The organism is Pseudescherichia vulneris NBRC 102420 (assembly GCF_000759795.1).
Classification (GTDB): domain Bacteria; phylum Pseudomonadota; class Gammaproteobacteria; order Enterobacterales; family Enterobacteriaceae; genus Pseudescherichia; species Pseudescherichia vulneris.
Genome location: NZ_BBMZ01000017.1, coordinates 1 through 57,671 on the forward strand (window position 1 = coordinate 1; position 57,671 = coordinate 57,671).

At 57.8% G+C, this 57,671-nt stretch carries 53 protein-coding genes (1 of these 53 running past the window's edge); 15 read left to right on the forward strand and 38 right to left on the reverse strand.

The genetic code is table 11. From position 1 onward, the window contains the following. The coding region (gene malT, locus EV102420_RS14875) for an HTH-type transcriptional regulator MalT (protein WP_042393156.1) at positions 1-2,534 on the forward strand (2,534 nt) is incomplete at its 5' end. Between the two features lie 40 nt (positions 2,535-2,574). Here the strand turns inward: malT and EV102420_RS14880 are convergent. The 3 genes from EV102420_RS14880 to glpE are packed head-to-tail and all read right to left on the reverse strand — an operon-like array spanning position 2,575 to position 4,562. After that, positions 2,575-3,333: a DeoR/GlpR family transcriptional regulator gene (locus EV102420_RS14880; protein WP_042393157.1), complete on the reverse strand. Its 759-nt coding sequence runs from the start codon at positions 3,331-3,333 to the stop codon at positions 2,575-2,577. An 18-nt stretch (positions 3,334-3,351) separates the two neighbouring features. After that, positions 3,352-4,173, reverse strand: coding sequence for a rhomboid family intramembrane serine protease GlpG (glpG, locus tag EV102420_RS14885; RefSeq protein ID WP_042393283.1), 822 nt, complete (start codon positions 4,171-4,173; stop codon positions 3,352-3,354). A gap of 59 nt (positions 4,174-4,232) precedes the next feature. Beyond that, positions 4,233-4,562 (reverse strand): thiosulfate sulfurtransferase GlpE, encoded by a 330-nt coding sequence (glpE, locus tag EV102420_RS14890; RefSeq protein ID WP_042393285.1) that lies wholly within the window; start codon positions 4,560-4,562, stop codon positions 4,233-4,235. Positions 4,563-4,751: 189 nt separating this feature from the next. Between glpE and glpD the strand changes: the two genes are divergently transcribed. Beyond that, complete coding sequence (glpD, locus tag EV102420_RS14895; protein ID WP_042393160.1) at positions 4,752-6,257, forward strand: glycerol-3-phosphate dehydrogenase; 1,506 nt, start codon at positions 4,752-4,754, stop codon at positions 6,255-6,257. A gap of 99 nt (positions 6,258-6,356) precedes the next feature. Here the strand turns inward: glpD and glgP are convergent, their stop codons facing one another. The 6 genes from glgP to asd all read right to left on the reverse strand — a co-directional run bounded on the left by glgP (position 6,357) and on the right by asd (position 17,140). Further along, the gene (gene glgP / locus EV102420_RS14900; protein WP_042393161.1) at positions 6,357-8,804 is read right to left on the reverse strand and encodes a glycogen phosphorylase; all 2,448 of its coding nucleotides are present in this window, start codon (positions 8,802-8,804) and stop codon (positions 6,357-6,359) included. 19 nt (positions 8,805-8,823) lie between these two features. Beyond that, complete coding sequence (glgA, locus tag EV102420_RS14905; RefSeq protein WP_042393162.1) at positions 8,824-10,257, reverse strand: glycogen synthase GlgA; 1,434 nt, start codon at positions 10,255-10,257, stop codon at positions 8,824-8,826. A 92-nt stretch (positions 10,258-10,349) separates the two neighbouring features. Further along, a complete protein-coding gene (gene glgC / locus EV102420_RS22515; RefSeq protein ID WP_042393164.1) occupies positions 10,350-11,633 on the reverse strand; it encodes a glucose-1-phosphate adenylyltransferase in 1,284 nt (427 codons plus the stop codon). A gap of 15 nt (positions 11,634-11,648) precedes the next feature. Then, positions 11,649-13,625: a glycogen debranching protein GlgX gene (glgX, locus tag EV102420_RS22520; RefSeq protein ID WP_042393166.1), complete on the reverse strand. Its 1,977-nt coding sequence runs from the start codon at positions 13,623-13,625 to the stop codon at positions 11,649-11,651. Next, on the reverse strand, positions 13,622-15,808 hold the full coding sequence (gene glgB / locus EV102420_RS14920) for a 1,4-alpha-glucan branching enzyme (RefSeq protein ID WP_042393167.1): 2,187 nt from the start codon (positions 15,806-15,808) through the stop codon (positions 13,622-13,624). The genes glgX and glgB overlap by 4 nt, the downstream gene beginning before the upstream one ends. A 225-nt stretch (positions 15,809-16,033) precedes the next feature. Beyond that, complete coding sequence (gene asd, locus EV102420_RS14925; RefSeq protein ID WP_042393170.1) at positions 16,034-17,140, reverse strand: aspartate-semialdehyde dehydrogenase; 1,107 nt, start codon at positions 17,138-17,140, stop codon at positions 16,034-16,036. A gap of 176 nt (positions 17,141-17,316) precedes the next feature. Here asd and EV102420_RS14930 point away from each other — a divergent pair, with 176 nt between their 5' ends. After that, on the forward strand, positions 17,317-17,910 hold the full coding sequence (locus EV102420_RS14930; protein ID WP_042393172.1) for a YhgN family NAAT transporter: 594 nt from the start codon (positions 17,317-17,319) through the stop codon (positions 17,908-17,910). A gap of 63 nt (positions 17,911-17,973) precedes the next feature. Here EV102420_RS14930 and gntU read toward each other — a convergent pair whose 3' ends face one another. From gntU to EV102420_RS14955, 5 genes are all read right to left on the reverse strand, one after another. Beyond that, positions 17,974-19,314: a gluconate transporter gene (gene gntU, locus EV102420_RS14935; RefSeq protein WP_042393173.1), complete on the reverse strand. Its 1,341-nt coding sequence runs from the start codon at positions 19,312-19,314 to the stop codon at positions 17,974-17,976. An 18-nt stretch (positions 19,315-19,332) separates the two neighbouring features. After that, positions 19,333-19,854, reverse strand: coding sequence for a gluconokinase (gene gntK / locus EV102420_RS14940; RefSeq protein ID WP_042393176.1), 522 nt, complete (start codon positions 19,852-19,854; stop codon positions 19,333-19,335). Positions 19,855-19,991: 137 nt separating this feature from the next. Next, positions 19,992-20,987 carry a gluconate operon transcriptional repressor GntR gene (gene gntR / locus EV102420_RS14945; protein WP_042393178.1) on the reverse strand — a complete coding sequence of 332 codons (996 nt, stop codon included), beginning with the start codon at positions 20,985-20,987 and terminating at the stop codon, positions 19,992-19,994. Between the two features lie 101 nt (positions 20,988-21,088). Continuing rightward, positions 21,089-21,784 carry a pirin family protein gene (locus EV102420_RS14950; RefSeq protein ID WP_042393180.1) on the reverse strand — a complete coding sequence of 232 codons (696 nt, stop codon included), beginning with the start codon at positions 21,782-21,784 and terminating at the stop codon, positions 21,089-21,091. Positions 21,785-21,906: 122 nt separating this feature from the next. After that, complete coding sequence (locus EV102420_RS14955) at positions 21,907-22,944, reverse strand: oxidoreductase (protein ID WP_042393182.1); 1,038 nt, start codon at positions 22,942-22,944, stop codon at positions 21,907-21,909. A 454-nt stretch (positions 22,945-23,398) separates the two neighbouring features. Between EV102420_RS14955 and yhhY the strand changes: the two genes are divergently transcribed. After that, the gene (gene yhhY, locus EV102420_RS14960; protein WP_042393184.1) at positions 23,399-23,890 is read left to right on the forward strand and encodes an N-acetyltransferase; all 492 of its coding nucleotides are present in this window, start codon (positions 23,399-23,401) and stop codon (positions 23,888-23,890) included. A 38-nt stretch (positions 23,891-23,928) separates the two neighbouring features. Here yhhY and ggt read toward each other — a convergent pair whose 3' ends face one another. Next, on the reverse strand, positions 23,929-25,677 hold the full coding sequence (gene ggt, locus EV102420_RS14965) for a gamma-glutamyltransferase (protein WP_042393187.1): 1,749 nt from the start codon (positions 25,675-25,677) through the stop codon (positions 23,929-23,931). Between the two features lie 121 nt (positions 25,678-25,798). On the opposite strand from ggt, the gene EV102420_RS14970 reads away from it, so the two are divergent. Next, positions 25,799-26,164 (forward strand): DUF2756 family protein, encoded by a 366-nt coding sequence (locus EV102420_RS14970; RefSeq protein WP_042393189.1) that lies wholly within the window; start codon positions 25,799-25,801, stop codon positions 26,162-26,164. Here EV102420_RS14970 and ugpQ read toward each other — a convergent pair. The 9 genes from ugpQ to livH form a co-directional block, all read right to left on the reverse strand. Next, a complete protein-coding gene (ugpQ, locus tag EV102420_RS14975) occupies positions 26,161-26,901 on the reverse strand; it encodes a glycerophosphodiester phosphodiesterase (RefSeq protein ID WP_042393191.1) in 741 nt (246 codons plus the stop codon). The genes EV102420_RS14970 and ugpQ overlap by 4 nt on opposite strands. Beyond that, entirely contained in the window at positions 26,898-27,971 is a 1,074-nt protein-coding gene (locus tag EV102420_RS14980) for a sn-glycerol-3-phosphate import ATP-binding protein UgpC (RefSeq protein WP_042393193.1), read from the reverse strand. The genes ugpQ and EV102420_RS14980 overlap by 4 nt, the downstream gene beginning before the upstream one ends. A 1-nt stretch (position 27,972) precedes the next feature. After that, positions 27,973-28,818 (reverse strand): sn-glycerol-3-phosphate ABC transporter permease UgpE, encoded by an 846-nt coding sequence (ugpE, locus tag EV102420_RS14985; protein ID WP_042393194.1) that lies wholly within the window; start codon positions 28,816-28,818, stop codon positions 27,973-27,975. Then, positions 28,815-29,702 (reverse strand): sn-glycerol-3-phosphate ABC transporter permease UgpA, encoded by an 888-nt coding sequence (gene ugpA / locus EV102420_RS14990; RefSeq protein WP_042393195.1) that lies wholly within the window; start codon positions 29,700-29,702, stop codon positions 28,815-28,817. The genes ugpE and ugpA overlap by 4 nt, the downstream gene beginning before the upstream one ends. A 106-nt stretch (positions 29,703-29,808) precedes the next feature. Then, the gene (ugpB, locus tag EV102420_RS14995; protein WP_042393197.1) at positions 29,809-31,125 is read right to left on the reverse strand and encodes a sn-glycerol-3-phosphate ABC transporter substrate-binding protein UgpB; all 1,317 of its coding nucleotides are present in this window, start codon (positions 31,123-31,125) and stop codon (positions 29,809-29,811) included. Positions 31,126-31,288: 163 nt separating this feature from the next. Then, the gene (livF, locus tag EV102420_RS15000; RefSeq protein WP_042393287.1) at positions 31,289-32,002 is read right to left on the reverse strand and encodes a high-affinity branched-chain amino acid ABC transporter ATP-binding protein LivF; all 714 of its coding nucleotides are present in this window, start codon (positions 32,000-32,002) and stop codon (positions 31,289-31,291) included. A 17-nt stretch (positions 32,003-32,019) separates the two neighbouring features. Next, positions 32,020-32,787, reverse strand: coding sequence for a high-affinity branched-chain amino acid ABC transporter ATP-binding protein LivG (gene livG / locus EV102420_RS15005; RefSeq protein WP_042393199.1), 768 nt, complete (start codon positions 32,785-32,787; stop codon positions 32,020-32,022). Further along, complete coding sequence (locus EV102420_RS15010; protein ID WP_042393201.1) at positions 32,784-34,061, reverse strand: high-affinity branched-chain amino acid ABC transporter permease LivM; 1,278 nt, start codon at positions 34,059-34,061, stop codon at positions 32,784-32,786. The genes livG and EV102420_RS15010 overlap by 4 nt, the downstream gene beginning before the upstream one ends. Continuing rightward, entirely contained in the window at positions 34,058-34,984 is a 927-nt protein-coding gene (livH, locus tag EV102420_RS15015) for a high-affinity branched-chain amino acid ABC transporter permease LivH (protein WP_042393203.1), read from the reverse strand. The genes EV102420_RS15010 and livH overlap by 4 nt, the downstream gene beginning before the upstream one ends. 486 nt (positions 34,985-35,470) lie before the next feature. On the opposite strand from livH, the gene panM reads away from it, so the two are divergent. Further along, on the forward strand, positions 35,471-35,866 hold the full coding sequence (gene panM, locus EV102420_RS15020; RefSeq protein ID WP_042393205.1) for an aspartate 1-decarboxylase autocleavage activator PanM: 396 nt from the start codon (positions 35,471-35,473) through the stop codon (positions 35,864-35,866). A gap of 33 nt (positions 35,867-35,899) precedes the next feature. On the opposite strand, the gene EV102420_RS15025 is transcribed toward panM, so the two are convergent. The 8 genes from EV102420_RS15025 to ftsY form a co-directional block, all read right to left on the reverse strand. Continuing rightward, complete coding sequence (locus tag EV102420_RS15025; protein ID WP_042393209.1) at positions 35,900-36,418, reverse strand: GNAT family N-acetyltransferase; 519 nt, start codon at positions 36,416-36,418, stop codon at positions 35,900-35,902. A gap of 3 nt (positions 36,419-36,421) precedes the next feature. Continuing rightward, entirely contained in the window at positions 36,422-36,691 is a 270-nt protein-coding gene (locus tag EV102420_RS15030) for a type II toxin-antitoxin system TacA family antitoxin (protein WP_042393211.1), read from the reverse strand. Positions 36,692-37,029: 338 nt separating this feature from the next. Then, the gene (gene livJ, locus EV102420_RS15035; protein WP_144817998.1) at positions 37,030-38,130 is read right to left on the reverse strand and encodes a branched chain amino acid ABC transporter substrate-binding protein LivJ; all 1,101 of its coding nucleotides are present in this window, start codon (positions 38,128-38,130) and stop codon (positions 37,030-37,032) included. Positions 38,131-38,327: 197 nt separating this feature from the next. Beyond that, a complete protein-coding gene (locus EV102420_RS15040) occupies positions 38,328-39,593 on the reverse strand; it encodes a 4-aminobutyrate--2-oxoglutarate transaminase (RefSeq protein ID WP_042393214.1) in 1,266 nt (421 codons plus the stop codon). A gap of 137 nt (positions 39,594-39,730) precedes the next feature. After that, positions 39,731-40,585: an RNA polymerase sigma factor RpoH gene (gene rpoH, locus EV102420_RS15045; RefSeq protein WP_042393216.1), complete on the reverse strand. Its 855-nt coding sequence runs from the start codon at positions 40,583-40,585 to the stop codon at positions 39,731-39,733. A gap of 277 nt (positions 40,586-40,862) precedes the next feature. Continuing rightward, positions 40,863-41,918 (reverse strand): permease-like cell division protein FtsX, encoded by a 1,056-nt coding sequence (ftsX, locus tag EV102420_RS15050; protein WP_042393289.1) that lies wholly within the window; start codon positions 41,916-41,918, stop codon positions 40,863-40,865. Then, positions 41,911-42,579 carry a cell division ATP-binding protein FtsE gene (gene ftsE, locus EV102420_RS15055; protein ID WP_042393218.1) on the reverse strand — a complete coding sequence of 223 codons (669 nt, stop codon included), beginning with the start codon at positions 42,577-42,579 and terminating at the stop codon, positions 41,911-41,913. Before ftsE ends, ftsX begins: the two co-directional genes overlap by 8 nt. 2 nt (positions 42,580-42,581) lie before the next feature. After that, positions 42,582-44,096, reverse strand: a complete 1,515-nt coding sequence (gene ftsY, locus EV102420_RS15060; protein ID WP_042393222.1) for a signal recognition particle-docking protein FtsY — start codon at positions 44,094-44,096, stop codon at positions 42,582-42,584. Between the two features lie 203 nt (positions 44,097-44,299). Here ftsY and rsmD point away from each other — a divergent pair, with 203 nt between their 5' ends. From rsmD to zntA, 4 genes are all read left to right on the forward strand, one after another. Next, the gene (rsmD, locus tag EV102420_RS15065; protein ID WP_042393224.1) at positions 44,300-44,911 is read left to right on the forward strand and encodes a 16S rRNA (guanine(966)-N(2))-methyltransferase; all 612 of its coding nucleotides are present in this window, start codon (positions 44,300-44,302) and stop codon (positions 44,909-44,911) included. Continuing rightward, positions 44,905-45,186 carry a DUF1145 family protein gene (locus EV102420_RS15070; RefSeq protein ID WP_042393225.1) on the forward strand — a complete coding sequence of 94 codons (282 nt, stop codon included), beginning with the start codon at positions 44,905-44,907 and terminating at the stop codon, positions 45,184-45,186. Before rsmD ends, EV102420_RS15070 begins: the two co-directional genes overlap by 7 nt. Positions 45,187-45,289: 103 nt before the next feature. Further along, the gene (locus EV102420_RS15075; protein WP_042393226.1) at positions 45,290-45,916 is read left to right on the forward strand and encodes a lysoplasmalogenase; all 627 of its coding nucleotides are present in this window, start codon (positions 45,290-45,292) and stop codon (positions 45,914-45,916) included. 73 nt (positions 45,917-45,989) lie between these two features. Continuing rightward, a complete protein-coding gene (gene zntA / locus EV102420_RS15080; RefSeq protein ID WP_042393227.1) occupies positions 45,990-48,176 on the forward strand; it encodes a Zn(II)/Cd(II)/Pb(II) translocating P-type ATPase ZntA in 2,187 nt (728 codons plus the stop codon). Between the two features lie 123 nt (positions 48,177-48,299). Here the strand turns inward: zntA and EV102420_RS15085 are convergent, their stop codons facing one another. From EV102420_RS15085 to tusA, 4 genes are all read right to left on the reverse strand, one after another. After that, positions 48,300-49,586, reverse strand: a complete 1,287-nt coding sequence (locus EV102420_RS15085) for a TRAP transporter large permease (RefSeq protein ID WP_042393228.1) — start codon at positions 49,584-49,586, stop codon at positions 48,300-48,302. A 10-nt stretch (positions 49,587-49,596) separates the two neighbouring features. Further along, complete coding sequence (locus EV102420_RS15090) at positions 49,597-50,106, reverse strand: TRAP transporter small permease (protein ID WP_042393230.1); 510 nt, start codon at positions 50,104-50,106, stop codon at positions 49,597-49,599. Between the two features lie 25 nt (positions 50,107-50,131). Then, positions 50,132-51,103 carry a TRAP transporter substrate-binding protein gene (locus EV102420_RS15095; protein ID WP_042393232.1) on the reverse strand — a complete coding sequence of 324 codons (972 nt, stop codon included), beginning with the start codon at positions 51,101-51,103 and terminating at the stop codon, positions 50,132-50,134. A gap of 173 nt (positions 51,104-51,276) precedes the next feature. Continuing rightward, complete coding sequence (gene tusA, locus EV102420_RS15100; RefSeq protein ID WP_042393234.1) at positions 51,277-51,522, reverse strand: sulfurtransferase TusA; 246 nt, start codon at positions 51,520-51,522, stop codon at positions 51,277-51,279. Between the two features lie 167 nt (positions 51,523-51,689). On the opposite strand from tusA, the gene EV102420_RS15105 reads away from it, so the two are divergent. Both EV102420_RS15105 and EV102420_RS15110 read left to right on the forward strand, forming a co-directional pair. Further along, positions 51,690-52,355, forward strand: coding sequence for a 7-cyano-7-deazaguanine/7-aminomethyl-7-deazaguanine transporter (locus EV102420_RS15105; RefSeq protein ID WP_042393241.1), 666 nt, complete (start codon positions 51,690-51,692; stop codon positions 52,353-52,355). A gap of 72 nt (positions 52,356-52,427) precedes the next feature. Continuing rightward, positions 52,428-52,985, forward strand: coding sequence for a DcrB family lipoprotein (locus EV102420_RS15110; protein WP_042393243.1), 558 nt, complete (start codon positions 52,428-52,430; stop codon positions 52,983-52,985). 37 nt (positions 52,986-53,022) lie between these two features. On the opposite strand, the gene EV102420_RS15115 is transcribed toward EV102420_RS15110, so the two are convergent. Further along, the gene (locus EV102420_RS15115) at positions 53,023-54,231 is read right to left on the reverse strand and encodes an MFS transporter (protein ID WP_042393245.1); all 1,209 of its coding nucleotides are present in this window, start codon (positions 54,229-54,231) and stop codon (positions 53,023-53,025) included. A gap of 155 nt (positions 54,232-54,386) precedes the next feature. Here EV102420_RS15115 and EV102420_RS15120 point away from each other — a divergent pair, with 155 nt between their 5' ends. Next, a complete protein-coding gene (locus tag EV102420_RS15120; protein ID WP_042393247.1) occupies positions 54,387-55,448 on the forward strand; it encodes an AI-2E family transporter in 1,062 nt (353 codons plus the stop codon). Positions 55,449-55,484: 36 nt separating this feature from the next. Here the strand turns inward: EV102420_RS15120 and EV102420_RS15125 are convergent, their stop codons facing one another. After that, the gene (locus tag EV102420_RS15125) at positions 55,485-55,991 is read right to left on the reverse strand and encodes a phenolic acid decarboxylase (protein WP_042393249.1); all 507 of its coding nucleotides are present in this window, start codon (positions 55,989-55,991) and stop codon (positions 55,485-55,487) included. Between the two features lie 98 nt (positions 55,992-56,089). On the opposite strand from EV102420_RS15125, the gene EV102420_RS15130 reads away from it, so the two are divergent. Continuing rightward, a complete protein-coding gene (locus EV102420_RS15130; protein ID WP_042393251.1) occupies positions 56,090-56,944 on the forward strand; it encodes a LysR family transcriptional regulator in 855 nt (284 codons plus the stop codon). A gap of 44 nt (positions 56,945-56,988) precedes the next feature. Next, on the forward strand, positions 56,989-57,671 hold the 5' portion of the coding sequence (locus EV102420_RS15135) for an SDR family NAD(P)-dependent oxidoreductase (RefSeq protein ID WP_042393253.1). It continues 112 nt past the right edge of the window; the window shows 683 of its 795 coding nt (coding positions 1-683); the start codon lies at positions 56,989-56,991; its stop codon lies beyond the right edge, outside the window.

Consider the following 57,671-nt stretch of genomic DNA (forward strand, 5'->3'; position numbering starts at 1 on the left):
ATCTGGGCTGGTTCTCGCTCGATGAGGGGGATAACCAGCCGGAGCGATTCGCCAGCTATCTTGTCGCCGCCGTGCAGCAGGCGACCGGCGGACACTGCGTCTCCAGCGAGGCGATGGCGCAAAAGCGTCAGTACGCCAGCCTCCCCTCGCTCTTCTCGCAGCTCTTTATTGAGCTGGCGGAGTGGCAGCGCCCGCTCTACATCGTTATCGACGACTATCATCTGGTGACCAACCCGGTGATCCACGACGCGATGCGTTTTTTCCTCCGTCATCAGCCGGAAAATCTGACCCTTGTCGTGCTATCGCGCAACCTGCCGCAGCTGGGCATTGCTAACCTGCGCGTGCGCGATCAGCTGCTGGAAGTTAGCAGCCAGCAGTTGGCCTTTACCCATCAGGAGGCAAAGCAGTTTTTTGATTGCCGCCTGAACGCCCCGATTGAAGCGGCGGAGAGCAGCCGCCTGTGCGACGACGTGGCCGGATGGGCCACCGCCCTGCAGCTGATTGCCCTCTCGGCCCGGCAGAATAACAGCTCAACCCAGCACTCCGCCCGGCGTCTGGCAGGGATCAACGCCAGCCATCTGTCTGACTATCTGGTGGATGAGGTGCTGGACAATATCGATTCCGCCACCCGCCAGTTCCTGCTGAAAAGCTCCCTGCTGCGCTCGATGAACGATGCGCTGATCGTCCGCGTCACCGGCGAAGAAAACGGCCAGATGCGGCTGGAAGAGATCGAGCGTCAGGGGCTGTTTTTACAGCGCATGGATGACTCCGGCGAGTGGTTTAGCTACCACCCGCTGTTCGGCAGCTTTTTGCGCCAGCGCTGCCAGTGGGAGCTAGCCACCGAGCTGCCGGATATTCACCGCGCGGCGGCAGAGAGCTGGATGGCGCAGGGCTTCCCGAGCGAGGCCATCCACCATGCGTTAGCGGCGGGCGACGGCACCATGCTGCGCGATATTCTGCTGCACCACGCGTGGGGACTTTTTAACCACAGCGAGCTGACCCTGCTGGAGGCGTCGTTAAAGGCGCTGCCGTGGGAGAGCCTGCTGGAGAACCCGCGTCTGGTGCTGCTGCAAGCCTGGCTGATGCAGAGCCAGCACCGCTATAGCGAAGTGAATACCCTGCTGGCCCGCGCCGAGCAGGAGATGGATATGACGGCGGATCACGCCCTGCAAGGTGACTTTAACGCGCTGCGCGCCCAGGTGGCGATTAACGATGGCGATCCGGTAGAGGCCGAGCGGCTGGCGATGATCGCGCTTGAAGAGCTGCCGCTGGCTAACTTCTATAGCCGCATCGTGGCGACCTCGGTGCACGGCGAGGTGCTGCACTGCAAGGGACTGCTCAGCCACTCCCTCACCGTGATGCAGCAAACCGAACAGATGGCGCGCCGCCACGACGTCTGGCACTACGCGCTGTGGAGCCTGATCCAGCAGTGCGAGATCCTGTTTGCCCAGGGCTTCCTGCAGGCCGCCTGGGAGTGCCAGGAGAAGGCGTTCACGCTGATCCGCGAGCAGCACCTTGAGCAGCTGCCGCTGCACGAGTTTTTGCTGCGTATCCGCGCCCAGCTGCTGTGGGCATGGGGACGTCTTGATGAATCCGAAGCGGCTGCCCGGGAAGGCATGACCGTACTCTCTGCCTATCAGCCTCAGCAGCAGCTGCAATGTCTGGCCCTGGTGGTGCAAAACTCGCTGGCGCGTGGCGATCTGGATAACGCCCGCAGCCACCTTAACCGGCTGGAGAACCTGCTCGGTAACGGGCAGTACCATAGCGATTGGGTGTCTAATGCTGACAAGGTGCGGGTGATCTACTGGCAGATGACCGGCGATAAGCAGGCTGCCGCCCAGTGGCTGCGCCAGACGCCGAAATCAGAGTTTGCTAATAACCACTTCCATCAGAGCCAGTGGCGCAACGTTGCTCGAGCGCAGATCCTGCTAGGCGACGTAGCGTCGGCGGAGATGGTGCTGGAGGAGCTGAACGAGAACGCGCGTAGCCTGCGGCTGATGAGCGATCTGAACCGTAACCTGCTCCTGCTGAACCAGCTTTACTGGCAGGCCGGACGCAAGAACGATGCCCAGCGGGTGCTGATAGAGGCCCTGACGCTGGCGAACCGCACCGGCTTTATTAGCCATTTCGTCATTGAAGGCGAGGCGATGGCGCAGCAGCTACGGCAGCTTATCCAGCTTAACGCTCTGCCTGAGCTGGAGGGCCACCGCGCCCAGCGCATTCTGCGCGACATCAACCAGCATCATCGCCACAAGTATGCCCACTTTGATGAGCGCTTTGTTGAGCGTCTGCTGACCCACCCGGAGGTGCCGGAGCTGATCCGCACCAGCCCGCTGACCCAGCGGGAGTGGCAGGTGCTAGGGCTGATCTACTCTGGCTACAGCAACGAGCAGATCGCCGGCGAGCTGGCGGTGGCGGCGACCACCATCAAAACCCACATCCGTAACCTCTACCAGAAGCTGGGCGTCGCCCACCGTCAGGATGCGGTGCAGCACGCGCAGCAGCTATTGCAGATGATGGGCTACGGGGTCTAAGCGGTAGGCCGGGCCAACGCAGTGCCGCCCGGCGTGGTTTTTAGCAGAGTTCCAGCTGAATATTGTGGCTTTTAATCACGTCCAGCACGCCAGCAGGCGGCATCACGTCGGTATAGACCGCATCCACCATGCTGATGCTGCCCATGTTAACCATCGCGTTACGGCCATATTTAGAGTGATCCACCACCAGCATCACGTGACGTGAGTTGTCGATGATCGCCCGCTTGGTGCGCACCTCGTGGTAGTCAAACTCCAGCAGCGAGCCGTCGGTGTCGATGCCGCTGATCCCGAGAATGCCGAAGTCGAGGCGGAACTGGGAGATAAAGTCGAGTGTCGCCTCGCCGATAATCCCCCCGTCACGGCTGCGCAGTTCGCCCCCGGCCAGAATAATGCGGAAATCTTCTTTCACCATCAGCGTGTTGGCAACGTTGAGGTTGTTGGTGACGATGCGCAGGTGATTGTGATCCAGCAGCGCATGGGCTACCGCTTCCGGCGTGGTGCCGATATCGATAAACAGCGTTGCCCCGTCAGGGATCTGGCTGGCTACCTTGCGGGCAATCCGCTCCTTCTCCGCCGTCTGGGTGGCTTTACGATCGTGCCACGAGGTATTCACCGAGCTGGAGGGGAGCGCCGCGCCGCCGTGGTGGCGCAGGATCATGTTCTGATCGGCCAGATCGTTCAAATCGCGGCGAATGGTCTGCGGGCTGACGGCAAACTGCTCTACCAGCTCTTCGGTACTGACGTAACCCTGCTTTTTTACCAGCTCGATGATGGCATCGTGGCGCTGTGTCTGTTTCATTGCAATGTTCCTGAGCTTTTATGTTCGTTTTCGCGTATCAACAAAGGCCATCGCCAGCCCCACGGCCAGGCCGGTGACGTGCGCGCCGTTGGCGATAGACATGCCAAACAGATCAAACCAGCCGGCAATTAACCATATTAATGAAAAAGCTATCAGCCCGCGTGGCAAATAGACACCGCTTTGCGGGTCGCGCTCGCCACGCAGCCAGGCGTAGCCCATCAGGGCGTACACCACGCCGGAGAGGCCGCCAAACCACGGGCCGCTAAACTTGTGCTGCACATAGCCGCTGAGCAGCGCGCTGATAAGCGTGATCACAATGAGCTTGCCGCTGCCGAGGCGCTTCTCTATCGCGCCGCCGATGTACCACCACCAGAGCAGGTTGAAAAGAATATGCATCACGGAAAAGTGCATCAGAGCATGGCTGAAGTAGCGCCAGAGATCGAACCGCAGCGAGGGATCGAAAGGCCACGCCAGCCAAACCATCACCATCTGGTCGCCGAGGGTGCTCATCAGGATAAACACCAGCACGCAGAGCAGCGCGACGATCAGCGTTACCGGCCCGGCCCGCTCGCGCAGGGTGGCGAAGAAGGGGTAGCGGCGGTAGTGCAGGCCGCTATTCACCTGCCCTGACTGCCAGCTGGCCGCCAGGTAGCGCGGATCTTCCGGGTTCTGCTGGAAACGCGCCAGCTCGTCGCGCACGCGTCCGGCCTGGCTCTCGTCCGCCAGCCAGACGTCGCTGGTGTCGTGGTGTTGAATAGTCAAAACAACGCCCTGGGTTTGCATATAGTCAACAAACGCCTGGGCGACGCGCGGGTTAGCAAAGGAAGTGATCATCAACATGCTGGCGGTCGCTTTTTCCACACAAAAGAGGGCAGTATAGCGGGTTATGGCTCCGCTGACTAAAGCGTACCGTGTGCCACTTCCGCCGGGAAGTGGCGATGCCAGGCATCAAAGCCGCCGTCGACGCTGTAGACCTGGTCAAAACCCTGCTGCAACAGATACTGGGCTGCGCCTTTGCTGCTGTTGCCGTGGTAGCACATCACCATCACCGGCGTATCAAAGTCGTTCTCCTGCATAAAGGTGCTCAGCGTATCGTTGGTCAGATGAAACGCGCCGGGGGTATGGCCCATGGCATAGCTTTGCGGATCGCGAATATCGACCAGTACCGCCAGCTTCTGATGCATCTTCTGGTGGGCTTCTTCTACATTAATACACTCAAACTGATCCATTGCGCTCTCATCCAGGTTAGGTATGCACATAATACATCCTCTGATTTTACGTCTTTCCGCCAGGGAAACGCCATTATGTTATGCGTATCACTCTAAATTGTTTTTTTGATGTTACCAAAGGCGCGTTCGTTTGCTATTATGAGCGATATCGAACATTTTTGAGCTTTTACGAAAGTGCATGAGGTGAGCATGGAAACCAAAGATCTGATTGTGATAGGTGGGGGCATCAACGGTGCCGGTATCGCGGCAGACGCCGCCGGGCGTGGTCTTTCCGTGCTCATGCTGGAGGCGAACGACCTGGCCTGTGCTACCTCCTCGGCCAGCTCGAAGCTGATCCACGGCGGCCTGCGCTACCTTGAGCACTATGAGTTTCGCCTGGTGAGCGAGGCGCTGGCGGAGCGTGAGGTGCTGTTGCAGATGGCACCGCATATTGCCTTCCCGATGCGTTTTCGCCTGCCCCACCGTCCGCACCTGCGTCCGGCGTGGATGATCCGCATCGGCCTGTTTATGTACGATCATCTGGGCAAACGTACCAGCCTGCCCGGCTCTACCGGCTTGCGTTTTGGCGCAGAGTCGGTGCTGAAGCCGGAGATCGTGCGCGGATTCGAATATTCTGACTGCTGGGTTGACGATGCGCGCCTGGTGCTGGCGAATGCGCAGATGGTGGTACGTAAAGGCGGCGAGGTGTTAACCCGTACCCGAGCGACCTCGGCACGGCGCGAAAACGGTCTGTGGATCGTGGAAGCCGAAGACATTGATACCGGCGAGACGTACCGCTGGCAGGCGCGCGGCCTGGTGAATGCCACCGGCCCGTGGGTGAAACAGTTCTTTGACGAGGGGATGCAGCTGCCGTCGCCGTATGGTATCCGCCTGATCAAAGGTAGCCATATCGTGGTGCCACGCGTGCACTCGCAGAAGCAGGCCTACATACTGCAAAACGAAGATAAGCGTATCGTGTTTGTGATCCCGTGGATGGACGAGTTCTCTATTATCGGCACCACCGACGTTGAGTATAAGGGCGATGCCAAGCACGTTGAGATCGACGAGGGCGAGATTAACTACCTGCTGAAGGTCTATAACGCGCACTTTAAAAAGCCGCTAACCCGGAACGATATTGTCTGGACCTACTCCGGCGTGCGTCCGCTGTGCGATGATGAGTCCGACTCACCGCAGGCCATTACCCGCGACTATACCCTCGATATTCGTGATGACGAGGGCAAAGCGCCTCTGCTCTCCGTCTTTGGCGGCAAGCTGACAACCTACCGCAAGCTGGCCGAACACGCGCTGGAGAAGCTGACGCCGTACTACAGCGGCATCGGCCCGGCGTGGACAAAAGAGTGCGTACTGCCCGGGGGCGATATCGCTGGCGACCGTGACGACTACGCGGCGAAGCTGCGCCGTCGCTATCCGTTTATCAGCGAGCCGCTGGCACGCCACTACGCCCGCACCTACGGCAGCAACAGCGAGCTGATCCTTGCCGGTACGTCGTCTGTTGAAGAACTTGGGGAGAACTTCGGCCATGAGTTCTACGAGGCCGAACTGCGCTATCTGGCTGAACATGAATGGGTGCGCCGCCTCGACGATGCCATCTGGCGTCGGACGAAGGTAGGCATGTGGTTAAATGCGGAAGAGCAGTCGCGGGTCGCGCTGTGGCTGGCTGGCTGGGCTAAGCGTGAATTATCGCTGGCATCTTGAGTGAAACGCCGGGCGGCGGCTACGCCTTGCCCGGCCTACGTCAGATCCATCAGCCTGTAGGCCGGGCAAACGCAGTGCCGCCCGGCGTTTTTTACGGTTTTACAGGCGTATCGGCTTGATATCCCAGATTTTGTCCGCGTACTCCTTGATGGTCCTGTCAGATGAGAAGTAGCCCATATTAGCGATGTTATGCATCGCTTTAATGGTCCACTCTTCCGGCTGGCGGTAGAGCTCATCCACCCGATCCTGACAGTCAACGTAGCTGCGGAAATCCGCCAGCACCTGATAGTGATCGCCGAAGTTAAGCAGGGAATCCACCAGATCGCGGTAGCGGCCCGGCTCATCACGGTTAAACACGCCGGTGGCAATCTGCGTCAGCACGCTGTTCAGCTCTTCGTCTTTATCATAGTAGTCGCGCGGCTTGTAGCCTTGACGACGCAGCGTCTCAACCTCATCCGCCGTATTACCAAAGATAAAGATATTGTCGTCACCCACGTGCTCCATCATCTCGACATTTGCGCCATCCAGCGTGCCGATGGTCAACGCGCCGTTGAGAGCAAACTTCATGTTGCTGGTCCCTGAAGCTTCCGTTCCCGCCAGCGAAATCTGCTCGGAAAGATCCGCTGCCGGAACGATCAGCTGCGCCAGGCTGACGCTGTAGTTCGGGATGAACACCACCTTCAGCTTGTCGCCAATCTGCGGATCGTTGTTGATGACCTTCGCCACGTCGTTGATCAGATGAATAATATGCTTCGCCATGTAGTAGGCCGAGGCCGCCTTACCGGCAAAGATATTGACGCGTGGCACCCAGTCCGCGTCCGGATCGGCTTTGATGCGGTTATAACGGGCGATCACGTGCAGGACATTCATCAGCTGACGCTTGTACTCATGGATACGCTTGATCTGCACATCGAACAGCGCCTTCGGGTTCACTACCACGTTAAGCTGCTGGCCGATGTAGAGCGCAAGACGCTTTTTATTCTCCAGCTTCGCCTGGCGTACGGACTGGTTCAGCATCGGGAAGTCGATGTGCTGCTCCAGCTCGCTCAGCTGGCTAAGATCGGTTCGCCAGGTCCGCCCGATATGCTCGTCGAGCACATCCGACAGCGACGGGTTAGCCAGCGCCAGCCAGCGTCGCGGCGTGACGCCGTTGGTGACGTTGGTAAAGCGCCCAGGAAACACCTTCGCAAAATCCGCAAACAGCGACTGCACCATCAGGTTCGAGTGCAGCTCGGAGACGCCGTTGACCTTATGGCTGGCCACAACCGCCAGCCAGGCCATACGTACCCGACGGCCGTTGGACTCGTCGATGATCGAGACGCGGCTAAGCAGACCGGTGTCGTTCGGATACTGCTCCTGAACCGTCTTCAGGAAGTAGTCATTGATCTCGAAGATAATCTGCAGATGACGCGGCAGGATTTTACCCAGCATGTCTACCGGCCAGGTCTCCAGCGCCTCGCTCATCAGCGTGTGGTTGGTATAGGAGAAGATCTGGCAGGTGGCCTCAAAGGCATCATCCCAGGAGAACTTATGCTCGTCTATCAGCAGACGCATCAGCTCAGGGATCCCGAGTACCGGATGGGTATCATTGAGGTGAATAGCAACCTTATCCGCGAGGTTGGCGTAGGTCTTATGCAGCAGGAAATGGCGGTTAAGAATGTCCTGCACCGTCGCCGACACAAGGAAATACTCCTGGCGCAGACGCAGCTCACGGCCGGAGTAGGTCGAGTCATCCGGGTAGAGCACGCGGGAGACGTTTTCCGAGTGGTTTTTATCTTCCACCGCGGCAAAATAGTCGCCCTGGTTGAATTTACCGAGGTTAATCGCGCTACTGGCCTGGGCATTCCACAGCCGCAGCGTATTGGTGGCGTCGGTATCAAAGCCAGGGATGATCTGATCGTAGGCGACCGCCAGGATCTCTTCGGTCTCTACCCAGCGGGTCTTTTTCCCCTCCTGCTGGATCCGGCCGCCGAACCGCACCTTGTAACGGGTGTTGTGGCGTTTAAACTCCCACGGGTTGCCGTACTCTAGCCAGTAGTCCGGAGACTCTTTCTGGCGACCATCAACGATGTTCTGCTTGAACATGCCGTAGTCGTAGCGGATGCCATACCCGCGCCCTGGCAGGCCAAGCGTAGCCAGCGAGTCGAGGAAGCAGGCAGCCAGACGCCCCAGGCCGCCGTTGCCGAGGCCGGGGTCGTTCTCTTCGTCAATCAGCTCTTCAAGATCCAACCCCATCTCTTCCAGCGCGTTTTTGACGTCGCCATAGATGCCCAGCGCCAGCAGGGCATTAGAGAGGGTGCGGCCAATGAGAAACTCCATCGACAGGTAATAGACCTGGCGCGTCTCCTGAGAGAGCTGCGCGCGGTTTGAGCGCAGCCAGCGCTCAACCAGGCGGTCACGTACGGCGAACAGGGTGGCGTTCAGCCACTCGTGTTTATTGGCGATGGCCGGATCTTTACCAATGGTAAACATCAGCTTATAGGCAATGGAGTGCTTTAACGCCTCAACGCTGAGCGTCGGTGATGTATAGGTAAAGGGTACATTCATAAACGTGATTCCTGGTGCTCTACTTCAACCGATAATAGAGATCCCGATAGGACTGAGCGGCAACCTGCCAGCTAAAATCCATATTCATCGCCTGACGCTGAACAAAGCGCCACAGCGAAGGCCGGGACCACAGCACAAAAGCACGCCTTATTGCCCTAAGCAGCGACCAGGCATTGCTGTCTTCAAACACAAATCCGCTGGCGATACCGTCCGCCAGGTTCTCAAGCGAGCTGTCTGATACGGTGTCAGCTAGCCCACCGGTACGCCGCACCAGCGGCAGCGTGCCGTACTTCAGTCCATAGAGCTGCGTCAGGCCGCACGGCTCAAAGCGGCTCGGCACCAGAATCACATCCGCGCCGCCCATAATGCGGTGCGAGAAGGCTTCGTGATAGCCAATCTGAACCCCTACCTGCCCCGGATGCTCGGCGGCGGCGGCCAGGAAACCTTCCTGTAACACCGGATCGCCTGCGCCCAACAGGGCCAGCTGTCCACCCTGCTCCAGCAGGCCCGGCAGCGCCTCCAGCACCAGATCCAGCCCTTTTTGGCTGGTCAGGCGGCTGACCACAGCGAAGAGCGGGATCTTCTCATCGACTTTCAGACCCATCGCAATTTGCAGCTGACGCTTGTTTTCCGCCTTATCTTCCAGCGAGTCGCGGGTAAAGCGCGACGCCAGCAGCAGGTCGGTTGCCGGATCCCAGATCTGCTCATCAACGCCGTTGAGGATCCCCGAGAGGCGGCCCTCAGCGTGGCGCTGGCGCAGCAGCCCTTCCATGCCGTACGCAAACTGCGGCTCGGTGATCTCCCGCGCGTAGGTCGGGCTGACCGCCGTGATGTGGTCGGCAAAAAAGAGCCCTGCCTTCAGGAACGAGATCTGACCATTGAACTCTACGCCATTAACACTAAAGAATGACGATGGCAGATCTATTTCACTCATGTGATGAGCATAAAACATACCCTGGTAGGCTAAGTTATGCACGGTAAATACGGACTTCGCCGGATGGCCGCGGGCGGCAAGGTAGGCAGGCGTCAGTCCGGCATGCCAGTCGTGGGCATGGACAATGTCTGGACGCCAGAACGGATCGAGACCGCAGGCCATCTCGCTGCCCACCCAGCCGAGCAGGGCGAAACGCAGCACGTTGTCGGTATAGGCAAACAGATTCGTATCGTGATACGGGCTGCCGGGGCGATCATAGAGGTGTGGGGCATCAATCAGATAGATGCCCACGCCGTTATAGTGGCCGTAGAGCAGCGTGATGTGTCCGGCAAACGTCTCTCGTCGGGACACCACTTTCGCATCGGTAATACCGCGCCGAATATCAGGGAAAGCCGGCAGCAGTACGCGAGTATCAACACCACCGGCTATTTGCGCCGCAGGGAGTGCACCAAGTACATCTGCCAGACCACCGGTCTTGAGCAACGGGAACATCTCAGAACATACATGTAAAACCTGCATTCTCGCTCCTGTTAAAAACCGCTACCGTATGCGAGCGGTAGCGGTAAACCAGCGCGCGGACCCCTTCCGCGCAAGGTTATGATTTGATGCCGTCACTCTTTTAATTTGCTTAACATCTCACGCGTGACCAGCACAATGCCTTCTTCTGAACGGTAGAACCGACGGGCATCCTCTTCTGCATTTTCACCAATGACCATGCCCTCAGGTATTTTACAGGCGCGGTCAATAACGCAGCGGCGCAGGCGGCAAGAACGTCCTACCCAGACGTCCGGCAGCAGTACCGACGAGTCGATATTACAGAATGAGTTAACGCGCACGCGCGGGAACAGCACCGACTGCACCACCACCGAACCGGAGATAATGCAGCCCCCCGACACCAGCGAATTCAGCGTCATCCCATGGCTACCGGATCTATCCTGTACAAATTTAGCAGGCGGTAGCGATTCCATGTGGGTTCGGATAGGCCAATTTTGATCGTACATATCCAGTTCGGGCGTCACGGAGGCAAGATCGAGGTTAGCCTTCCAGTACGCCTCCAGGGTTCCCACGTCGCGCCAGTAAGGCTCGGCGTCCGGATCCGACTGCACGCAAGAGTGCGGGAACGCATGGGCAAAGGCCTCGCCGGATTTCGTCACTTTCGGGATAATATCCTTCCCGAAATCGTGATTAGAGGTTTCATCCTTGTCATCCTCCTCAAGTAGCTCATAGAGATACTCTGCGTCGAAGATATAGATCCCCATGCTGGCCAACGACTTGGTGTCATCCCCTGGCATGGTAGGCGGATTGGCTGGCTTCTCAACGAAATCGATTACTTTTTCGTTTTCATCGACCGCCATCACACCGAACGCCGTGGCTTCTGCTTTTGGTACCGGCAGGCAGGCGACGGTACAGCGTGCGCCCTTCTCAACGTGGTCGATCAGCATGCGCGAGTAGTCCTGCTTATAGATGTGATCGCCCGCGAGGATGACAACATATTCCGCGTTGTAGCGGCGAATGATGTCGAGGTTCTGGGTGACCGCATCCGCCGTGCCGCGATACCAGTTTTCACCGTGCAAGCGCTGCTGAGCGGGGAGGAGATCGACAAATTCGTTCATCTCTTCGCTAAAGAAGGACCAGCCGCGCTGGATATGCTGCACCAGGGTGTGCGACTGATACTGGGTGATCACGCCGATACGACGGATACCGGAGTTAAGACAGTTGGAGAGCGCAAAATCGATAATACGGAACTTGCCGCCAAAGTGAACCGCAGGCTTGGCGCGTGTGGTGGTCAAGTCTTTGAGACGCGTGCCACGCCCACCCGCCAGGATCAGGGCTACAGATTTTAATGGCAGCTGGCGCGCTAACATTAGCGGATCGTTGTTATCTAATCTAACCATGATGAACTCCTTTTTTTATGACCTTCGAAAAACGCATACTCCATGCGCGGGCCCATGCCAGACAGCCACTACCACCGGATTATCCTCACCGGCAAATGGAGGAACGGCGCGCCATTCCCCGTCGGGTAACACAATCTCTGTAACCTTATCCGTATTGTTCAGCGTGATCAGGAAACGGTCTGAAAGCAGGATTTGCAAACGGCCTACCCCATGCTCCCACTCCCGCACGCTTAAAGGCCGGGCATCCTTGTTCAGCCAGCTGACGTTGCCGTCACCCTCTTCCCACCAGGCATTTTGGATTAATGCCGGTACCTGCTGGCGAAGATGGATTAAGGTGGCCACGAACGTGGTTAATCCATCATTTGCCTGTTCCCAATCAAGCCAGGTCAGCGCGTTGTCCTGGCAATAGGCATTATTGTTACCATGCTGGCTGTGTCCCTGTTCATCACCTGCCAGCAGCATCGGCGTACCTTGTGACAGCAGCAGCGTGACCAGTAGGGCATGGACACTGTCTCGCCGCCGCTCAATCACATACAACGATCCGCCTAATCCCTCTGTACCATGATTATTGCTGTGATTATTGTTAGTGCCGTCGCGATTCTCTTCGCCGTTGGCCTCGTTGTGCTTATGGTTAAAACAGACGCAGTCGCGTAGCGTAAAGCCGTCGTGCGCCGTCACCAGGTTAATCGACGCGGCGGGAAGACGCCCGCTGCGTCTGAACACATCCCCCGAACCGGCAAAGCGCGTGGCGAACCGGCCCAGAGAGATATCCTTCGCCAGCCAAAAACGGCGGGAAGCATCGCGAAACTGATCGTTCCACTCGGCAAACAGCGGCGGGAAGTTACCCACCTGGTAGCCGCCTTCGCCCACGTCCCACGGCTCAGCAATCAGCTTCACTGTCGAAAGAACCGGATCGTTTTTTATCGCCTCGAACAGCGGCGCACAGGGATCAAAGTGCGGCGTGCGCCCCATCACCGTCGCTAAATCGAAGCGGAAACCGTCAATGTGGTAGGTATCTACCCAATGCCGCAGGCACTGGTGCGCATACTCCACCACGCCGGGATGGCTCAGGTTCAGGGTATTGCCGCAGCCGGTCCAGTTGGCGTAATCGCCATTATCTCTGATCCAATAATAGCTACGGTTATCGATTCCGCGCAGGGAGAAGGTCGGCCCTTCAAGATCGACCTCAGCGCTATGGTTCAAAACGATATCGAGGATCACCTCAATACCGGCCTGGTGCAGCGCTTTTACCGCCTCGCAAAACTCCTGCAGGGCGCGGTCGGGATCGCTGGCGTAGCGCGGATCGAGGGCAAACATCGCCAGCGGGTTGTAGCCCCAGTAGTTGCTTAAGCCCAGCCGCTGCAGGCGCGGCTCGCTGGCGAAATGCGCCACCGGCAGCAGCTCCAGGGCGGTGATCCCCAGCCGTTTAAAGTACGCGATCATCACCGGATGACCGAGGGCCCGGTAGGTGCCGCGTATCGCCTCTGGAATGTCCGGATGCAGATACGTCAGCCCTTTAACATGGGCCTCATAGATCACCGTTTTGCCCCATGGATTACGCGGCGGGGCGTCATCTTCCCAGTCAAACGCCTCGTTAACCACCACGCTCTTTGGCGCGATGGCCGCGTTGTTATGGGGATCGGCACTATCAAAACCGCCGTGAAAGAGGTCATGATCGATGGCGTCACCGTCGACGCGGCGGGCACAGGGATCGATCAGCAGCTTGTTCGGGTTAAAACGGTGTCCCGCTGCGGGATCCCATGGGCCGTGCACCCGATAGCCATAGCGCAAGCCGGGACGCGCTTTTTCCAGAAAACCGTGCCAGACGTCGCCGCTGCGGGCAGGCAGGTCATAGCGCTGTTCATTCCCCTCATCGTCAAAGATGCAGAGCTCAACCCGCTCTGCGTTTGCCGAGAAGAGCGTGAAGTTCACGCCATTGCCCTCGTAATGCGCGCCAAGTGGCGCAGGCTTACCTGCCGCCAGCTTCGTCATTCACCCTCCCTGACCAACCAGATGGTAGAGAGCGGCGGCAGCGTCAGGCTGAGCGAGTTATCGCGACCGTGGCTTGGGATGGCATCACTGTGCACGGTGCCGTAATTCCCGGCGTTACTGCCGTGATAGTGCATTGAATCCGTGTTCAGTACCTCACGCCAGCGGCCCGGCTGATTGATGCCAAAACGGTATTCATGGCGCGGTTCCGGCGTAAAGTTGCTGGCCACGATAATTTCATTTCCGTCTTTGTCCCGGCGCACAAACACAAACACCGAACGCTGATTATCGTCGACCACCAGCCATTCGAAACCGTAGCGATCAAAATCAAGCTCGTGCAGCGCTTTATGGTGACGGTAGGTCGTGTTGAGATCGCGCACCAGCCGCTGAACGCCGTGGTGCCAGTTATCGCCGCCCTCCAGCAGATGCCAGTCAAGGCTGCTGTCGTGGTTCCACTCACGCCCCTGGGCAAACTCGTTGCCCATAAAGAGCAGTTTTTTGCCCGGGAAGGCCCACATCCAGCCGTAGTAGGCGCGCAGGTTGGCAAACTTCTGCCATGCATCACCTGGCATGCGGTCGAGAATGGATTTTTTGCCATGCACCACTTCATCGTGCGACAGCGGCAGAACGAAGTTTTCGGTGTAGTTGTAGAGCATCCCAAACGTCAGCTTATCGTGATGATACTGACGGTAGATAGGATCGAGCTTGAAGTAGTCGAGGGTGTCATGCATCCAGCCCAGGTTCCACTTGTACCAGAAGCCCAGCCCACCGTTATCCGATGGCCGCGATACGCCTGGGAAATCGGTGGACTCTTCAGCCATGCTCACCGCCCCTGGTACCTGCTCTCCCAGCTTGCGGTTGGTGCTACGCAGGAATTCGATGGCTTCAAGGTTCTCGCGACCGCCAAACTCGTTGGGGATCCACTCCCCCTCTTTGCGGCTGTAGTCACGGTAGATCATGGAAGCCACCGCATCGACGCGCAGAGCGTCAATACCAAAGCGCTCAACCCAGTAGAGCGCGTTACCCACCAGATAGTTACTGACCTCACGGCGACCATAGTTGTAGATCAGCGTGTTCCAGTCCTGATGATAGCCTTCGCGCGGATCGCTATGCTCATAGAGATCGGTTCCGTCGAACTCGGCGAGACCGAATTCGTCGGACGGGAAGTGGCCCGGCACCCAGTCAAGGATCACGTTCAGGCCCGCCGCGTGGGCAGCCTTGATAAAGTAGCGGAAGTCATCCCGCGTGCCGAAGCGGCGGGTTGGCGCATAGAGGCCCGTAGGCTGGTAGCCCCAGCTGCCGTCAAACGGATGCTCGTTGATCGGCATCAGCTCTAAGTGGGTAAAGCCCATCCACTTGGCGTAGGGAACCAGCTGCTCTGCCAGTTCGCGGTAGCTCAGCCAGAAGTTATTGTCGGTATGGCGACGCCAGGAGCCGAGGTGAACCTCATAGATAGAGATCGGCTGGTCAAACTCGTTGGCTCGCTTGCGCTCTTCGGTCTGCTCGACCTTTTCCGGCAGGCCGCAGATCATGGAGGCGGTTTCCGGGCGCATCTGCGCTTCGAAGGCATAAGGGTCGGCCTTAATGCGCAGGTTACCGTTGGCGTCGATCATCTCGAATTTGTAGATCTGCCCATGCTGCACGCCGGGGATAAACAGCTCCCAGATGCCGGACTCTTTGCGCAGGCGCATGGGATGGCGACGACCATCCCAGTAGTTAAATTCGCCTACGACCGAGACGCGTTGGGCATTCGGTGCCCAGACGGAGAATTTGGTACCGGTCACGCCGTCCATAGTATCGGCGTGCGCACCCAGGGTTTCATACGGCCGCAGGTGCGTGCCCTCTGACAGAAGCCAGGCGTCAAGGTCCTGAATGAGAGGGCCGAAGCGGTAAGGATCGTCCAACAGATTAGCGTGATCGTGCCAGTGAACGGCAAGCTGGTAGCGGAAAGGATTTTTACGGCGTTGAATGATACCGGCAAAGAAGCCGCGTGAATCAAGACACTCTAGCCTGGCCAGTTTGCGTCCGGTTTTCGTTTCGATAACCCACACTTCGGTGGCGTCAGGTAGCAACGCGCGGACTTCCAGCCCGGCATTGGTGCGGTGCATACCGAGTACGGAAAAGGGATCCGCAAAATGGCCTGCTATTAGCGCGTTAATCACGTCTCTATCGACAAGACTGGACATGGTTTTTTATCCTGTTTTATATGTGCCACATTTTTTTCGCCAGCCACATCCAGCTGGCCTGAAGCTGTTCCAACCTAAAGCATAGACAAGGCTTCCCTTGTCTCCTGATAAATTTGGCTGAATTGCGACTACATTATGTATTTACCAAATTTATCGCTGTGTTTGTTCACAAAAAATGTGCAAAAAAAAGGAGGTGACGCTGCACCTCCTCATAAACAGTGATCGTTACGCCAGCTGGCGCAGCATTCGTCGTAGCGGCTCGGCGGCTCCCCACAGGAGCTGATCGCCAACGGTGAAGGCGGAGAGATACTCCGGCCCCATGTTAAGCTTGCGCAGACGACCAACCGGGGTAGTCAGCGTGCCGGTTACCGCCGCCGGGGTTAGCTCACGCATGGTGATCTCGCGGTCGTTCGGCACCACTTTCGCCCATTGATTGTGGGCCGCCAGCAGAGACTCCACGGTCGGGATAGAGACATCTTTCTTCAGCTTGATGGTAAAGGCCTGGCTGTGGCAGCGCAGTGCACCCACGCGCACGCAGAGGCCATCCACCGGAATAACCAGATCGGTATTGAGGATCTTGTTGGTTTCCGCCTGGCCCTTCCACTCTTCACGGCTCTGGCCGTTATCAAGCTGTTTATCAATCCACGGGATCAGGCTGCCCGCCAGCGGTACGCCGAAGTTATCTACCGGCAGCTCGCCGCTGCGGGAGAGCGTAGTGACCTTCCGCTCGATATCGAGGATAGCCGAGGCCGGATCCGCCAGCTCGCCCGCAACGTGGCTGTGCAGCTGGCCCATCTGCGCCAGTAGCTCACGCATATGGCGCGCGCCGCCGCCGGAGGCCGCCTGGTAGGTAGCAACCGACACCCAATCCACCAGGTTCTCGGCAAACAGGCCACCCAGCGACATCAGCATCAGGCTGACGGTACAGTTGCCGCCGACAAAGGTTTTCACGCCGCTGTTCAGGCCCTGGGTAATGACGTCCTGGTTCACCGGGTCGAGAATGATGATGGCGTCATCTTTCATGCGCAGCGAGGAGGCCGCGTCGATCCAGTAGCCCTGCCAACCGCTTTCACGAAGCTTTGGATAGATTTCATTGGTATAATCGCCGCCCTGGCAGGTGACAATAATGTCGAGTGCCTTCAGCGCCTCCAGATCAAATGCGTCCTGCAGCGTGCCCGCCGCGCCTGTACCAAACGTCGGTGCTGGCTGGCCAAGCTGGGACGTAGAGAAGAAGACGGGGCGAATGGCATCGAAATCGCGCTCTTCTACCATGCGTTGCATGAGTACAGAGCCGACCATTCCGCGCCAGCCGATAAAACCAACATTTTTCATAGCGTATTTCCTGCAGAGGTGTGTGCTGTTTGAGCGATCCAGATCTTTTTACTGGTATACCTCACACATTACAAAATGCAGCTAAAGTCGCAAGTGAAATTAATCAATGATAGTGTCGCCGTCAGAAATAGCGCTTATCAGCGGCCATTTAGGGCGTGCCTCAGGGAAACGAAGCAATGAATGATATTCTCTCCATCGCGGTGCTGTTGATCCTGATTATGGATCCGCTTGGCAACCTGCCTATCTTTATGTCGGTGCTAAAGCACACCGAGCCAAAGCGCCGCCGGGCAATTATGATCCGCGAGCTGCTGATTGCCCTGCTGCTGATGCTGATTTTCCTTTTTGCCGGCGAGAAGATCCTTTCATTCCTTAACCTGCGCGCCGAGACCGTCTCTATTTCCGGCGGCATCATCCTGTTTTTAATCGCCATTAAGATGATCTTCCCCAGCCCAGAGGGTGGCAGCTATGGCATGCCCGCGGGTGAAGAGCCGTTTATTGTACCGCTGGCGATCCCGCTGGTGGCGGGCCCCACCCTGCTCGCCACGCTCATGCTGCTGTCGCACCAGTACCCTAACCAGATGGGCCATCTGGTGATCGCCCTGATGCTGGCGTGGGGCGGCACGGTGGCGATCCTTCTACAGTCGACGCTGTTTTTACGCCTGCTCGGCGAGAAAGGGGTTAACGCGCTGGAGCGCCTGATGGGGCTGGTGCTGGTAATGCTGGCAACCCAGATGTTCCTGGACGGCATTCGGGTGTGGATGAAGGGGTAATCATTTAAGCGTGCATTGAAACTGTAGGCCCGGTAAGCGAAGCGCCACCGGGCATATCGGCCATTAACTCAGCAGCGAGAAGGCAATCATCCCAACAATCGCGCCCGTGGTGCCGAGGATGGTTTCCATCATCGTCCACGTCTTCAGCGTCTGCCCTTCGGTTGCGCCGGTAAACTTACCGAACAGCCAGAAGCCAGCATCGTTGACGTGGCTGACGACGATAGAGCCGCCTGCGATGCAGATCGACAGCGCAGCCATCTGCGCGCCGGAGAAGTGCAGCTGCTCAATCACCGGCATCACCAGACCCACTGCGGTTAAGCAGGCTACCGTCGCCGATCCCTGAATAATACGCACCGCTGCGGCCAGCACGAAGCAGGTAATCGCGATGGGCAGGCCCATGCCGGTCAACGCTTCGCCCAAGGCCGGACCCACGCCGGAATCCACCAGCACCTGCTTAAAGACGCCGCCTGCACCGATCACCAGCAGAATAATGCCCGCAGGCTGTAACGCCGTGCCGCAGATCGCCATCACTTTGTCTTTCGCCATGCCCTGACGATACGCCAGACCGTAGATGGCCACCAGGCATGCCACCAGGATGGCGGTGAACGGATGGCCGATAAACTCCAGCCACTCGTAGAGCGTAGAGCCCTGCTCAACGAAGCGAGCGGCGATGGTTTTCAGGCCAACCAGCACCAGCGGCAGCAGGATCAGCGCAAGGCTGAAGCCGAACGACGGCATCTTGCCTTCGCCGAGATGCGGCTCGCTGATGTCATCTGGAATATGCAGCTCAACGTAGCGGCTGATAAAGTTGCCCCACAACGGCCCGGCAATGAGCATGCCTGGGATCGCCGCGCAGAGGCCGATCAGGATCATCCAGCCAAAGTCGGCGTGCATCTGAGACGCCAGCAGCATAGGCGCTGGCCCCGGCAGCAGGAAGGCCGCCGCCGCCGCCACCCCGGCAAAAAGCGGAATGACCAGCTTCACCAGGTTAGTGCCCGTATGGCGCGCCATCGAGAAGGCGACGCTGATCAGCAGCACAATCGCGACCTCAAAGAAGAGCGGCAGCGCACAGATCAGCCCAGCAAGGCCGATGGCATAGTGCGCCCGGCTGTGGCCGAAGGATTTCAGCATCTTGACCGCGATCTGATCCACCGCGCCGGTCTCATGCAGAATTTTGCCGAACATGGCCCCCAGCGCGACCACTATCGCGAGGAAGCCCAGCGTGCCGCCCATGCCTTTTTCCATGGTTTTGGCAATGGCGTCGAGCGGCATGCCAGAAAACAACCCCGCGCCAATAGAAACCACCATCAAAGCAATGAAGGCGTGAAGGCGTGCCTTCATCACTAAAAACAGCAGCAGCAAAACCGAGCCGACCGCTGTCAAAACAAGCGTTAAAGTACCCACTGTACAGCCTTAGTTTTTTTATTTATTAATCACATCAATAGTGCTGGCTACCACGCCGTTGAGCGGCTGGTCGATATCCACAATTAATACGTCGTTCTCGTCCGCACCCGGCTCTTCCAGCGCTTCAAACTGGGTTACCAGCATCTGCGTCTTGAAGAAGTGGCCTTTACGTGCCTTGAGACGGGCTTCGATCACGTCGAAATCACCCTTCAGATAGATAAAGGAGAGGTTCGGGTTGCCGTCGCGCAGTAGATCGCGATAGCTTTTTTTCAGCGCGGAGCAGACGATCAGCGACACTTTGTTGGTGCGCTGCATCGCGAAGGCGGCATCGTTCAGCGCCTGCAGCCAGGGCTTGCGGTCGTCATCGTTCAACGGCTCGCCAGCGGCCATTTTGGTGATGTTGCTGCGCGGATGCAGGAAGTCGCCATCCAGGAAAGCGGCATGCAGCTGATAAGCCACTTCGCTGGCAACGGCGGATTTTCCACTGCCGGATACGCCCATCAGGACATAAACGTGGTGATCGTGATTAGTCGTGCTCAAAGGTCGCTCCCACAGAGACAAAAGGTAGATTGTTACGGGTAACAGTTATCGGTAACATTTTCCTGCTGGGGCTAGCGAGAAGCAATAAGCCGCACTCTCCGAAGTGAATAAGTGTGAGCTACTTCAAATTTGTCAGACTAAATAGATCCACCTGGTGACAATGTGAAACCTAAATCTAACATTTTTGGCGTCACCACCTCACCGCGAATGCGTGCCAGCAGGCGTTCGGCACCAATGCGGCCCATGCGCTCACGCGGCGTCAGCACGCTCGCCAGCTGAGGCTCCATCACCTGACCAATATCATGGCCGTGGAAACCGGCAATCGCCATGTCATCCGGTATTTTCAATCCTAAACGCTGGCACTCGAACGCTGCTCCCACCGCAAGGTCATCGTTAGTACAAAAAATACCGTTGAGCTGCGGATATTCGCGGCGCGCCTGGCGCATCAGTTCAATGCCGGATGAGTACGACGAGGATTGCTCCATCATCACGCTGTACGGCGTCAGGCCCGCATCGCGCATCGCCTGCTCATACCCCTGCTGTTTGATGATAGTACGTTCGTCGAGACGTGCACCGAGATAGGCGACATGGTGATGGCCGCGCGCCACAATGGCCGCGGTCATCTGGCGGGCAGCATCGAAGTTATCAAAGCCGACGGCAATGTCGAGACACGGCGAGCAGCTGTCCATCAGCTCCACCACCGGGATCCCTGCCACCTCGATCATCTTTAGGGTGCGCGCCGTATGGCTACGCTCGGTAAGGATCAGGCCGTCAATGTTCCACGATAGCATGGACTCCAGCCGCTCCTCCTCCATCTCCGGCTTGTAGCCGTAGTGGGCCAGCATGGTCTGGTAGCCGTGGGCATCGGTGACGCTTTCGACGCCGCGCAACACTTCAGCGAATACCTGGTTGGTCAGAGAGGGAAGCAGCACGCCGATAGCGCGGCTGGTGGCGTTAGAGAGGATGTCAGGTGCGCGATTAGGAATGTAGCCCAGCTCGTCCAGCACCGCTGCAATTTTGCCACGCAGCGCCACGGAGACTTGCTCCGGGTTGCGTAAAAAACGGCTGACGGTCATTTTGGTCACGCCAACGCGATCTGCAACGTCCTGAAGTACGGGTCTTTTCTTTTTCATCGTCCTGAGCGGGGTAAACGGGAAAACATTGTTTTAGTTTACCACGACGCAGGCGCAACCTCCCCGCTGATAAGGAGAGGTGGCGCACTTTATTTAACACATCATACCGGCGGCAGGTCGAACAGCAGGATTTCACTGTCGCTGTCTGCGTGAATCGACAGCGCCTGCTCGTCCCAGATGGCCAGCCCGTCGGCAGTGGTAGCTTTTGTGCCGTTGATAGAGACACTGCCCTTCACGACCTGGATCCAGACCTTGCGACCGTCAGCAATCTGGTAATCCCCCTGCTCGTCTTTCAGCAGCGCCCAGCGGGAGAGCTCCATATCCTGGTTGACCTTCAGCGATCCGTCCCGGGCATCCGGAGAGAGGACCAGCTGGCGGCCCTGGGCGGCGTCAAAGCGGCGCTGCTCATAGCGCGGCGCGATGCCGGTTTTTTCTGGAATGATCCAGATTTGATACAGGTGCAGACGCTCGGTTTCGCTCGGGTTGTACTCAGAGTGGCGTACCCCAGTCCCGGCGCTCATGATCTGGAACTCACCGGCAGGCACCTGCTCTTTGTTACCGATGCTGTCCTGATGCTCAACGACGCCTTCCAGCACGTAGGTCAGGATCTCCATATCTTTATGGGGATGGGTACCGAAGCCCTGGCCTGCATCGATCACGTCGTCGTTAATGACGCGCAGCGCAGAGAAACCCATAAAATTCGCATCGTAATAGTTGGCAAAAGAGAAGGTATGCCATGAATCCAGCCAACCATGATTTGCGTGACCACGTTCGTTTGCTTTGCGTAAGAAAATCATTTTTTCACCCCCGTCTGTTTTCGATGGAGTAAGTGTGTACCCGATCGACCCAGGATGATAGAGGGTGAAAATTGACTCCTCTGTTCAAAAATTATGAACAACTTATAAAACAGCAAAAAGCCTTATTTTGCGAGGGTTACCGTGGCAGGCGCGGCCTGCTCAAACCCGCGTTCGAGGATCTCAAGGTTGGTTAACACCTCAGATTCCTTGACGTAGTTTTCTGCCCCTTCCGTCAGGGTGGCATAGAGGGCATCGTAGACGCGGCCATAGTCGCCTGGCTCCGGCTGCCACTCTTCACGCACCGTCTCTCCGGCGTCGTTGAGGTACTCCAGCGTTGCCAGCGTGTCGTCGGCAGCAAACCCTGCCTCGCCCGGCATAATATTGGCCTTCAGGCTGGTCTCCTGCTGGTCAATCCCATACTTGATAAACGAGCCGCGGGTGCCGTGGACAATAAATTTCGGGTAGTCGATTTTGACATAGTGGCTGGTCTTCACAATCGCCTTCAGATCGCCGTAGAAGAGCTGCGCTTCAAAGGTATCGTCCGGGTTGGCCTTATTTCGCAGGCTGCGGATGTCATAGGAGACATGGTCCGGGCGGCCAAACAGGGAGATGATCTGATCCAAGGTATGCACGCCGAGGCCAAAGAACATCCCGTCCTGCGGCAGGCCCGGCTTGGTCTCTGCGACCGGACGGAAGTAGTCGATGTGGCTCTCGATTTCGACAATCTCACCCAGCTTGCCGCTCTCAATGGCTTTTTTCGCCGTCAGGAAGCAGCTGTCAAAGCGACGGTTCTGGTATGGGGTAACGGTGAGGCCTTTGCTTTTTGCCAGCTCGAACAGGGTAATGGCTTCGGCCATCGAGGGGGTAAAGGGTTTCTCTACCAGCACGTTTTTACCCGCCTCCAGCGCGCGCTTCGCGTACTCAAAGTGGCTATCGGCATGGGTACAGACGATCACCAGCTTCACCTGCGGATCGTTAAGGACCTCGTCGAGATCGCTAGTGAAGTGGATGTGCTGATACTGAGGATACTGCTCTTCCGGCTTGGGATGGCGGCGGAAGATGTGTGCCACGTGCCAGCTCGCTTTGCGATTGAGAACATAGGGAAGATGGTAGCGGGTGGTGCTTTTACCAAAGCCGATAAATGCGCAGTGCAGAGTCATGAGTCACCTCTTTTTTAAAACAGTGCCCATAACCATAGCGCAAAGTTGAGCGCGACAACACGCCCGATGGCGCTGCGCTTATCGGGCCTACAACACCCGCAATGAACCCTCAACCGTCGGCGTCGCAGCCAGTTTGTTCACGGCAAGCGCGCAACAACCGGAGCGTACTTAATGTACGTGAGGATTGTGAGCACTTCCCGAGGACAAAATGGCAAGTAAGCCAGGTTGATGCACACGCAAAAAAAAAGCCAGCATAGGCTGGCTAAGATAATACTGGAAGCAATGTGAGCAATGTCGTGCTTTCAGGTTCACCGTAGTATCCCCTGAACGCATAGCAATAATAATCATTATCATTCGCACTTGTCTAATACTTTTTGCAAAAAATGGCAGTTGACGAAAATTTTGAATTACCGGATGTTGGAGAGGAGTCTTAACTAACTGAGGATAGAGGAAAATGAGTGAGATAGTGATACGCCACGTCGAAGCCCGCGATGCCGAGCCATTACGCCTGATGTCAGCGCAACCGGAGATGTATCACCATCTACTACAGCTACCCTACCCCTCTCAGGAGCTTTGGCAGGAGCGCGTTAAGCCCCGGCCCGGCCACCGTATGTTAGTCGCCACCATTGATGGGGAAGTGGCCGGACATATTGGCATCAGCGTAGAGCAGAATCCACGCCGCAGTCACGCGGCGGAATTTGGTCTTGCCGTCTCGCCCGCCTTTCGCCAGCGCGGGGTCGCCAGCGCCCTGATGAAAGCCATGATTGATGTTTGCGAGAACTGGCTGCGCATCGAGCGCATTGAACTGTCGGTGTATGCCGATAACGAAGCCGCTATCGCGCTCTATCGCAAGCATGGCTTTGAGATCGAAGGCACCGCCAAAAAGTACGCTCTGCGCAACGGCGAGCTGGTGGATTCCCACTTTATGGCACGGATGAAAAGATAAGACATTGCCGGGTGGCACAGCGCCACCCGGCAAACAGATTAATACCCTGCGGTTAAATCATCTACTGAACGCGGATCGGACGCGCCATACAGGGCCCCGTCCTCACCCACCATGATGCTCTGGGTGCTGCCCATCGCCTCCTTCAGCGCCACTTTCTGTCCCTTCTGCTCCAGCATTTTCAGCGTATCCGGACTAAAGCCCTTCTCCACGCGTAGCTCGTCCGGCAGCCACTGATGATGGAAGCGCGGAGCATTCGTCGCTTCGGCGACGTTCATTTTAAAATCGATGCTGTTAACGACCATTTGCAGCACGGTTGTGATAATTCGGCTCCCGCCTGGACTGCCGGTGACCAGCCAGGTTTTACCGTCCTTAACGACGATGGTTGGCGACATCGACGAAAGCGGACGCTTGTTGGGCCCCACGGCGTTGGCATCGCCACCCACCAGGCCATACACGTTCGGCACCCCCGGCTTGGCCGAGAAGTCATCCATCTCGTTGTTGAGCAGAATGCCGGTGTTGCCCGCCACAATCCCCGTGCCAAAGACGGTATTCAGGGTATAGGTCACCGCTACCGCGTTGCCCTCTTTATCCACCACCGAGAAGTGGGTGGTCTGGTTGCTCTCGTATGGCGCCAGCTTGCCGGGACGGATCTGGCTCGACGGCTTCGCCTTGTTAACATCGATCTGCTGGGCAATGGATTTGGCATACTCTTTATTGGTCAGCGCCTGCCACGGCACTTTGACAAAGTCCGGGTCGCCAAGGTACTCGGAGCGGTCGGCGTAGGCGTACTTCTCTGCCTCGGCCATCACCTGCATGGCGTCCGCGCTGCCAAAGCCATATTTCGCGAGATCAAAGTTTTCAAGAATATTGAGGATCTGCACGATGTGGATCCCGCCTGAGGAGGGCGGCGGCATGGAGAAGACCTGATAACCCCGATAGTCGCCGCTGATGGGGGTGCGCTCCACCGCCCGGTAGGCTGCCAGATCCTCTTTGGTAATCAGGCCACCGTTCTTGCTCATCTCCTGGGCGATCTGATCGGCAATCGCCCCTTTATAGAAGGCATCCGGCCCCAGCTCGGCGATCATCTCCAGGCTCTTCGCCAGATTCGCCTGCACCAGCTTGTCACCCTTCTTCAGCGGCTCACCATTTTTCCAGAAGATCGCCTTGCTGTTGTCGTGATTGGGCAAGACTTCGCTACCGTAGGTTTTCAGATCTTCCGCCAGGGCGTCATTAACCGTGAAGCCCTGCCGGGCCAGCTTGATGGCGGGCTGTACCACCTTGTTCAGCGGCAGCGTGCCGTACTTCTCCAGCGCCAATGAGAAACCCGCTACCGTGCCGGGCGTACCGGTCGCCAGATGAGAGGTCAGGGATTTTTTACTGTCGGGGTTGCCCTGGTCGTCGAGAAACATATCCCGGCTGGCCTGGGCCGGGGCCATCTCACGGAAGTCGATGGCAGTGGTGGTCCCATCTTTGGTACGCAGCAGCATAAACCCGCCGCCGCCGAGGTTCCCGGCCTGCGGATGGGTCACCGCCAGCGCGTAGCCTACCGCCACAGCGGCATCCACTGCATTACCGCCTTGCTTTAAAATATCAACACCCACACGGGTCGCAGCGGCATCCACTGACGCCACCATCCCCTGCTGCTCGCGCACCGGGTGGAAGGTATCGGCTTCAACGCCGTAGGAGACGGGGGGCGCTTCCGGCTGCGGCGCGGCGACCGCGCCAAAACAGCTTCCGGCGACCAGCGCCGCGATAGCGGCCCAGCGCGCAAACTTAGGCTTACTCATCATTATTCTCCAGGAAAAATGGCTGATATTGCTGCTTAATCCTGGTTCACAACGCTAAAAAACGCACAGTCTTTGCGCTAAGCAAGTAAACTTAACTGATCCACCTACAGGAGGAATAACGATGAAACGCCTCTTATCTCTGGCCATACTGCTGCCGCTGAGTGCTTTCGCGCAGCCGATCAATACCATGAATAACCCGAACCAGCCGGGGTATCAAATCCCCAGCCAGCAGCGGATGCAGACCCAGATGCTGAATCAGCAAAGCCAGCAGAAAGGCATGCTGAACCAGCAGCTTCAGACCCAGACGCGTATGCAGCAGCAACACCTGGAGTCGCAGATCAATAACAACTCCCAGCGCATGCTGGATTCGCAGCCGGGCAGGCTGGATAACAGCCGCGAACAGCTGCTACCCAACACGAGCGGCAGCATGCTAAACCCGTCCGGCACGCCGCAGCCCACTATTCCCCTGAAGACGATGAGTCCTTAGGGCTGAAAATCCGGGCCGATAGTGTCGATACGATCGGTACAGATGCAGTCGACGCCCCAGCGTAGCAGCTCTGCCGCGCGCTGGGGCTGGTTGACGGTGTAGACCAGAATACGCAGCCCGGCTGCTTTGATCTCTGCCGTCCGCTGTTCATCCAGCAGCTTATGGTTGAGGTGCAGCGAGACGCAGCCAAGGCGCTCCGTCAGCGCGCGCCAGTCTTCGCGCCATGCGTCCAGCAGCAGGCCGCGCGGCAGCTCCGGGGCCGCCTGTTGCGCTGCCTCCAGCGCATCAATGTCAAATGAGGAGAGCAGCGGCGGCGTCATGCCCTGCCAGAGCGCCCGCGCCGCCAGCGCCACCGTTTTTCCCGTTAGCGGACCGGTGCCGGTGGTCGGCTTGATCTCAATGTTAGCCATCATGCCATGCTGCTGGCAGCGATCCGCTACCTGTGAGAGCAGCGGCAGCGGCTCGCCCTTGAACTCGCCGCTAAACCAACTCCCCGCATCCACCTTCAGCAGATCGCTCCACGGCAGATCGCCCGCTACGCCCCAGCCGTTGCTGGTACGCTCCAGGTTATCGTCGTGCAGCAGGAAGATCTCTCCGTCGCGGGAGAGCTTGACGTCAAACTCGATCATGGTGTGACCGAGGCGTGCGCCGGTATCGATGCCCGCAAGGGTATTCTCCGGGGCCAGCTTGCCGCCGCCGCGATGGGCGACAACAGCGGGGTAAGGCCAGTGACTCATATTCTTTGTCCTGTTTCACCGTCAAAAAGGTGCAGGTGGCTCTCGGGCATGTTCAACCACAGCGTGCTGCCCGGTGCCGGGCGATCGTGATGCGGCAGCCGCACCACCAGCTTCTGCTCGCCCCAGCGGCCATGGGCCAGGTTATCCGCGCCCAGCATCTCCAGCGTATCCATCACCAGCGGTATGCCGCCTGCGGATTGTGAGCTTAGCGTAATATGCTCCGGGCGGATACCCAGCGTCATTTTGCGCCCGGCGTAGCCACGGTAGTACCAGTTGATGGGCAGAGCCATACCGCTGTCGAGCTCAAAGTGATCCCCGGAGGTGCTGATGCGTCCGTCCAGCAGGTTCATCGCCGGACTGCCGATAAAGCTCGCCACAAAGCGGCTGGCCGGTTTCTCATACACTTCCACCGGGGTACCGATCTGCTCCGCCACGCCCTTGTTCATCACCATCACCCGCTGCGCCAGGGTCATGGCCTCCACCTGATCGTGGGTCACGTAGAGCGACGTAGTCTTCAGGCGGCGGTGAAGCTGCTGGAGTTCGAGACGCATCTGGACGCGCAGCTTGGCGTCGAGGTTGGAGAGTGGCTCATCAAACAGAAACACGGCGGGATCGCGGACAATCGCCCGGCCCATCGCCACGCGCTGACGCTGGCCGCCGGAAAGCTCGCGCGGTCGACGCTTCAGCAGGTTATCCAGCTCCAGAATACGCGCCGCCTCTTTGACCCGCTCGGCGATGTGCGCTTTACCCATGCCGCGAATTTTTAATCCCCACGCCATGTTCTCTTCCACGCTCATGTGGGGATAGAGGGCATAGTTCTGGAACACCATGGCGATGCCACGCTCCTTCGGCTCCATCTCCGTCACCCGCTGGCGATCGATCCAGACGTCGCCGCTGGTGACCCGCTCAAGCCCGGCCACCATCCGCAGGAGAGTCGACTTACCGCAGCCGGAGGGGCCGACCATCACGATAAATTCGCCGTCCGACACGTCCAGCGTCAGAGGTTGGATCACCTGGGTCTTGCCGCCGTCCCAGCTTTTACTTACTGCCTGTAACTTTAATCCAGCCATCTTATTTCTCACTGTCCACTAAACCACGCACAAAGGCACGCTGCATGGCTAATACGATAACGACGGGGGGGATGAGGGTGAGCAGCATCGCCGCCATCACCTGGTTCCACTGGGTAGTCCCCTCCCCGGTAGCAATCATCCCTTTAATTCCCGCCACGGCGGTGCCCAGGTTGACGTCGCTGACGATCAGCAGCGGCCACAGGTACTGGTTCCAGCCGTAGATAAAGGTGATGACAAACAGCGCCGCAAGGTTGGTTTTCGACAGCGGCAGCACGATGTCGCGGAAAAAGCGCATCGGCGACGCACCGTCGATGCGCGCGGCCTCGATCAGCTCATCCGGCAGGGTCATAAAAAACTGACGGAACAGGAAGGTCGCGGTGGCCGAGGCCATCAGGGGCAGGGTCAGGCCGGTGTAGCTATCGAGCATCTTCAGGTTAGCGATCACCTCCACCGTCGGGAAGATACGCACCTCTACCGGCAGCATCAGGGTGATAAAGATCATCCAAAAGAAGAGATTGCGCAGCGGGAAACGGAACCAGACGATGGCAAAGGCAGAGAGCATCGAGACCGCAATTTTCCCTACCGTGATGCTAAAGGCCATGATGAAGCTGTTGAGCAGCAGCAGCCAAAACGGCGCGCTGTTGGCTCCCACGCCCTGTAACCAGATGGTTTTCAGGTTATCCAGCAGGTGGCTGCCGGGGATCAAGGTCATCGGCGTCTCAAACACCGCCTGGTTGTCCAGCGTGGCCGCCACAAAGGCGACGTAGAGCGGGAAGAGAATGGCAGCGATGCCGAGGATCAGCATCACATGGCTGAAGATTGTCAGCCCGCGTCGGTTTTCAATCATTGATAGCGCACCTTACTCTCGACGTAGCGGAACTGAACCACCGTCAGGATAATCACCAGCAGCATCAGCACCACCGACTGGGCGGCAGAGGCAGAGAGATCCAGCCCGGCAAAGCCTTCCCGGTAGATTTTGTAGATCAGCGTGGTGGTGGCCTGCACCGGCCCACCGGCGGTGGCGGCGTCGATCACCGGGAAGGTGTCGAAGAAGGCATACACCAGGTTGACCACCAGCAGAAAGAAGCTGACGGGAGCGATCAACGGCAGCGAGAGCTGGAAGAAGCGACGCACCGGGCCGGCACCGTCAATGGCGGCGGCCTCCACCAGCGAGCGGGGAATCGACTGTAGCGCGGCGAAGAAGAAGAGAAAGTTGTAGCTGATCTGCTTCCACACCGAGGCGAAAACCACTAAAAACATCGCCTGGCCGCTGTTCTGCGCGTGGTTCCAGCTGTAGCCAATCTGCTCCAGCGCGTGGGTAATCAACCCGCGCCCCGGGTTGAAGAGAAAGATCCACAGCACGGCGGCGATAGCGGGTGCCACGGCGTAGGGCAGCAGCATCAGCGTCTGATAAAAGCGGCTGCCGCGCACCACGTAATCGACCAGCGCGGCAAAAAAGAGCGAGGCCAGCAGGCCAGAGAAGGTCACCAGCGCGCTGAACTTTATCGTCGTCCAGAAGGATTCCAGATAGTAGCTGTCATGCAGCAGCGCCATAAAGTTGTCCAGCCCAACGAACTGGCTGGAGAGACCGAACGGATCGACGCTCTGCACCGAGTACCACAGCGCTTCACCCGCGGGCCAGATAAAAAAGATAACGGTAATAATCAGCTGCGGCGCGACCAGCGCATAGGGAAGCCAGCGCGAGCGGAATACCGGACGGGATGATGACATTGAGGTTGGATTCCTGAACAGCGCCGGATGACGCTCCGCTTATCCGGCCTACATGGTGCACGTTGTAGGCCGGGTAAGGTGAAGCCGCCACCCGGCATTTCACACGTTATGATTTGGTGGATTGCTCGAAGCGGCGCAGCAGCTGATTACCACGCTCTACCGCGCTGTCCAGCGCCTGCTGCGGGGTTTTCTTACCGGTCCAGACCGACTCCAGCTCTTCATCCACGATGGTGCGGATCTGCGGCATGTTGCCGAGGCGCAGGCCTTTGGTGAACGGCAACGGCGGCTTGTTCAGCATCTGGCGGGTCGCGATATCCGCGCCTGGGTTCTTGTCGTAGAAGCCCTGCTCACGGGTCAGATCGTAAGCGGCGGTGGTGATCGGCAGGTAGCCGGTCTTCTGGTGCCACTCGGCCGCGTTTTCCGGCTTCGCCAGGAACTCAAGGAACTGGGCTACGCCGGTATAGGTCGGCTTATCTTTGCCCTGCATAACCCACAGGCTGGCCCCGCCGATGATGGCGTTCTGCGGCGCACCCTTCACGTCGGCGTCGTACGGCATCATGCCGACGCCGTAGTTAAATTTGGCGTACTGACGGATATCTGCCAGCGAACCGGAAGAGGCGGTAGTGATCGCGCAGTCGCCGTTATAGAACTTCTCGGTGGACTCATCCTTGCGCCCGAAGTAGCTGAAGTCGCCCTTCTTGTTCAGATCGGCCAGCATCGCGATGTGCTTAACCTGCTCCGGCTTGTTGAACTCCAGCACGGCGTCGGTGCCGTCAAAGCCGTTGTTTTTGGTGGCGACCGGCAGACCGTGCCAGGCGCTGAAGTTTTCGATCTGGATCCAGCCCTGCCAGCCGCTGGCGTAGCCGCACTTCATGCCGGCTGCTTTCAGCTTCGCGGTGTAGGCGGCGAGATCCTGCCAGGTTTTCGGCGGCTGCTCTGGATCTAAGCCCGCTTTTTTGAAGGCGTCTTTGTTGTAGTAGAGCACCGGAGTGGAGCTGTTAAACGGCTGGGAGAGCAGATGGCCGGATTTCGCATCGGTGTAGTAGCCAGAGACGGTCGGCACAAACTGCGACTCGTCAAACTTGATACCCGCATCGCTGAACACTTCATACACCGGCTTAATGGCTTTCGAGGCCATCATGGTTGCGGTGCCGACTTCATAGACCTGCAAAATGGCAGGCGCGTTACCGGTACGGAAGGCGGCAATCCCGGCGCTCAGGCTCTGCTCGTAGTTGCCTTTATAGACCGGCACAATTTTGTAATCCGGATGGGTGTCATTAAAACGCTGCGCCAGGGAGTCCACTTCTTTGCCCAGCTGCCCTTCCATCGAATGCCAGAACGGAATGGTGGTCACTGCCATAGCCTGACCTGCAAACGCCAGACCTAACGCTAATCCTAAAGCTGTATGTCGTAACGATGTCATTCGGTTATCTCTCTTGTTGTGCCGGATGCGCGATATCACGCTTTTCGTGCTCGCGAAGTAACATGACATGCCCAAATGACAGAAAAATAACCGTTTGTTTACAGAAAGATGACAGGAATATGTAGGCCCGGCAAGCAGAGCGCCGCCGGGCGAAATGAAAGAATCAACCGCCTAAATAAGCACTCCGCACCGCTTCGTTGGCCAGCAGCGCGTCGCCGGTATCGGACAGCACCACGCGACCGTTCTCCAGCACGTAGCCGCGATCGGCGAGCTTCAGCGCCTGGTTGGCGTTCTGCTCCACGAGGAAGATGGTCATCCCCTCTTTGCGCAGCTGCTCGATGGTGTCAAAGATCTGCTGGATGATGATCGGCGCAAGACCAAGCGAGGGCTCGTCGAGCAGCAGCAGACGCGGCTGGCTCATCAGCGCCCGACCGATGGCCAGCATCTGCTGCTCGCCGCCGGACATCGTCCCGGCCCGCTGAATACGGCGCTCGTGCAGTCGCGGAAACAGCTCATAAACCCACTTGAGGCGGGTATGAAACTGGTCGCGATCGGCAAAGAAGCCGCCCATCGCCAGGTTCTCTTCTACCGTCATGCGGGAGAAGACGCGTCGCCCTTCCGGCACAATCGCCACCGCTTCACGCATGATCTTGGCGGTCTGCCAGTCAGTAATATCCTTACCATCAAAGACAATGCGCCCGCTGCTGGCGCGTGGATCGCCGCACAGGGTGCCGAGCAGCGTGGTTTTACCCGCGCCGTTGGCTCCGATCAGGGTGACGATTTCGCCCTGGTTGATATGCAGGCTGACATCGTGCAGCGCCTGGATTTTGCCGTAGTGGGCGCTGACCTGGTCAAAAGATAACATCACGTTTTCCATCTTACGCGTCACCACCATTATGCTTCACCTAAATAGGCGCGGATCACGTCCGGGTTGTTACGAATCTGCTCCGGCGTGCCGTTTGCCAGCGGCGTGCCCTGGTTTACCACGTAGATACGGTCGGAGATCCCCATCACCAGCTTCATATCGTGCTCAATCAGCAGGATGGTGGTGTTGTGATGGTTACGCAGCTCAACGATCAGCTCATCCAGCTCTTTGGTCTCTTTCGGGTTCAGCCCGGCCGCTGGCTCATCCAGCATCAGGATCTCCGGCTGGGTCACCATGCAGCGGGCGATCTCCAGACGGCGCTGGTCGCCGTAGGCCAGGTTGCTGGCCTGGCGGTTAGCGTGCGCCAGCAGACCGATACGATCCAGCCAGGTGGCTGCGCGATCCAGGGCCTCGCTCTGGGCGCGGCGGAAGGCGGGGGTTTTCAGCAGGCCGGCGAAGAGGCCGGTTTTGAGCTGCTGATGCTGGGCTACCAGCAGGTTCTCAATCACCGTCATCTCACGGAACAGACGCACGTGCTGGAAGGTACGCACCACGCCCATGCGGGCAATCTGCTGACCCGGCAGCCCTTCCAGGTGCTGGTCGCGCAGCATGATGGTGCCGCCGGTGGGCTTATAGAAGCCGGTCAGGCAGTTGAAGACCGTGGTTTTACCCGCGCCGTTCGGCCCAATCAGGGAGACAATCTCCTGCGGATGCAGATCCAGCGAGACGTTGTTCACCGCCAGCAGCCCGCCGAAGCGCATCATCAGACCGTTAACGGACAGTAATGGCTCACTCATGCCTGCTCTCCTTTTACTTGCCCGCTTTTCAGTTTCAACTGCGGACGGGTCATCGGCAGCAAGCCTTCAGGACGCCAAATCATCATCAGTACCATCAGACCACCCAGCATTAACATGCTGTACTCATTGAAATCACGCATCAGCTCACGGGAGACCACCAGCAGGATCGCCGCGAGGATAACCGCAAACTGCGAGCCCATCCCACCCAGCACCACAATCGCCAGCACGAAGGCAGACTCGGCAAAGGTAAAGGATTCCGGGCTGACGAAGCCCTGACGGGCGGCAAACAGCGTGCCAGCAAAGCCAGCAAACCCGGCGCTGATGGTAAAGGCGGTCAGCTTGATACGGGTCGGATTGAGGCCCAGCGAGCGGCAGGCGATCTCATCCTCACGCAGCGCTTCCCACGCGCGGCCCAGCGGCATGCGCAGCAGGCGGTTGATCACGAACAGGGTAAAGACCACCAGCAGCAGTGCCACCAGATAGAGGAACACCACCCGGTCGCTGGGATCGTACTTCACGCCGAAGAAGTTGCTGAAGGTATCCCAGCCACCTTCACGGGCGGTACGGCTAAACTCAAGACCAAACAGCGTCGGTTTCGGGATCTGGCTGATACCGTTCGGGCCCCCGGTCACTTCGGTGTTGTTGAGCAGCAGAATACGCACGATCTCACCGAAGCCGAGGGTCACGATCGCCAGATAGTCGCCGCGCAGGCGCAGCACCGGGAAGCCCAGCAGGAAGCCCGCCGCGGCGGACACCAGCCCCGCCAGCGGCAGGCAGGTCCAGAAGCCGAGACCGTAATAGTGGTTCAGCAGGGCAAAGGTATAGGCCCCAATGGCGTAGAAGCCACCGTAGCCCAGCACCAGCAGACCAGAGAGGCCTACCACCACGTTCAGCCCGAGGCCGAGGATAATGTAGATCATGGTCAGGGTGGCGATATCCACCGTGCCGCGTGAGACCACAAACGGCCACGCCACGGCGGCAACCAACAGGGCAACGAGGAACAGCTTCTGCTTAACCGTCGAACCGTCAATGGCGGGCAGGACAAACTTCGGCCCGGAGACGTTCTTCAGCCCTTTTTGCATCATTGGGCGCAGAAGCTGGAACAGAAAGACCACGGCGGTGCCGATAAAGACCCACTGCCAGCGGATATCCGCCGCGCTGCCGACCACCAGCTTGGTGCCGTCGAGGCTGAGCTGGACGCCCATAAAGACGCCCGCCAGCACAAAGAAGAGCGCAGCGGAGAGCAGCGCCATCGCAAAATGCATCGGTTTCATACTTTTTCAACCTCCGGGCGGCCCAGGATACCGGTTGGCATCACCAACAGCACCAGGATCAGCAGAGCAAACGACACCACATCTTTATACTCGGTACTCAGGTACGCGGAGGAGAGCGATTCGGCTACGCCGAGGATCAGGCCGCCAATCATCGCGCCAGGAATACTGCCGATCCCACCCAATACTGCGGCAGTAAAGGCTTTCATCCCGGCCATAAAGCCGATGTAGGGGTTGATCACGCCGTAGAACTGGCCGAGCAGCACGCCCGCCACGGCGGCCATCGCCGCACCAATCACAAAGGTAAGCGCGATAACGCGGTCGGTGTTAATCCCCAGCAGGCTGGCCATCTTCAAATCTTCCGCGCAGGCGCGGCAGGCGCGGCCCATGCGGGAGTAGCGGATGAACAGGGTCAGCGCCAGCATGGCAACGAAGGTGACGATCCAGATCACCAGCTGCATGGTGGTGATCGAGGCGGCGAAGTTCTCGCTGCTGCCGATAGTCCACTGGCCGTTGAACAGGCTCGGCAGCGCCACGTCACGCGATCCTTCGGTCAGGCTGACGTAGTTTTGCAGGAAGATGGACATCCCGATGGCGGAGATCAGCGCGATCAGGCGCTTGGAGTTACGCACTGGGCGATAGGCCACCCGTTCGATACTCCAGCCGTAGGCGCTGGCGATCACAATCGCGCCAACGAATCCGGCGGCCACCAGCAGCCAGCTGCTGTCGATGCCCATCATCATCAGGGCGGCGATGATCATAAAGGAGACATAGCTACCGATCATGTAGACCTCGCCGTGGGCGAAGTTGATCATGCCGATAATGCCGTAAACCATGGTGTAGCCGATGGCGATAAGTGCATAGGTGCTTCCCAGCGTCACGCCATTAAACATCTGCTGCAGGAAGTAGAGGAACTGCTCGGACATAACCTAACCTTTCTAAACTCGCCTGATTCACCGGGCGATTGAGATTTACTGAGCTACCGAAGACGAACCATCGGCATGCCATGCAAAGACACCGAACACACATCCCTATGGTTAAAAAGCATTCTGTACTTTTATTAAACAACGCTATTTTTACCAGCACGCTTAATGGTTTAGCGCAGTTTTTACCGTTAAACCTGATTAAATACTCTATTTTTCAGGCTATTAAGCAGAGATAATATTCTGTATTAACACAGAGATAAACAAAAAAAAGCGTGGGTTCCAGCATAAAATAATGGGACAAAGAGCGGAATAAATCACTACTGATTAGCGGAAAAAACTGCCTGTTTTTCGATCCCTGATGTTTAAAACTGCTTCAGCGGCTGCGTTAAAAGTATTCAGCTGATCCAGACAACGAAAAAGTGAAAGCGTCTGGCTAAGGAAATTGAGTACACTGCTGCCATCTTTTGAGATTTGGACCCGCAGTGAATGAAACTGACCATCATCCGTTTAGACACGTTTAGCGACCAGGATCGCATTGATTTAGCTAAAATTTGGCCGGAGTACTCTGCATCGTCGTTAAACGTTGACGATACGCACCAGATCTACGCCGCTCGCTTTAATGAGCGACTGCTGGCCGCGGTGCGTGTGACCCTCAGCGGCAGCGAGGGGGCACTGGATTCTCTGCGCGTACGGGACGTGACGCGCCGTCGTGGCGTGGGGCAGTATCTGATTGAAGAGGCGATGGCGCGTAATCCGCAGGTGACTCGGTGGTGGATAGCGGACGTCGGCGTTGAAGACCGCAGCATCATGGCCGCCTTTACCCAAACGCTGGGCTTTAGCCCACGGCAGAACGGCTGGGAGAAGTGGGTGCAGCAGCCATAAAAAAGCCCGGTGGCGCTTACCGGACATTAATTTTTATGAATAAAGCTGCTCGATAGATTTTGTCGGGTAAAAAAGCGCGTGCGCGTTTTCTCCTACCAACGGAATAAATCCCAGCGAGAGATAAAACGCATGCGCTTTCTCGTTCATAGCTTCAACAAACAGCCCATGGATGCCCACGGCCTGCGAGGCGGAATAGACAACTTTCATCGCATGGGAAACCAATACCGCGCCCCACCCTTTTCCTTGCAGAGAGCGATCGACGGCCAGGCGGCCTAAGGTGACGCTGGGAATATTTTTATAAGGGATTTTCTTCTGCTGTGACTTTGACGGCAGGGCAACGCGTTCAAAGCAGCTTCCTGACAGGGTGTAGTAGCCTAGCACCCGCCGTTCCGGCGTTGTCGTTCGCAGGATATAGGCGCGCAGAATTTTTCCGGCATGCTGCCGTCTGAGATGCTCGATTAGAAAGAGATTCAGGGCTGTTTCCCCGCAGTCGAACTGCTGCCAGTCATACTCCGCATCCTCTGCGAGGATCTCTATCGTCAGGTTTTCCACGGTTCACTCCATGTCTTGAAGACGTTTCGCCGCGCGCTGAAGTTTTTCATTCGGTGAGGGTGGGTTACTGAGCGCTTCCATGACGCGGATCCAGGACTCGTCGTTCAGAACAACCCGGCGATGCTGCTCAATAACTTCTGCGGCTCTTTCCGATGCGCTAGTAAGCATAAACTGCGTGACTGACTGATTGGTCAGGGCGGCAGCCTCCTCAATAATGCTTTTGTCATCGTCAGTTAAGCGCAGATCGATACGCTGCTTTTTTAGTGCCGTCATGATGCCTTCTCCAGCTATCAAGCCTGATAGCGTAAATGTACGGATATTTACCGTACATTCATTTTATGCCTGCCAGTATAAAACTTCAACGCCTGGCGTGTGCGAAGGCAATAAAAAAGCCCGGTGGCGCTAGCGCTTACCGGGCCTACATGGTCTGAGTGCCGTGGGCCGGGCAAGGTGTTAGCCGCCGCCCGGCGCATTTGCATATCCCATTTTCCCCAGCATTTCGTGTTGCAGGAAGGCGGCAAGTTCGGAAATCCCCGGGAGCTTACATGAGTAAGTGACCGGGGTTGAGGAACGCAGCCAACACACCTGCGGCGCGAAAGGCGACGGGAAAATTATTTAGCGTCGGTTGCGGTGCCGTTGGCATGCCAGGTAAACACGCCGAACTCAAAGCCTTTCAGGTCGCCCTTCTCATCCCATGTCAACGGACCCATTACGGTCTCTACGGAGTTAGCTTTCAGCCAGGTGGCGATTTCAGCCGGATCGGCAGACTGGTTCAGGCCCGCCTGCAGCGACTGCAGCGCGGCGTAGGTAGTCCACACGAACGCGCCGCTCGGATCCTGTTTCTTCGCCTTGATCGCATCTACAATCGGTTTGTTCGCTGGAACCTGATCGTAGTTCTTCGGCTTGGTGACCAGCATGCCTTCCGCAGATTCGCCAGCGATGTTAGAGAGCGATACGTTCGCGACCCCTTCCGGGCCCATGAACTGGGTTTTCAGGCCAGCAGCGCGGGCCTGGCGCAGGATCTGGCCCATCTCCGGGTGATAACCGCCGTAGTAAACGAAATCGATATTCTCTTTCTTCAGGCGCGCCACCAGCGTGGAGAAGTCTTTCTCACCGGCGGTGATACCGTCAAAGAAGACCACGTTCGCGTTACCTTTCTTCAGGTTATCCTGCACGGCGCGGGCCAGGCCTTCACCGTACTGCTGCTTGTCATGAACAATGGCGATACGCTGCGGTTTCACCTTTTCCAGAATGTATTTCGCCGCGGTCGGACCCTGATCGGAGTCAAGACCGGTGGTGCGTAATACCAGCTTGTAACCACGCGCGGTCAGCTCCGGCGCTGTCGCCGCTGGCGTGATCATCAGAATGCCTTCGTCTTCGTAGATATCAGAAGCCGGTTGGGTGGAGGAGGAGCAAAGGTGGCCGATAACATATTTAATGCCGTCGTTAATCACTTTGTTCGCTACCGCAACGGCCTGTTTCGGGTCGCAGGCATCATCGTATTTTACAATTTGCAGTTTTTCGCCTTTGATACCGCCCTTCGCATTAATGTCTGCAACGGCCTGTTCCGCACCGGTAAACTCCTGATCGCCGTACTGCGCAACCGGACCGGACATCGCGCCTACCACGGCCACTTTAATGTCTGCCTGTGCCATGGTGCTGAACGCCAGCGCAATACATCCTGCCAGTAACGCTTTACCCTTCATTTTCATCCTGAGATTCCCCATTGTTCTGGTTGTAACGTTTGTTGTGATGTTGTTTTATGGCGCTTTATTTCATATATGCGTCTGCCGTACGCGCCTTTTCAGCACACTCTGCTAAAACATACCCCATTTTTATCTTTTGGGAATAGATATTTTGAAATGTAAATCGTGTATGCCCGGCAGATCGGTGCCGCCGGGCGGACAGGTTACTGCGTCAGCGAGCGGGAGATGATATCGAGCGCCCGGCGGAACTGCGCATCGGGGATGGTGAGCGGATAGAGGAAGCGGATCACGTTGCCGTAAACGCCGCAGCTGAGCAGCAGCAGGCCCGCCTCCAGCGCATGGGCCAGTACCTTCTGGGTAAAGGCCGGCGACGGGTCGCCGGTTTGCGGATCGCAAAACTCCACGGCGACCATCGAACCCAGCGCACGCACGTCAGCAATGTACGGGCAGTTGGCCCTGGCGTTGTTCAGCTCCGTGACCAGCGCCTCCCCGAGCAGGCGGGAGCGCTCGCAAAGCTGCTCCTCTTCAATGACCTCCAGCACCGCCAGCGCAGAGGCAATCGCCAGCGGGTTACCGGCGTAGGTGCCCCCCAGCCCACCCGGGGCGGGGGCATCCATCACCTCGGCACGACCAGAGACCGCCGACAGCGGCATGCCACCCGCAAGGCTCTTCGCCATGGTGATCAGATCCGGCTTGACGCTGTAGTGCTCCATCGCAAAGAGCTTGCCGGTACGGGCATAGCCGCTCTGTACCTCGTCAGCGATGAGCAGGATGCCGTGCTGGTCGCAGATCTTACGCACGCCCTGCATAAAGTCGGCGGGCGCAATGACAAAGCCGCCCTCCCCCTGTACCGGCTCCAGCAGAATAGCCGCCACCTGATCCGGGGCGATATCGGCTTTGAAGATACGATCCAGACTTTTCAGGGCATCCTGGGTTGAGACGTCATGCACCGCATTCGGGTACTGAGCGTGAAAGATCGAACCGGGGAAAGGGCCGAAGCCAATTTTATAGGGGGCGACTTTACCGGTCAGGGCCATCGTCATTGAGGTCCGGCCATGGAAGCCGCCGCCGAAGGCGATCACGCCGGGGCGTTTGCTATAGGCGCGGGCGATTTTAATCGCGTTCTCAACCGCTTCCGCACCGGTAGAGAAGAAGGCTGTTTTTGCCGTCCCTTCGACCGGCACGCGAGCGTTGATCTTCTCCGCCAGGGTTATGTAGCTCTCATAGGGCACCACCTGATAGGCCGTGTGGGTAAAGGCGTGGAGCTGCTTCTCGACTGCCGCCACCACTTTTGGGTGGCGATGGCCGGTATTCAGCACTGCGATCCCGGCGGCGAAGTCGATCACCTCGTTGCCCTCTACGTCCCACAGCGTGGCGTTCTCTGCTCTCTCGGCGAAGAAGTTACACATGACGCCGATGCCGCGCGGCGTCGCCTGTAAACGCCGTTCGTTTAGTTCGTTATTTTTCACCCTGTCCCCCTGAGAAATATCCATGCGTAGCGCATCTGTAAGTGTTTGCCAGGGGCTAAAAATTCGCCAGAGCGGGCGCTAAAAAAACAAAACCCCCGGATTTTCATCCAGGGGTTTAGCAAGTGATTGCGCGAAAGTTAGGCTTCGATAGCCGCACGCAGTTTTTTCATCGCATTCTTTTCCAGCTGACGCACGCGCTCGGCAGAGACGCCGTACTGGTCGGCCAGCTCCTGCAGCGTGGACTTGTTGTCTTCGTCCAGCCAGCGGGCGCGAATAATCGCCTGGCTACGCTCGTCGAGCCCCTGCATCGCATCGGTCAGGCGGTTTGCCGCCTGCTCTTCCCAGTTGTCGTCTTCAATGCCGTCGGCAAAGTTAGACGATTTATCCTGCAGGTAGAGCACCGGTGCCATCGGCTGGCTATCGGACTCGTCGTCGGAGGACATATCGAAGGTCATGTCCTGCGCGGCCATCCGCGACTCCATCTCACGCACGTCTTTGCTGGAGACGCCCAGCTCGCGTGCGACCATTTCGACTTCGTCCTGGTTAAACCAGCCCAGACGCTGTTTAGATTTACGCAGGTTAAAGAACAGCTTACGCTGCGCCTTGGTAGTGGCAACCTTCACAATACGCCAGTTACGCAGGACGTATTCGTGAATTTCGGCTTTGATCCAGTGCACGGCGAACGAGACCAGACGCACACCCACTTCCGGGTTAAAGCGACGCACGGCCTTCATCAGACCAATGTTACCTTCCTGGATCAGGTCCGCCTGCGGCAGGCCATAGCCCGAGTAGTTACGAGCAATATGAACAACAAAGCGCAGGTGAGACAGGATCAGCGTTTTAGCTGCTTCCAGATCGCCCTGGTAATGCAGCTTTTCAGCCAGCGCCCGCTCTTCATCAGCCGTTAACATCGGCCAAGCGTTAGCAGCCCGGATATACGACTCCAGGTTACCAACAGGGGCTAAAGCTAAAGTTTGCATTTCTTTGGTCATTCAAATCCTCTCAATAGACTTCTTACTGGCGGCGGTTTGTCCCTTTCATCTTTTCAGGAACAGGCAACAAACATGCCAGCGATTGTGAGCAACGAGAATATCATCCACATTTTTATCAGACAGTGATTTTATCCACAAGTTCAATGCCGTCGTGTGAATAGATTACGCACAAATTGTGACACAGCGTTGATAAAAACAGACGCAGGGGAGAAGAGATAACAGGGACTCTTTCCCTGCAAGACATCACGTGCAGGAAAAGAGTATATCAAAAAATCGCTTAGTCAGGCGTAAAGTGACGTAAATGTTGTACCGTTGCCAGCCAGGCGGCCAGCCAGCCGATCATTGAGCAGACCAGCAGCAGCAGCAGACATTCGTCAAACGACAGACCGTCGAGGTTGAACTGGGTACCAAATACCTTCGCCACGTCGGCCACGGCAGAGGAGAGCCGCATGACCAGCACCTCTGACAGGATCAACGACATCAGCGCCCCGCTAAAGCCCAGCAGCGCCCCGCCATACAGGAACGGACGCAGGATAAAACCGTCGGTTGCCCCAATCAGCTTCTGGACGTTGATGGTATCGCGGCGGGAGAAGATGCTCAGCCGCACGCTGTTACCGATCACCAGGAATACGGCGGCTACCATCAGAACGCCGATCATCGCCGATACCCGGCCCACCAGCCCGGTCAGCGCCGTCAGGCGAGCAAACCAGCTGTCGTCCATACGCACTTCATCAATACCGTTGATGCGCGTGATCCGATCCCGCAGGGTGTTCAACGACTCGGTACTCTGGAAGTCGAGCTTGGGCACCACGACCGCCACGGCAGGAAGCGGGTTCTCTTCGAGCATATCCAACGCGCCGCCAAAGCCGGACCAGTTACGGAACTCGCCGAGAGCGTCCTCGCGGGAGAGATAGTTAACCTTCTCCACCCCCTGCTCCGACTGCAGCTGGCCCACCACCTGCTGAGCGGCGTTATCATCCAGCGCCTTATCGAAGTAGACGGTGATCTGCGGCGACGGATAGTACTGGGTCGCCGCCTGATTGACGTTCTTATAGACCATATAGCAGACGCTGGGCAGCGTGAGGGAGATGGCAATCACCATCACCGTCAGGAAGGTCGCCAGCGGCTTGCTCTTGAGATCCTGCAGCGCGCCGCTAAATGCGTAGCGCATCTGCTCATTGAAGACGTTACTCTTCCGCGAGCCGGGCTTAGGCGGCGTCTTGCTGCGCCCGGACGGGGGACGACTGCCGCCCGCGCCTGCGCCAGGTTTGCGGAAGCGATCGAACTTGCCGCCAAACTGACGAATTTGATTTACTGCGTCGCGTTTATTCACCCGCCAGGCCTCCATGCAAATGGCCGTCGCTCAGGCTCAGCGTGCGATATGAACGACGGGAAATCAGTCCGATGTCGTGCGTCGCCATCAGAACGGTGACCCCGACGCGGTTAAACTCCTCGAACAGGCGCAGAATACCTTCCGACAGCGCCTCATCAAGGTTACCGGTCGGTTCATCCGCCAGCAGCACCGCCGGCTTGTTGACCACGGCGCGGGCGATGCCCACGCGCTGCTGCTCACCACCGGAGAGTTGGATCGGAAAATTTTTCGCTTTGTCCAGCAGCCCGACCTTATCCAGGGCCGCAGAGACGCGGCGGCGAATGTCATCCCCGCTGGCCCCGGCAATAATCAGCGGGATAGCCACGTTGTCGTAAACCGTGCGGTCCATCAACAGATGGTGATCCTGGAAAATCATGCCGATCTGCCGACGCAGAAACGGCACTTCGCGGTTCTTCAGGCGGCTAATATCATGTCCCCCAAAGAAGATTTTCCCGGCGCTTGGCCGCTCAATACCACAGATCAGCTTGAGCAGCGTACTTTTCCCTGCGCCAGAGTGGCCGGTCAGAAATGCCATCTCGCCCTGCTGCAGGTGAAAGGTCACCCCCTGCAGCGCTTGTCTCCCACCGAGATAGGCCTTGCTGACGTGTTCAAAGCGAATCATTGTTAATCCTCTCGGGCAAAAAGTGCCTCTATAAAATCGCCCGCATTAAACGGACGCAAGTCCTCTATACGCTCGCCAGTCCCGATATACCGAATAGGGATCCCGAACTGGTCGGCGACGGAGAAGATCACCCCACCCTTCGCTGTACCGTCCAGCTTGGTCAGCGTGATCCCCGTCAGGCCTACCGCCTCGTTAAACAGGCGGGTCTGGCTTACTGCATTCTGCCCGGTGCTGGCATCAATGGTCAGCATCACTTCGTGCGGCGCATCGACGTCCAGCTTTTTCATTACGCGGACAATCTTCTTCAGCTCTTCCATCAGGTGCGCTTTATTCTGCAAGCGACCGGCGGTATCGGCGATCAACACGTCAACGCCGCGTGATTTCGCTGCCTGAATAGCGTCGAAGATGACCGAGGCCGAGTCCGCACCGGTGTGCTGGGCAATCACCGGGATATTGTTGCGCTGGCCCCACACCTGGAGCTGCTCAACCGCCGCCGCGCGGAAGGTATCCCCCGCCGCCAGCATCACCGATTTGCCCTGCTGTTCAAACTGACGGGCCAGCTTGCCGATGGTTGTGGTTTTCCCGACGCCGTTGACGCCCACCATCAGAATAACAAACGGCGTTTTGCCTTCAATATTAAGCGGCGCATCCACTTTTGCGAGGATCTCGCCCATCTCCGCCTTCAGCAGGCCATAGAGCGCCTCGGCATCCTGCAGCTGTTTGCGGCTGGCGCTCTCGGTCAGCGTGGCGATGATTTTACGCGTTGTCTCAACGCCGACGTCCGCCACCAGCAGCTGCTCTTCCAGCTCTTCGAACAGATCATCATCGATTTTTTTGCCGCGGAAAAGACTGATAAATCCGGAACCGAGATTCTCTTTCGTTTTCAGCAGGCTGCGTTTCAGGCGCGCAAAGAAACCCTCTTTGGTGGGCTTCTCCTGCTCCAGAGGCGCGACCTCAACGGGCTCCTCCTCCAGAACGATCTCCTCCTCCGCAGGGGTTGAGAGCGCAGCGGCCTCCAGCTCCTCGTCGGTGAGTTCACGCTCATCGTCTTCCGTGAGCCACTCCTCCGCTTCCGGCTCGACGACGGTGACCTCTTCCGTCTGCGGCAGCGCTTCCTGAGGAATGTACACCGGCGGCTGAGCGTGCTGAGGCGCGGCTGGCGCGGGCTGAACCTCTTCCTGTACGTCTTCTGGAATGTCTTCGTGGATCGCGTCCTGAACAGTTTCTGGAACACTATCCTGAACCGTGTCCTGAACCTCTTCCTTGGCAACCACCTGCTCCGTCACTTCGACGACATCAGCGGCAAAGGCTTCCGATTCGGCTTCGCTATGCGGGGCATGCTCCGCTTTTGCTTCCGCCTCTTTTTCTTTTTCAATTTCTGTTACAACAACCGCCTGCTGCTGGATCTGCTCTTCCGGTTGCTGCTCAATCTGCTGCTCAGGCTCTGCCTGCTGCGGCTCCTCTTTCGGGCCTAAGCCCAGCCAGGAGAGGAAACCCCGTTTTTTCTCTTTTGCCATTTGCGACTACACTCCTCGCGGTTAATTCATGGCACAGCCCGTATTGTCCTAAACCTAGTCGCAAACAGGGACTGAAAATTTTGTAAGTAATTCGTTAGTCTAACACTTTCCTGATTCCACAGCACCGCCTGCGGATTAAGGTTTCGTCCAGCGTCGCCCGCCGCTAAAATAGCGGCCTAAAAATTGTGACCAGAGCCAGCATTATGAAAAAACCCAACCGAGCCGCCAGCGGCCAGATACGCATCATTGGCGGCCAGTGGCGCGGCCGCAAACTGCCGGTGCCGGACAGCCCCGGCCTGCGTCCAACGACGGATCGCGTCAGAGAGACCCTGTTTAACTGGCTGGCTCCCTCAATGGTAGACGCCCGCTGCCTCGACTGCTTCGCCGGTAGCGGCGCGCTGGGCCTGGAGGCGCTGTCGCGCTACGCGGCCTCTACGACGCTGATCGAGATGGAGCGCGGCGTCGCCCGCCAGCTGCAACAGAACCTGGCGACGCTGAACGCCACCCAGGGCAAGGTCGTGAACGACAATACGCTGACGTTTCTGAATCAGAGCGGGACCCCGCATGATATCGTCTTTGTCGATCCGCCGTTTCGTAAGGGCCTGCTCGACGAGACGCTGCGGCTGTTGGAAAATAACGGCTGGCTGGCGGATGACGCGCTAATCTATGTAGAGAGCGAAGTGGAAAGCGGGCTGCCGCCCGTGCCGACACATTGGGATCTGCACCGTGAAAAGATAGCTGGTCAGGTGGCCTACCGCCTCTATCACCGACAAGTACCTTTATCATCGATAAGTACAGGGAGCGTAACATGCTGATTAATCTGGGCCGAATTATGATGCTGTGCGTCTGGGCATTTCTGATCCTTAATCTGGTTCACCCCTTCCCGCGTCCGCTGAATATCTTCGTTAACGTGGCGCTGGTTTTCACCGCCTTTATGCATGCCTTACAGATGGTGATGATGAAAACCGCCCTGCCAAAAGATGGCCCGCAGATGACCGCCGCCGAGCAGTGGCGCATCTTCCTGTTCGGCGTCTTTGAGCTGCTGGTGTGGCAGAAAAGGCTTAAGCAGAATCTTCAGCAGAAGAAGTAATCGGACGGGCCCGCGTTGTCATCTCCCCGCCAGGGCCACTACACTGAATAGCAAGGGTGTGGGCATAACGCCCACGAGACAATAACGAATTCAAGGAATTAAGATGCTTTGGTCGTTTATCGCCGTATGTTTTTCCGCCTGGCTCTACGTGGACGCGTCCTATCGCGGGCCCGCCTGGCAACGCTGGGTCTTTAAACCCGTTACGCTGCTGCTGCTGTTACTGCTGGCCTGGCAGGCACCGATGTTCAATGCCGTCAGCTATCTGGTGCTGGCCGGTCTCTGTGCGACCCTGGTGGGCGATGCGCTAACCCTGCTGCCGCGCCAGCAGCTGCTCTACGCTATCGGGGCGTTCTTCCTCGCGCATCTGCTCTATACCATCTACTTCGCCAGCCAGATGACGCTCAGCTTCTTCTGGCCGCTGCCGCTGGCGCTGCTGGTGATCGGGGTGCTGCTGATCGCCACCATCTGGACGCGACTTGAGGAGCTACGCTGGCCCATCTGCACCTTTATCGCCATGACGCTGGTAATGGTCTGGCTGGCTGGCGAGCTGTGGTTCTTCCGCCCGACCAGCCCGGCGCTGTCGGCGTTTGTCGGTGCCGTCCTGCTGCTGTTGAGCAATATTGTCTGGCTGGGCAGCCACTACCGCCGTCGCTTCAAGGCAGACAGCGCCATTGTTAGCGCCTGCTATTTTGCTGGTCACTTCCTGATTGTTCGCTCCCTCTACATTTAACGCTTGACTCTGGAGTCGACTCCAGAGTGTATCCTCCGGTTAATGAGAAAATTATCATTGACCGGAGGACGTTATGTCTGTTCCTGAAAAGTCCAAAAAAGCGCCGCAGTTTACGGCGTTTAAGCCTGCCTCTACGCCGGTCCAGGAGGCGTGCTGCTGTGCGGAAACGTGCGAAACGCAGCGTGCCGCTCCCCTGCCGGAAAGCGGTAACCGGTACACTTGGGTGGTTAACGGCATGGACTGCGCCGCCTGCGCGCGTAAAGTGGAAAACGCGGTCAGGCAGGTTGCCGGCGTTGAACAGGTTCAGGTGCTTTTCGCCACCGAGAAGCTGCTGGTTAACGCCTCGGGTAACGTTAGTGCTCAGGTCGAGGCCGCGGTCAAAAACGCCGGTTACGCCCTGCGCAGCGAATCAGCCCCGGTTGAGAAAACGTCCTTCCTGCAGGAAAACCTGGCCCTCATCACGCTGATCGTCATGATGACGCTGAGCTGGGCACTGGAGCAGGTCAACCACCCACTCGGTAATCTGGCCTTTATCGCGACCACCCTCATCGGCCTCTACCCTATCGCCCGCCAGGCGCTGCGCCTGATGAGAAGCGGCAGCTGGTTTGCTATTGAGACGCTGATGAGCGTGGCGGCCATCGGGGCGCTGTTTATCGGCGCAACGGCAGAGGCAGCAATGGTGCTGCTGCTATTTTTAGTCGGTGAACGTCTTGAGGGCTGGGCTGCCAGCCGGGCGCGTAAGGGCGTCAGCGCGCTGGTGGCGCTTAAGCCAGAGACGGCGACTTTAGTCGTCAACGGCGAGCGTAAAACGGTAGCGATAGCCACGCTGCGTCCCGGTGATGTGATTGAGGTCGCCGCCGGAGGCCGCCTGCCTGCCGATGGCGCACTGCTTAGCGCTGAAGCCAGTTTTGATGAAAGCGCCCTCACTGGCGAATCCATCCCCGTGGCGCGCGCCGCCGGGGAGAAGGTGCCAGCCGGGGCCACCAGCGTGGATCGTCTGGTTCAGCTCAGCGTGCTGTCCGAGCCGGGCGACAGCGCTATTGACCGCATCCTCAGGCTGATCGAGGAGGCCGAGGAGCGCCGCGCTCCCGTCGAGCGTTTTATCGACCGCTTCAGCCGGATCTATACCCCCATCATTATGCTCGTCGCTCTGCTGGTTGCCGTTGTGCCTCCGCTGCTCTTCAGCGCCCCGTGGGAGGGCTGGATCTACAAAGGATTGGCGCTGCTGCTGATCGGCTGTCCGTGTGCGCTGGTGATCTCCACGCCAGCGGCGATCACCTCTGGGCTGGCGGCAGCGGCACGCCGGGGCGCGCTGATTAAAGGCGGCGCAGCGCTGGAGCAGCTCGGGCGCGTGCGGCATATCGCCTTCGATAAAACAGGCACCCTGACGCTGGGTAAGCCGCAGGTCACAGGAATGTATCCTCATCACAGCAGCGAGGAGAAACTGCTTACGCTGGCCGCTGCGGTTGAGCAAGGTTCGACCCACCCGCTGGCTCAGGCCATTGTGCGTGAAGCCCAGGCTCGCGGGCTGGTCATCCCACCCGCCACGGCGCAGCGTGCGCTAGTGGGATCGGGTATAGAGGCCGACGTCGAGGGCAAGAAGGTGCTGATCTGCGCGGCGGATAAGTTTGCTGCTGGCGAATTTAGCGAGCGCATTCACGCGCTGGAAGCGGCCGGGCAGACGGTGGTGATCGTTGCTGAAGATGGCGAGTTACAAGGCGTGCTGGCGCTGCGGGACACCCTGCGGGATGATGCCATGCAGGCAGTGGCTGACCTGCATCGGCTAGGCGTGCAGGGGACGATCCTGACGGGCGATAACCCACGCGCGGCGGCGGCGGTTGCTGATGAGCTGGGGCTTGAGTTCAAAGCCGGGCTGCTGCCAGCGGATAAAGTGGCGGCGGTCACCGCGCTAAATGCTCACGCGCCGCTGGCAATGGTCGGCGACGGCATTAACGATGCCCCGGCAATGAAGGCCGCCACTATCGGTATCGCGATGGGCAGCGGCACCGACGTGGCGTTGGAGACCGCCGACGCGGCGCTGACCCACAGCAGGCTAAGCGGGCTGGCGGAGATGATTACCCTGGCGCGGGCAACGCACGCTAACATTCGACAGAACATTGCCATTGCGCTGGGGTTGAAGGCGGTGTTCCTGGTGACCACGCTGCTGGGGATCACCGGACTCTGGCTGGCGGTACTCGCCGACACCGGCGCAACGGTGCTGGTGACGGCGAACGCATTACGACTATTACGTAGAAGATAAAACTATAGGGCACGAACCGTAGGCCGGGTCAGGCGTTAGCCGCCACCCGGCGTAACGGAGTCGATTTAACGCCCGGCGGCGCTATGCTTGCCGGGCCTACAACGACACGAACCCTATTAACTATTACTGCATCCCCAACACCCCCGGTAGCCACAGCGAAATGGCCGGGATATAGGTCACCATTGCCAGCACCACCAGCAGCATGGCGTAGAACGGCAGCATGGCGCGTACCACGGTCTCGATCTTCTGCTTGCTCACCGCGCTGGCGACAAACAGCACCGAGCCTACCGGCGGCGTGATCAGCCCGATCCCGAGATTAACCATCATGATCATCCCGAAGTGTACCGGATCGATCCCCAATGAGTTGGTCACCGGCAGCAGCACCGGGGTCAGGATCAGAATGATTGGCGCCATGTCCATAAGAGTGCCAATCAGCAGCAGCATGATATTGAGGTACATCAGAATGACGTACTTGTTATCCGACAGTGACGTGAAGAACTCGGTGATGCGCATCGGCAGCTGCATGTAGGTCATGACCGCACCAAACGCTGCCGCAAAACCAATCAGGATCATCACAATAGTGACGGTCTTTACCGTGCGGCACATCAGCTTCGGCAGCTCGTTCCACTTGTAGTCGCGGTAGATAAACATGGTCACGAAGAACGCCCACAGGCAGGCGACCGCCGCCGACTCGGTGGCGGTAAAGATCCCTGACAGGATGCCGCCGAGAATGATCACCACCGTCATCAGCCCCCACAGGGCATCAAGCAGGATCTTCAGCGCCTGCTTAAACGGGATCCGCTCCCCCTTCGGATAGCCACGCTTGCGGGCAAAGCCAAGGCAGAGCACCATCAGGCTTACGCCAAGCAGCAGCCCCGGCAGTACGCCAGCGATAAACAGGGTAGCGATAGAGACCGTGCCCCCCGCCGCCAGAGAGTAGATCACCGAGTTGTGGCTGGGCGGAATGAGGATGGCCTGCACCGAGCCGCTGGCGGTCACCGCCGCCGCGTACTCACGCGGGTAGCCCTTCTTTTCCATCTCCGGGATCATCACGCTGCCGATAGAGGCCGTGTCCGCTACCGACGAGCCGGAAATCGCACCGAAAAAGGTCGAGGCGACGATATTCACCAGCGACAGGCCGCCGCGAATAAAGCCGACAAAGACGTAGGCAAAGTTAACCAGACGCCGGGCGATACCCCCTTCCGCCATGATCGCGCCCGCCAGGATAAAGAACGGGATCGCCAGCAGGGTAAACTTGTTCACCCCGCTGGTGATCTGGATCATCAGCGCCTCAAGAGGCAGATCGATCCACAGCGCGCCCGCTACCGCACTTAGCCCAACGGCGAACGCCACCGGCATACCCAACGCCAGCAAGATGGCGAGGGTGAACAACAAAACAAACGCATCCATCTTTCACCCCTTAAGTATGGTTGCCGATCAGTACGACCGGTCGGTTTTCCTGCGAGCCAAACAGCAGGCGTTCGAGCACGAACAGGATCAGAATGGCCGACCCCAGCGGCAGCGGAAGATAGCTCTCCCCGGAGGTCAGGATGGGAAACTCAGCGACGGGCTGCTCCCATAGCTCAACGCAGAGCCAGTAGCTGTACCAGAAGATGATCAGGGAGATCCCCAGCATCAGCAGATCCACCACCCGAGCGCACAGGGTTTGCAGCGCGGCAGGCAGCCGGTCGGTAAGCATGTTCACCGCGATGTGTGACCCGGCGCGGTAGCTCACCGCCGCACCGATAAAGGTAAAGGTCACCATGCAGATAATGGCGATCGGCTCCGGCCAGGACTCGCCGCGGTTCAGCACGTAGCGCGAGAAGATGCCAATGGGGATCACGATGGTCATCACCAGCAGCGACAGGCCCGCCACGGCCATCGCAAGCAGGTAGAGACGGTCCATCCACTTCAGGTAGAGTTCGGACATACGTCCTCCACAAAACGGGTCTGATTTACTTAACGTCGGCGATGGCTTTCATCAGATCCTGATGCTTATCGCCATACTGGGCGCGCACCGGCTCTGTGGCTTTGATAAAGACCGATTTGTCGATGTCGTGGAACTGGACGCCGCCCGCCTTCATCTTGTCGAGCGCCTGCTGGTTATAGGCATTCCACAGCTTGCGCTGTTCAAACTGCGCTTCGCGGGCCAGGGTAAGGATTTTTTTCTGATCGTCAGCGCTGAGCTTGTCCCACTTCACTTTGGAGTAGAGCAGCATCTCTGGGGTGATGAAGTGGCCGCTGAGGGTGTAGTTTTTCGCCACCGGCATATAGTTATGGGCGACGAAGGTTGGCGGGTTGTTCTCTGCTCCGTCAATCACGCCGGTTTGCATGCCGCTGTAAACCTCGCTCACGCCCATCGCCACCGAGTTGGCCCCCATATCTTTCAGCGTAGCTAACGCTACCGGGCTACCCTGCACGCGGATCTTCTTGCCTTTCAGATCTTCCGGTTTGACGATCGGATCCTTGGTGATCAGGTTGCGGGTGCCGGAGTCCATCCAGCCGAGGAATACCAGTCGGGATTTCGGGTTGGCGGTGAGCTTGTCGCCGATCTGCTTGCCGATATCACCGTCGATAATTTTGTGCATGTGGTCTTCATCGCGGAAGACGTAGGGCAGCGTAAAGACTTCGATGTCCGGCAGGATCGCCGCCACCGGTGCCATGGAGACGCGGATGATGTCGATAGCGCCCATCTGCGCCTGCTCGATCATCTGCTTTTCATCCCCAAGCACGCCGCCGGGGAAGACTTTAATCTCCAGCTTGCCGTCGGTTTGCTGTTTCAATTTTTCGCCCATCTGCTCTACGGCCACCACGTTGGGATAACCCTGCGGATGAACATCGGCAGCTTTGATGGTTTGAGCGGCAACAGAGGAGGCAAAAGCAGTCAGGCACAGAGCGGCTAACAACGGCTTCAAGGTCGTTTTCATTGAGTCAACTCCAGGGTAGTGAGGTAAGCGGCAAACAGCGTTTTATTTTTACGCTTAAAAACTACACTACGCCCGGAGAAGCAGAGGTGAAGCGGTTCACAAAAGTAACAAGATTGTGAAACGGTGGTTCAATTATGTGACAACGGTAGTCCAAATGATGTTAATTAACGGTATTACTGCCCTTTACGTAACAGGTAACGATACGGCAACGCGTCTACCTGTTGAGCGACCAGTTCGTGCTCCATAAAGCGGCAAAAGCCGGGAATATCGCGCGTGGTAGCAGGATCGTCGGCGATAATCAGCAATGTCTCCCCAGCCTGCATGGTGCGTACGGTTTTGCGTACCATCATCACGGGTTCCGGGCAGCGCAGCCCCTGGGCGTCAAGCGTATGGTCTGGTGTAGTAAAGAGATCGGTCATTTTTAGCTCATCTAATCAAAAACCGCTGTAGTTTACGCCGCGATTTTCGCAAAGCAAACCAGGTTAACGATTGCGTGGATATTAACCATTGCAAAGTGGGTCTAAAGCAGTATGATGCGGCGGTTCAAATTGGGTTCCCTCACCCCAACTCATAAAAAGGTCACAATATGACGCAGTTCTCGCAATCTCAGCGCATGAAAGCGCTGTTCTGGCTATCGCTTTTTCATCTGCTGGTGATCACCTCCAGCAACTACCTGGTACAGCTGCCGATCTCGGTGTTTGGTTTCCATACCACCTGGGGCGCGTTTAGCTTTCCCTTTATTTTCCTCGCCACCGACCTGACCGTGCGTATTTTTGGCGCACCGCTCGCCCGGCGGATCATCTTTGCCGTCATGATCCCGGCGCTGATAATCTCCTATATCGTCTCGTCGCTGTTTTATATGGGCAGCTGGCAAGGCTTTGGCGCGCTGACCCACTTTAACCTGTTCGTTGCCCGTATCGCCGCCGCGAGCTTTATGGCGTACACCCTGGGGCAGATCCTCGACGTGCGCGTCTTTAACCGCCTGCGACAGAATCGCCGCTGGTGGCTCGCCCCGACTGTCTCTACGGTGTTCGGTAACGCCAGCGATACTATCGCCTTCTTCTTTATCGCCTTCTGGCGTAGCCCGGACGCGTTTATGGCCCAGCACTGGACCGAAATCGCGCTGGTGGACTACAGCTTTAAGGTGCTTATCAGCATTCTGTTCTTCCTGCCGATGTATGGCGTATTGCTGAATATGTGCCTGAAAAGACTGGCGGATAAATCTGAAATTTCGGCGTTGCAGGCCAGTTAAAGGTACGCCTCTTAACTTGTGATAAGATGGGCCTATGAGCCGTTTTGGCCGTTTATCGAAAGGAAGAAGTCAATGCGCAATCTGGTTAAGTACGTCGGGATTGGCCTGCTGGTATTAGGGCTGGCGGCCTGTGATAACAACGACACAAAAACGCCTGCACAGGGTGCCGCGCCGGAGAGTAACGCGACCGGCCAGCCGGTAAGCCTGCTCGACGGCAAGGTGACCTTCTCCCTGCCTGCCGACATGAGCGATCAGAGCGGCAAGCTGGGTACCCAGGCGAACAACATGCACGTCTACTCCGACGCCACCGGCCAGAAAGCGGTGATTGTGATCGTTGGCGATACCACCAATGAAGAGCTGCCGGTGCTGGCGAAACGTCTGGAAGACCAGCAGCGCAGCCGCGATCCGCAGCTGCAGGTGGTGACCAATAAATCCATCGAGGTGAAAGGTCACACGCTGCAGCAGTTGGACAGCATCATCTCCGCGAAAGGCCAGACCGCCTGGTCCTCCGTGGTGCTGGGCAAGGTTGATAGCAAGCTGCTGACCATTCAGGTGACGCTGCCGGCGGAAAACCAGCAGCAGGCGCAGAGCGCAGCAGAGAATATTATCAATACCATCGTGATTAACTAATTGTGTATAACGCCCGGCGGCGCGTTGCTTGCCGGGCCTACGATTCTGAAACGGTCTCCAACGGAGGCCGTTTTTTTAACTGCCACGCCAGCAGCAACGCTACCGCGACCAGCCCTGCCGCCGCAATATAGATTGACGAGACGCCAGTCCATGCCATCAGCAGCCCGGCCGCCGGCCCGGTGATGCCCAGGGCCAGATCCATAAACACCGTATAGGTTGCCAGCGCCGCTCCCTGGTTCTGCTGCGGCACCGCTTTAACCGCCACGACGCCCAGCGCCGGGAAGACCAGCGAGAACCCCGCGCCTGCCAGCAGCACGCCGACTTTCGCCATCCAGGGCGCAGAGGCAAGGCCGGTGAGCATTAATCCCAGCGTCTCCACCGCAAAGCAGATCAGCGCCACGTTGAGGCCACCCAAACGGCTGATGCTGTTAGGGAAAAAGAGCCGCGCGCCGATAAATGCACAGCTAAAGAGCGTTAGGGCAAAGGCCGCACCGTCCCAGCCTTTCGCATCGTAGAAAAGGGTAATAAAGGTGGCGATAACGCCGAACCCGGCAGAGCCCAGCGCCAGCGCCATGCCGTAGAGCCAGATGCGCCCCAGCACGTCGCGAAACGGCAGCGGCTTGCCTTTGGTTACCTTCACCGCCGGACGGGTCAGGGCAAAGAGAAACGCCACCAGCGCCACGGCCATGATGGTGAGAGACAGTCCGGTCAGGCCGACGTAGTGAAAGCAGAGCACGCCCAGGGGCGCACCGAGCGCCATCGCGCCATAGGAGGCGATGCCGTTCCAGGAGATAACCTTGCCGATGTGCAGCGATCCCACCGTACCGACGCCCCAGAGCGTGGAGCCAGTGCCGGCGAAGCTCTGACCCACGCCGAGGATCACCCTGCCGACGCAGAGCAGTGCCAGGCTGACGACGGGCCAGCCGCTGCCCATACTCGCCAGCAGGTAGCCGACGCCGCTCAGAAAGCAGCCACACAGGCCAAAAAGCACGATCTTTTTTGGTCCCAGGCTGTCGGCATAGCGCCCGGCATGGGGGCGGCTCAGGAGCGTGGCGAAATATTGCAGGCTGATCACCAGCCCCGCCCAGAAGGCGCTAAAGCCCATGACGTCGTGAACATAGCCCGGCAGTACGGCCAGCGGCAGACCAATAATGAAGTAGCTTGCGAAGTTAAATATCACAACGGAGATAATGCGCAGGTTGAGGCGCACTCCGCTTAGCGCCGGGTCGGCGACGGGTTCAGGCATCAAGCTCACCAGTTTTACAACGGTTCTTTACAGGAGTATTTCACTATTACCACGACGAGCCATGAAAATCAGCCCTCACAATAAGATTATCCGTCTTAAGCGAAGCCCCAACAAGGCACTACACTTAACGAGGATAGCGATAAAAGGAATTCAACATGCTCAACGTATTGCCTGAAAAATCCGGTGATAAAGCAGGACTGCACATTCTTGTCAAAATGGCCGCGCTGGTGATTATCCTCGCGGGTATTCATGCGGCGGCCGATATTATCGTCCAGCTTCTGCTGGCGCTCTTCTTTGCCATCGTTCTTAATCCTCTGGTCACCTGGTTTTTACGCCGCGGTATTAAACGCCCTCTCGCTATTACTATCGTAGTGGTAGTCATGCTAGTTGTGCTTACCGCCCTGTTTGGCGTGCTCGCCGCCTCGACAACCGACTTTATTAATCTGCTCCCAAAATATAACCGGGAGCTGACGCGTAAAATTGTCGCCCTACAGCACGCGCTGCCGTTTTTGAATCTGCATATCTCGCCGGAACGCATGCTGCAGCGCATGGACTCCGACAAAATGATGACCTTCGCTACCACGCTGATGGCCCAGCTCTCCAACGCCATGGCCAGCATCGTCCTGCTGGTGATGACGGTGGTGTTTATGCTGTTTGAAGTTCGCCACGTACCCTACAAGCTGCGCTTCGCGCTGAACAATCCGCAGATCCACATCGCGGGCCTGCACCGGGCGTTGAAAGGCGTCTCGCACTATCTGGCGCTCAAAACGCTTATTAGCCTGTGGACCGGGGTGATTATCTGGCTGGGGCTGCTGCTGCTGGATGTACAGTTTGCCCTGATGTGGGGGGTGCTGGCGTTTCTGCTGAACTACGTGCCCAATATCGGCTCCGTGCTGTCGGCCATCCCGCCGATGATCCAGGCGCTGCTGTTCAACGGCTATTATGAGTTTTTCATGGTCGGCGCGCTCTTCCTGGTCGTGCATATGCTGCTGGGCAACATTCTTGAGCCACGAATGATGGGTCACCGGCTGGGGATGTCCACGCTGGTGGTGTTCCTCTCGCTGCTGGTATGGGGATGGTTACTGGGACCGGTGGGCATGCTGCTCTCGGTGCCGCTCACCAGCGTGTGTAAAATCTGGATGGAAACCACCAAAGGCGGCAGCAAGCTGGCCATCCTGCTCGGCCCTGGCCGACCCAAGAGTAAGCTGCCAGGGTAGAGCACTTTCGCCAGCGGCTGCCTAAACCCGGTGAGCTTACTTCAGGTTTTCCGGGAAGTTTTCTGGCAGCTCGCTGGCCGCACAGTCAATGACGCTGTCGTTATTTGCCCCGCAGTCGCGAACAAAGGTGATGGTCGCGAACTCATCGATCACTTCTGTTGGGTAGGCAGGCCCCGCCTCGCGATAGGACTCCATCAGCGGAATATGATCGTTCTGGAAGCAGACGGTTTTTTCTGGATTGTTTATGACCCAGCGCGGGAAGAAGATCGTCCCATGGAACAGCCGGTCGCCGAGGTTAACAATCAGGCTAACGTCGGTCCCGGTCGGCTCGGTCCATGAAATTTTGTAGATGCTTTCACCCACCCGCACAATGTAGGCATGCTGATCTTTCACCCAGCGATTACCGACAATGCCGCTATGAATACGGTAGTCCAGCGTCGACGCGTTTTTCACATAAATCTCGTAATTCCAGCCGTTGTCGTAGGTGTAAACCAGGTGTTTACCGACAAAACCACTCAGATCGTGTTTATCAAAGCTGCTCATTTTTTACCTCCTTCATGTGATAGAGATAGCGTACCGCTGCAAATTATGGATTAATAACGCTGATTTTGGATAAAATTAATCAACTTTTTAGATAAATTATGCATAAGACAACGCTGGAGCAGTGGTCACTGCTGGAAAAAGTTATTGAACTAGGCAGCTTTGCCAAAGCCGCCGAAGAGACGCATCGCAGCCAGTCATCGGTGAGCTACAACCTGGCGCTATTGCAAGAGCGTTTAGGCATCGCGCTGCTCGTACCGGAGGGCCGCCGCGCCGTGTTAACGCCTGCCGGAGAACTGCTGTTAACTCAGGTTAAGCCCCTGCTGAAGGCATTTGCCTATGTTGAAACGCGGGCCTCATCCTTGCGCAACGGTATGCGCACCCGCCTTGATTTGGTGGTCGACAGCATCTTTCCACGCAGCCATCTGTTCGCCATTTTGCGTCAGTTTCAGCAGCGCTATCCCCAGACGCAGGTACATCTCACTGAAGCTCAGGAAAACGTTGCCCTACCCGCGCATACGGAAGCCGACGTGATGATCCTGCCGCGTCGTCAGGATATGACCGGACGCGGGGAGTGGCTGATGAACGTAGACTTTATCGCCGTGGCTCATCGCGATCATCCCCTCTTTGCGTTGAATATATTGAATGACGAAACCCTCGCGGCCTGGCCGCTGATCCGCATCGCTGGGAGTGACAGCGCGCAGCAGTCCACCAGCGAAGCCTGGACCTTCTCGACCATTGATGCCGCGATTGACGCAGTGATGTATCAGGTGGGGTACGGCTGGCTACCGGAAGAGCGGATCCGCGAGCAGCTGGAGGCGGGGGTCTTAAAAACGCTGCCCCTCGGCCACGGTGTGCGCCGCGCTACGCCCCTGCACCTGATTGTAAAGAAAGACTTAATGCCTCTCGATGAGCAGGTTGAGACATTGCTTAAACTCCTGACCTCTGCAAAGTAGCGTCTATGCTTAACGTTCGATAACGACATCTACGGGAGCGAGCAATGAAGATTGATTTAACGGGCAAAGTTGCGCTGGTGACCGCCTCCACCGCCGGGATTGGTTTTGCGATCGCGCGCGGGCTGGCTGAGAGCGGTGCGGAAGTGATCCTCAACGGCCGCAGCCAGGAGAGCGTGAACCAGGGCATTCAGCAGCTACAGCAGGCGGTGCCGGGCGTAGAGGTGCGGGCCACCATCGCCGATCTCAGCACCCCCGAAGGCGTTGAATCGGTACTGAAAACCGCCGCGTCCGTGGATATTCTGGTCAACAACGCAGGTATCTATGGCCCGTCCGATTTCAGCACCACCGACGACGCCACCTGGGATAATTACTGGCAAACCAATGTTATGTCCGGCGTTCGCCTGGCGCGTGCCCTGCTGCCGGGAATGGTGAAGAAGGGCTGGGGCCGGGTGGTCTTTATCTCTTCCGAATCAGCGCTTAACATTCCGGCGGACATGATCCACTACGGCGTAACCAAAACGGCGCAGCTCTCCCTGGCGCGCGGGCTGGCAAAATACGTGGCGGGCAGCGGCGTGACGGTCAACAGCGTGCTGCCAGGCCCGACGCTTTCCGACGGTTTTGCCGCCATGATGCAGAGCGAAATAGACAAAACCGGTAAATCGCTGGAGACGGTCGCCACTGAGTTTGTGAAAGCCAACCGTCCCACCTCGGTGATCCAGCGGGCCGC

Coding starts and splice junctions, on each gene's coding strand:
- glpE (WP_042393285.1), bottom strand. CDS start 4,562: ATGGATCAGTTTGAGTGTATTAATGTAGAAGAAGCCCACCAGAAGATG.
- EV102420_RS15070 (WP_042393225.1), top strand. CDS start 44,905: ATGCTGATTAATCTGGGCCGAATTATGATGCTGTGCGTCTGGGCATTT.
- EV102420_RS14970 (WP_042393189.1), top strand. CDS start 25,799: ATGAAACGCCTCTTATCTCTGGCCATACTGCTGCCGCTGAGTGCTTTC.
- tusA (WP_042393234.1), bottom strand. CDS start 51,522: ATGACCGATCTCTTTACTACACCAGACCATACGCTTGACGCCCAGGGG.
- EV102420_RS15130 (WP_042393251.1), top strand. CDS start 56,090: ATGCATAAGACAACGCTGGAGCAGTGGTCACTGCTGGAAAAAGTTATT.
- EV102420_RS15085 (WP_042393228.1), bottom strand. CDS start 49,586: ATGGATGCGTTTGTTTTGTTGTTCACCCTCGCCATCTTGCTGGCGTTG.
- ugpA (WP_042393195.1), bottom strand. CDS start 29,702: ATGTCATCATCCCGTCCGGTATTCCGCTCGCGCTGGCTTCCCTATGCG.
- EV102420_RS15095 (WP_042393232.1), bottom strand. CDS start 51,103: ATGAAAACGACCTTGAAGCCGTTGTTAGCCGCTCTGTGCCTGACTGCT.
- ftsY (WP_042393222.1), bottom strand. CDS start 44,096: ATGGCAAAAGAGAAAAAACGGGGTTTCCTCTCCTGGCTGGGCTTAGGC.
- glgA (WP_042393162.1), bottom strand. CDS start 10,257: ATGCAGGTTTTACATGTATGTTCTGAGATGTTCCCGTTGCTCAAGACC.
- EV102420_RS15030 (WP_042393211.1), bottom strand. CDS start 36,691: ATGACGGCACTAAAAAAGCAGCGTATCGATCTGCGCTTAACTGACGAT.
- zntA (WP_042393227.1), top strand. CDS start 45,990: ATGTCTGTTCCTGAAAAGTCCAAAAAAGCGCCGCAGTTTACGGCGTTT.
- gntR (WP_042393178.1), bottom strand. CDS start 20,987: ATGAAAAAGAAAAGACCCGTACTTCAGGACGTTGCAGATCGCGTTGGC.
- rsmD (WP_042393224.1), top strand. CDS start 44,300: ATGAAAAAACCCAACCGAGCCGCCAGCGGCCAGATACGCATCATTGGC.
- yhhY (WP_042393184.1), top strand. CDS start 23,399: ATGAGTGAGATAGTGATACGCCACGTCGAAGCCCGCGATGCCGAGCCA.
- livG (WP_042393199.1), bottom strand. CDS start 32,787: ATGAGTGAGCCATTACTGTCCGTTAACGGTCTGATGATGCGCTTCGGC.
- panM (WP_042393205.1), top strand. CDS start 35,471: ATGAAACTGACCATCATCCGTTTAGACACGTTTAGCGACCAGGATCGC.
- glgC (WP_042393164.1), bottom strand. CDS start 11,633: ATGGTTAGATTAGATAACAACGATCCGCTAATGTTAGCGCGCCAGCTG.
- EV102420_RS15105 (WP_042393241.1), top strand. CDS start 51,690: ATGACGCAGTTCTCGCAATCTCAGCGCATGAAAGCGCTGTTCTGGCTA.
- rpoH (WP_042393216.1), bottom strand. CDS start 40,585: ATGACCAAAGAAATGCAAACTTTAGCTTTAGCCCCTGTTGGTAACCTG.
- EV102420_RS14880 (WP_042393157.1), bottom strand. CDS start 3,333: ATGAAACAGACACAGCGCCACGATGCCATCATCGAGCTGGTAAAAAAG.
- EV102420_RS15075 (WP_042393226.1), top strand. CDS start 45,290: ATGCTTTGGTCGTTTATCGCCGTATGTTTTTCCGCCTGGCTCTACGTG.
- glgB (WP_042393167.1), bottom strand. CDS start 15,808: ATGTCCAGTCTTGTCGATAGAGACGTGATTAACGCGCTAATAGCAGGC.
- EV102420_RS15010 (WP_042393201.1), bottom strand. CDS start 34,061: ATGAAACCGATGCATTTTGCGATGGCGCTGCTCTCCGCTGCGCTCTTC.
- glgX (WP_042393166.1), bottom strand. CDS start 13,625: ATGACGAAGCTGGCGGCAGGTAAGCCTGCGCCACTTGGCGCGCATTAC.
- asd (WP_042393170.1), bottom strand. CDS start 17,140: ATGAAAAATGTTGGTTTTATCGGCTGGCGCGGAATGGTCGGCTCTGTA.
- livJ (WP_144817998.1), bottom strand. CDS start 38,130: ATGAAAATGAAGGGTAAAGCGTTACTGGCAGGATGTATTGCGCTGGCG.
- EV102420_RS15115 (WP_042393245.1), bottom strand. CDS start 54,231: ATGCCTGAACCCGTCGCCGACCCGGCGCTAAGCGGAGTGCGCCTCAAC.
- ugpE (WP_042393194.1), bottom strand. CDS start 28,818: ATGATTGAAAACCGACGCGGGCTGACAATCTTCAGCCATGTGATGCTG.
- ggt (WP_042393187.1), bottom strand. CDS start 25,677: ATGAGTAAGCCTAAGTTTGCGCGCTGGGCCGCTATCGCGGCGCTGGTC.
- glpG (WP_042393283.1), bottom strand. CDS start 4,173: ATGTTGATGATCACTTCCTTTGCTAACCCGCGCGTCGCCCAGGCGTTT.
- ftsE (WP_042393218.1), bottom strand. CDS start 42,579: ATGATTCGCTTTGAACACGTCAGCAAGGCCTATCTCGGTGGGAGACAA.
- EV102420_RS15120 (WP_042393247.1), top strand. CDS start 54,387: ATGCTCAACGTATTGCCTGAAAAATCCGGTGATAAAGCAGGACTGCAC.
- EV102420_RS14955 (WP_042393182.1), bottom strand. CDS start 22,944: ATGACTCTGCACTGCGCATTTATCGGCTTTGGTAAAAGCACCACCCGC.
- EV102420_RS15090 (WP_042393230.1), bottom strand. CDS start 50,106: ATGTCCGAACTCTACCTGAAGTGGATGGACCGTCTCTACCTGCTTGCG.
- livH (WP_042393203.1), bottom strand. CDS start 34,984: ATGTCCGAGCAGTTCCTCTACTTCCTGCAGCAGATGTTTAATGGCGTG.
- EV102420_RS15110 (WP_042393243.1), top strand. CDS start 52,428: ATGCGCAATCTGGTTAAGTACGTCGGGATTGGCCTGCTGGTATTAGGG.
- glpD (WP_042393160.1), top strand. CDS start 4,752: ATGGAAACCAAAGATCTGATTGTGATAGGTGGGGGCATCAACGGTGCC.
- EV102420_RS14930 (WP_042393172.1), top strand. CDS start 17,317: ATGAATGATATTCTCTCCATCGCGGTGCTGTTGATCCTGATTATGGAT.
- glgP (WP_042393161.1), bottom strand. CDS start 8,804: ATGAATGTACCCTTTACCTATACATCACCGACGCTCAGCGTTGAGGCG.
- livF (WP_042393287.1), bottom strand. CDS start 32,002: ATGGAAAACGTGATGTTATCTTTTGACCAGGTCAGCGCCCACTACGGC.
- EV102420_RS14980 (WP_042393193.1), bottom strand. CDS start 27,971: ATGGCTGGATTAAAGTTACAGGCAGTAAGTAAAAGCTGGGACGGCGGC.
- EV102420_RS15125 (WP_042393249.1), bottom strand. CDS start 55,991: ATGAGCAGCTTTGATAAACACGATCTGAGTGGTTTTGTCGGTAAACAC.
- ugpQ (WP_042393191.1), bottom strand. CDS start 26,901: ATGAGTCACTGGCCTTACCCCGCTGTTGTCGCCCATCGCGGCGGCGGC.
- EV102420_RS14950 (WP_042393180.1), bottom strand. CDS start 21,784: ATGATTTTCTTACGCAAAGCAAACGAACGTGGTCACGCAAATCATGGT.
- ugpB (WP_042393197.1), bottom strand. CDS start 31,125: ATGACATCGTTACGACATACAGCTTTAGGATTAGCGTTAGGTCTGGCG.